This window comes from Streptomyces sp. ME02-8801-2C (assembly GCF_033793965.1).
Taxonomy (GTDB): domain Bacteria; phylum Actinomycetota; class Actinomycetes; order Streptomycetales; family Streptomycetaceae; genus Streptomyces.
The window spans coordinates 333046-378351 of the sequence record NZ_JARAXP010000005.1; the positions used below are offsets into that span (position 1 = coordinate 333046).

At 70.0% G+C, this 45306-nt stretch carries 45 protein-coding genes and 1 pseudogene; 20 read left to right on the forward strand and 26 right to left on the reverse strand.

Features of this window, described 5'->3' with window-relative positions; genetic code table 11:
- On the reverse strand, positions 1-1588 hold a 1588-nt coding region (locus PV396_RS18740), incomplete at its 3' end, for a sigma-70 family RNA polymerase sigma factor (protein ID WP_319205914.1).
- A gap of 203 nt (positions 1589-1791) precedes the next feature.
- Here PV396_RS18740 and PV396_RS18745 point away from each other — a divergent pair.
- Positions 1792-2217, forward strand: a complete 426-nt coding sequence (locus PV396_RS18745) for an SsgA family sporulation/cell division regulator (protein WP_319205915.1) — start codon at positions 1792-1794, stop codon at positions 2215-2217.
- Between the two features lie 111 nt (positions 2218-2328).
- Here PV396_RS18745 and PV396_RS18750 read toward each other — a convergent pair whose 3' ends face one another.
- Entirely contained in the window at positions 2329-3288 is a 960-nt protein-coding gene (locus PV396_RS18750) for an ABC transporter substrate-binding protein (RefSeq protein WP_319205916.1), read from the reverse strand.
- Between the two features lie 327 nt (positions 3289-3615).
- Here PV396_RS18750 and PV396_RS18755 point away from each other — a divergent pair, with 327 nt between their 5' ends.
- From PV396_RS18755 to PV396_RS18770, 4 genes are all read left to right on the forward strand, one after another.
- Positions 3616-6975, forward strand: coding sequence for an ATP-binding protein (locus PV396_RS18755; protein ID WP_319205917.1), 3360 nt, complete (start codon positions 3616-3618; stop codon positions 6973-6975).
- Positions 6972-7448 carry a roadblock/LC7 domain-containing protein gene (locus tag PV396_RS18760; protein WP_319205918.1) on the forward strand — a complete coding sequence of 159 codons (477 nt, stop codon included), beginning with the start codon at positions 6972-6974 and terminating at the stop codon, positions 7446-7448. Before PV396_RS18755 ends, PV396_RS18760 begins: the two co-directional genes overlap by 4 nt.
- Positions 7449-7526: 78 nt before the next feature.
- Positions 7527-7970: a DUF742 domain-containing protein gene (locus tag PV396_RS18765; protein ID WP_319205919.1), complete on the forward strand. Its 444-nt coding sequence runs from the start codon at positions 7527-7529 to the stop codon at positions 7968-7970.
- Positions 7957-8556, forward strand: coding sequence for a GTP-binding protein (locus PV396_RS18770; RefSeq protein WP_319205920.1), 600 nt, complete (start codon positions 7957-7959; stop codon positions 8554-8556). Before PV396_RS18765 ends, PV396_RS18770 begins: the two co-directional genes overlap by 14 nt.
- Positions 8557-8664: 108 nt before the next feature.
- Here PV396_RS18770 and PV396_RS18775 read toward each other — a convergent pair whose 3' ends face one another.
- The 3 genes from PV396_RS18775 to PV396_RS18785 are packed head-to-tail and all read right to left on the reverse strand — an operon-like array spanning position 8665 to position 11227.
- Positions 8665-9333, reverse strand: a complete 669-nt coding sequence (locus PV396_RS18775; RefSeq protein ID WP_319205921.1) for an ABC transporter permease — start codon at positions 9331-9333, stop codon at positions 8665-8667.
- A complete protein-coding gene (locus PV396_RS18780) occupies positions 9330-10046 on the reverse strand; it encodes an ABC transporter permease (RefSeq protein WP_319205922.1) in 717 nt (238 codons plus the stop codon). Before PV396_RS18780 ends, PV396_RS18775 begins: the two co-directional genes overlap by 4 nt.
- Positions 10043-11227: an ABC transporter ATP-binding protein gene (locus PV396_RS18785; protein ID WP_319205923.1), complete on the reverse strand. Its 1185-nt coding sequence runs from the start codon at positions 11225-11227 to the stop codon at positions 10043-10045. The genes PV396_RS18780 and PV396_RS18785 overlap by 4 nt, the downstream gene beginning before the upstream one ends.
- Before the next feature lie 220 nt (positions 11228-11447).
- Here PV396_RS18785 and PV396_RS18790 point away from each other — a divergent pair, with 220 nt between their 5' ends.
- The 3 genes from PV396_RS18790 (at position 11448) to PV396_RS18800 (ending at position 12440) form a co-directional block, all read left to right on the forward strand.
- Positions 11448-11870, forward strand: a complete 423-nt coding sequence (locus PV396_RS18790; RefSeq protein ID WP_319205924.1) for a hypothetical protein — start codon at positions 11448-11450, stop codon at positions 11868-11870.
- A 24-nt stretch (positions 11871-11894) separates the two neighbouring features.
- Positions 11895-12083, forward strand: a complete 189-nt coding sequence (locus PV396_RS18795) for a hypothetical protein (RefSeq protein ID WP_319205925.1) — start codon at positions 11895-11897, stop codon at positions 12081-12083.
- A 102-nt stretch (positions 12084-12185) separates the two neighbouring features.
- Positions 12186-12440 (forward strand): hypothetical protein, encoded by a 255-nt coding sequence (locus tag PV396_RS18800; RefSeq protein ID WP_319205926.1) that lies wholly within the window; start codon positions 12186-12188, stop codon positions 12438-12440.
- A gap of 295 nt (positions 12441-12735) precedes the next feature.
- Here PV396_RS18800 and PV396_RS18805 read toward each other — a convergent pair whose 3' ends face one another.
- Both PV396_RS18805 and PV396_RS18810 read right to left on the reverse strand, forming a co-directional pair.
- On the reverse strand, positions 12736-13068 hold the full coding sequence (locus tag PV396_RS18805) for a hypothetical protein (RefSeq protein WP_319205927.1): 333 nt from the start codon (positions 13066-13068) through the stop codon (positions 12736-12738).
- 364 nt (positions 13069-13432) lie between these two features.
- Entirely contained in the window at positions 13433-13909 is a 477-nt protein-coding gene (locus PV396_RS18810; RefSeq protein WP_319205928.1) for a potassium channel family protein, read from the reverse strand.
- Positions 13910-14019: 110 nt separating this feature from the next.
- Here PV396_RS18810 and PV396_RS18815 point away from each other — a divergent pair, with 110 nt between their 5' ends.
- A complete protein-coding gene (locus PV396_RS18815; RefSeq protein ID WP_319205930.1) occupies positions 14020-14229 on the forward strand; it encodes a hypothetical protein in 210 nt (69 codons plus the stop codon).
- A gap of 17 nt (positions 14230-14246) precedes the next feature.
- On the opposite strand, the gene PV396_RS18820 is transcribed toward PV396_RS18815, so the two are convergent.
- Positions 14247-15143, reverse strand: coding sequence for an NAD(P)-dependent oxidoreductase (locus PV396_RS18820; RefSeq protein ID WP_319205932.1), 897 nt, complete (start codon positions 15141-15143; stop codon positions 14247-14249).
- A 95-nt stretch (positions 15144-15238) separates the two neighbouring features.
- Here PV396_RS18820 and PV396_RS18825 point away from each other — a divergent pair, with 95 nt between their 5' ends.
- Positions 15239-18358 (forward strand): beta-N-acetylglucosaminidase domain-containing protein, encoded by a 3120-nt coding sequence (locus tag PV396_RS18825; protein WP_319205934.1) that lies wholly within the window; start codon positions 15239-15241, stop codon positions 18356-18358.
- Between the two features lie 239 nt (positions 18359-18597).
- Here PV396_RS18825 and PV396_RS18830 read toward each other — a convergent pair whose 3' ends face one another.
- The 6 genes from PV396_RS18830 to PV396_RS18855 all read right to left on the reverse strand — a co-directional run bounded on the left by PV396_RS18830 (position 18598) and on the right by PV396_RS18855 (position 23008).
- Positions 18598-18885 carry an SCO5918 family protein gene (locus PV396_RS18830; RefSeq protein ID WP_319205936.1) on the reverse strand — a complete coding sequence of 96 codons (288 nt, stop codon included), beginning with the start codon at positions 18883-18885 and terminating at the stop codon, positions 18598-18600.
- 106 nt (positions 18886-18991) lie between these two features.
- Complete coding sequence (locus PV396_RS18835) at positions 18992-20596, reverse strand: DEAD/DEAH box helicase (RefSeq protein WP_319205938.1); 1605 nt, start codon at positions 20594-20596, stop codon at positions 18992-18994.
- 293 nt (positions 20597-20889) lie between these two features.
- Positions 20890-21093 (reverse strand): cold-shock protein, encoded by a 204-nt coding sequence (locus PV396_RS18840; RefSeq protein WP_006373337.1) that lies wholly within the window; start codon positions 21091-21093, stop codon positions 20890-20892.
- 361 nt (positions 21094-21454) lie between these two features.
- Positions 21455-22060, reverse strand: coding sequence for a GNAT family N-acetyltransferase (locus PV396_RS18845; protein ID WP_319205940.1), 606 nt, complete (start codon positions 22058-22060; stop codon positions 21455-21457).
- The gene (locus PV396_RS18850; protein WP_319205942.1) at positions 22057-22251 is read right to left on the reverse strand and encodes a hypothetical protein; all 195 of its coding nucleotides are present in this window, start codon (positions 22249-22251) and stop codon (positions 22057-22059) included. The genes PV396_RS18845 and PV396_RS18850 overlap by 4 nt, the downstream gene beginning before the upstream one ends.
- Before the next feature lie 70 nt (positions 22252-22321).
- Positions 22322-23008: a TetR/AcrR family transcriptional regulator C-terminal domain-containing protein gene (locus PV396_RS18855; RefSeq protein WP_319205944.1), complete on the reverse strand. Its 687-nt coding sequence runs from the start codon at positions 23006-23008 to the stop codon at positions 22322-22324.
- Positions 23009-23182: 174 nt separating this feature from the next.
- Between PV396_RS18855 and PV396_RS18860 the strand changes: the two genes are divergently transcribed.
- Both PV396_RS18860 and PV396_RS18865 read left to right on the forward strand, forming a co-directional pair.
- Complete coding sequence (locus PV396_RS18860; protein ID WP_319205946.1) at positions 23183-24094, forward strand: ATP-binding cassette domain-containing protein; 912 nt, start codon at positions 23183-23185, stop codon at positions 24092-24094.
- A gap of 179 nt (positions 24095-24273) precedes the next feature.
- The gene (locus tag PV396_RS18865) at positions 24274-25026 is read left to right on the forward strand and encodes an ABC transporter permease (RefSeq protein WP_319206352.1); all 753 of its coding nucleotides are present in this window, start codon (positions 24274-24276) and stop codon (positions 25024-25026) included.
- Positions 25027-25119: 93 nt separating this feature from the next.
- On the opposite strand, the gene PV396_RS18870 is transcribed toward PV396_RS18865, so the two are convergent.
- From PV396_RS18870 to PV396_RS18880, 3 genes are all read right to left on the reverse strand, one after another.
- A complete protein-coding gene (locus PV396_RS18870) occupies positions 25120-25515 on the reverse strand; it encodes a hypothetical protein (RefSeq protein WP_319205948.1) in 396 nt (131 codons plus the stop codon).
- 221 nt (positions 25516-25736) lie between these two features.
- The gene (locus PV396_RS18875; RefSeq protein ID WP_319205950.1) at positions 25737-26438 is read right to left on the reverse strand and encodes a hypothetical protein; all 702 of its coding nucleotides are present in this window, start codon (positions 26436-26438) and stop codon (positions 25737-25739) included.
- Positions 26439-26838: 400 nt separating this feature from the next.
- The gene (locus PV396_RS18880) at positions 26839-27840 is read right to left on the reverse strand and encodes a S1 family peptidase (protein WP_319205952.1); all 1002 of its coding nucleotides are present in this window, start codon (positions 27838-27840) and stop codon (positions 26839-26841) included.
- 583 nt (positions 27841-28423) lie between these two features.
- Here PV396_RS18880 and PV396_RS45155 point away from each other — a divergent pair.
- The 3 genes from PV396_RS45155 to PV396_RS18890 all read left to right on the forward strand — a co-directional run bounded on the left by PV396_RS45155 (position 28424) and on the right by PV396_RS18890 (position 29288).
- Positions 28424-28750 carry a transposase family protein gene (locus PV396_RS45155; protein ID WP_416071440.1) on the forward strand — a complete coding sequence of 109 codons (327 nt, stop codon included), beginning with the start codon at positions 28424-28426 and terminating at the stop codon, positions 28748-28750.
- Between the two features lie 151 nt (positions 28751-28901).
- Positions 28902-29087 carry a hypothetical protein gene (locus PV396_RS18885; RefSeq protein WP_319205954.1) on the forward strand — a complete coding sequence of 62 codons (186 nt, stop codon included), beginning with the start codon at positions 28902-28904 and terminating at the stop codon, positions 29085-29087.
- 9 nt (positions 29088-29096) lie between these two features.
- Entirely contained in the window at positions 29097-29288 is a 192-nt protein-coding gene (locus PV396_RS18890) for a hypothetical protein (RefSeq protein ID WP_319205956.1), read from the forward strand.
- A 729-nt stretch (positions 29289-30017) separates the two neighbouring features.
- Here PV396_RS18890 and PV396_RS18895 read toward each other — a convergent pair.
- Positions 30018-30557 carry a hypothetical protein gene (locus PV396_RS18895; protein ID WP_319205958.1) on the reverse strand — a complete coding sequence of 180 codons (540 nt, stop codon included), beginning with the start codon at positions 30555-30557 and terminating at the stop codon, positions 30018-30020.
- Between the two features lie 104 nt (positions 30558-30661).
- Positions 30662-31873 (reverse strand): helix-turn-helix transcriptional regulator, encoded by a 1212-nt coding sequence (locus PV396_RS18900; RefSeq protein WP_319206354.1) that lies wholly within the window; start codon positions 31871-31873, stop codon positions 30662-30664.
- A 231-nt stretch (positions 31874-32104) separates the two neighbouring features.
- Between PV396_RS18900 and PV396_RS18905 the strand changes: the two genes are divergently transcribed.
- The gene (locus PV396_RS18905; protein WP_319205960.1) at positions 32105-32851 is read left to right on the forward strand and encodes a DUF4142 domain-containing protein; all 747 of its coding nucleotides are present in this window, start codon (positions 32105-32107) and stop codon (positions 32849-32851) included.
- Between the two features lie 191 nt (positions 32852-33042).
- Positions 33043-34674, forward strand: coding sequence for a transposase (locus tag PV396_RS18910; protein WP_319205962.1), 1632 nt, complete (start codon positions 33043-33045; stop codon positions 34672-34674).
- 20 nt (positions 34675-34694) lie between these two features.
- On the opposite strand, the gene PV396_RS18915 is transcribed toward PV396_RS18910, so the two are convergent.
- Positions 34695-36392, reverse strand: coding sequence for a glycoside hydrolase family 13 protein (locus PV396_RS18915; protein ID WP_319205964.1), 1698 nt, complete (start codon positions 36390-36392; stop codon positions 34695-34697).
- Positions 36393-36725: 333 nt separating this feature from the next.
- Here PV396_RS18915 and PV396_RS18920 point away from each other — a divergent pair, with 333 nt between their 5' ends.
- The gene (locus tag PV396_RS18920) at positions 36726-37688 is read left to right on the forward strand and encodes an LAETG motif-containing sortase-dependent surface protein (protein WP_319205967.1); all 963 of its coding nucleotides are present in this window, start codon (positions 36726-36728) and stop codon (positions 37686-37688) included.
- A 134-nt stretch (positions 37689-37822) separates the two neighbouring features.
- On the opposite strand, the gene PV396_RS18925 is transcribed toward PV396_RS18920, so the two are convergent.
- On the reverse strand, positions 37823-38797 hold the full coding sequence (locus PV396_RS18925; RefSeq protein WP_319205969.1) for a nucleoside hydrolase: 975 nt from the start codon (positions 38795-38797) through the stop codon (positions 37823-37825).
- A 265-nt stretch (positions 38798-39062) separates the two neighbouring features.
- On the opposite strand from PV396_RS18925, the gene PV396_RS18930 reads away from it, so the two are divergent.
- Positions 39063-40040, forward strand: coding sequence for a hypothetical protein (locus PV396_RS18930; protein WP_319205971.1), 978 nt, complete (start codon positions 39063-39065; stop codon positions 40038-40040).
- Between the two features lie 213 nt (positions 40041-40253).
- On the opposite strand, the gene PV396_RS18935 is transcribed toward PV396_RS18930, so the two are convergent.
- Entirely contained in the window at positions 40254-40958 is a 705-nt protein-coding gene (locus PV396_RS18935; protein ID WP_319205973.1) for an ANTAR domain-containing protein, read from the reverse strand.
- Between the two features lie 303 nt (positions 40959-41261).
- On the opposite strand from PV396_RS18935, the gene PV396_RS18940 reads away from it, so the two are divergent.
- Complete coding sequence (locus tag PV396_RS18940; RefSeq protein WP_319206356.1) at positions 41262-41900, forward strand: hypothetical protein; 639 nt, start codon at positions 41262-41264, stop codon at positions 41898-41900.
- Between the two features lie 6 nt (positions 41901-41906).
- On the opposite strand, the gene PV396_RS18945 is transcribed toward PV396_RS18940, so the two are convergent.
- The 4 genes and pseudogenes from PV396_RS18945 to PV396_RS18960 form a co-directional block, all read right to left on the reverse strand.
- Positions 41907-43454, reverse strand: coding sequence for a glycosyltransferase family 39 protein (locus tag PV396_RS18945; protein WP_416071431.1), 1548 nt, complete (start codon positions 43452-43454; stop codon positions 41907-41909).
- A 65-nt stretch (positions 43455-43519) separates the two neighbouring features.
- Positions 43520-44185 (reverse strand): hypothetical protein, encoded by a 666-nt coding sequence (locus tag PV396_RS18950; RefSeq protein ID WP_319205975.1) that lies wholly within the window; start codon positions 44183-44185, stop codon positions 43520-43522.
- Complete coding sequence (locus tag PV396_RS18955) at positions 44182-44838, reverse strand: sigma-70 family RNA polymerase sigma factor (RefSeq protein WP_319205976.1); 657 nt, start codon at positions 44836-44838, stop codon at positions 44182-44184. Before PV396_RS18955 ends, PV396_RS18950 begins: the two co-directional genes overlap by 4 nt.
- Before the next feature lie 75 nt (positions 44839-44913).
- Positions 44914-45306 (reverse strand): annotated as a pseudogene (locus PV396_RS18960) (transcriptional regulator); the annotation flags it as partial.

Genomic DNA, 45306 nt, shown 5'->3' on the forward strand with positions numbered 1-45306 from the left:
GCACCGGAGGTTGCTCCACCGGAGGTTCCTCAACCGGCGGCACCTCCACCGGAGGCTCAGTGACCGGAGGTTGCTCCACCGGAGGTTGCTCCACCGGAGGTTCCTCCACAGGCGGCGCCTCCTCCACCGGAGGTACGGGAGGCACCGAAGCCCCCGGAGGCACCGGCTTCCCCGGCGGCACCGGCTTCCCCGGCGGCACAGACACCCCCGGCTTCTCGCTCACCGGTGGTACCGGCTTCTCCGCCGGAGGCGCAGGCTCGAGCGGCGCGCTCGGGCCAGGCTTGGGCCCAACCCCCGTACCCGCACCGCCACTTGCACCACTACCGTCGCTCACACCACTGCCGCCGCTCCCCGGAGCCCCCGCGGCCACCCCGCCCGCCGCAGGACCCCGTACCTCCACCGGAACCCGCCCCGGCGCAGCCGCAACCACAGCCACCCTCACCGGCGAGTTCACCAACCCAGCCGCAGGCCCAGCCACCGGAGCCGCCTTCAGCGGCACAGGCACCTCCGCCACCGGTGCCGGTGACAACGGGTTGTCCGCGAGCGGGATCCGGGCGCGTTCCTCCAGGTGGACCTGGGGAGAGGTGAGCGCGAGGGTGACCGCGACGGCCGCTGCCGCCGCCCCCGTGCTCAGCGCGAGCGCCTTGGGCGCCTTCGAACCCCCGGCCACGACATGACGTACCGCGCGTACGGCATGCGCCACGTGCAGTGCGCCCCCACCGTGACCGGCCACGGCGGACACCCCGGATACCCCGGATACCCCGGACACCGCACCGGCGCTGCCCGCCGCCAGCGACAGCAGGTACTTCCCCGTGCCGCCCACGACCAGGACCAGCAGTGCCGGCCCGACCAGCGCGGGCAGGCGGTCGTTCGTGCGCATCAGCAGAGCGAGCCGGTGGCGGCAGTCGTCGCAGGTGTCCGCGTGGGCGAGGAGCTGGTCGGACTGGCGGCGGGTCGCGGTACCGCGTACGTACGCGGGCATGCGGACCCAGTACGGCTCGCACGCCGTGTTGTCCGGGCGGCCGGGCTGCTCGCGCAGGAAGGCCTGGCGCATGCCCTCGCGGGCGCGGTGGAGGAGTACGGCGGTGGCACCCTCCTTGGTACCGGTACCGATCTGGGGGCCTATCGCCGCCAGGGGCTGGCCCTCCGCCTCGGCGAGCCACAGCGCCTTGACCCAGCGGTCGGGGAGCTGGCCGAGCACCCGCACCAACAGGTCGACCGAGGAGACCTGTTCGGCGGGATCCTCGACGTGCCGCCCCTGGGAGACGACCCGTTCGGACCTCTCGGCCCCGCCCAGCCGCTCCAGCCGCTCCGACCTGTCCTGCGGGTCCTGCGGGGTCTCGCGCGCCGCGTTGCTGCCCACGCTGGCCGCGAGGTGGCGGACCGTCGTCATCAGGTACGCGGGGACGTTGTCGATCTCGTGCCCCGCCGCCAGGCGTCGCCACACGCGGAAGTGCGCCTCGGCGACGAGGTCCTCCGCGGCCCAGCTGCTCTTCGTGAGCGAACGTGCGTACGCGACGAGACGCGGCTGCTGCTCCTCGTAGATACGGGCGTACGCGTCGGTCGCGGTGGCGGTGTTGTCAATCATGGGCAGGAACGCTCCAGTTACCTGCTGATGGGGCATTGGGGCTGAGTTTGTAAGGCTAGATGACAAAAAACTCAAGTAATTACAGAAGGTGACGCACGTCACATGGGGTAACTCCCGTTTCGGCGTAATGCCGGGGCAGTCGCGGAGGTCGAGAAGGCAGCTCGGCACCACCGGCCCAACGCCCACCCGACGGGAAGTCGATCATGCACAGACCCCAGCGTTCCCTGGAGCAGTCCGCACGCGCCCGCCTGATCACCCCGGGTTACGAGGAGCTCCCGCTCGTCGTCACCCTGCGCTACGAATCCGCCGACCCGATCGCCGTCCACATCGACTTCCCCGTCGAGGTCTCGGCGGACGGCGAGGGGGTGAGCTGGACGTTTTCCCGGCTGCTCCTGGAAGAGGGGCTGGAGAACCCGGCCGGTATCGGCGAGGTCCATCTCTGGCCGTGCGGCCCCGTACACACGGTCGTGGAACTGCACTCGCCGTACGGGCTGGCCGTGATCCGGTTCCGTACGGCACAGCTGCAGCGGTTTCTGCACCGCTCGTACGGCGTGGTCGCACCGGGCATGGAGGACCTGGGCCCGGAGGTCGAACGCGGGCTCGCCCTGCTGCTGGGCGGGGTCAATTGACGGCCCGCCGGACACGCCGCACCGTCGGCGAGCACGATCGGCTCGCCGACGGCAAGGGCGTCGAATGTCAACGCCAAGGGCGTAGGACGTCAACGCCGAGGGCGTGGAACCTCAGCCCAGGCCGGCCGTCTTCAGCCAGGCCTTGGCGACGTCCAGCGGGTCCTTGCTCTCCAGCTGCACCTGGAGGTCCATGTCGAGCAGGGCCTTCGTGTCGAGCTTGGCGGAGACGGCGTTGAGCGCGGCGACACCCTCCTGGGAGAGCCCGCTCTTGTAGACCAGCGGAGTCACGTTCGCGAAGCCGAAGAGGTTCTTCGGGTCCTGGAGAACGACGAACTTCTCCTTGAGGATGGTCGGGTCCGTCGTGAAGATGTCCGCGGCCTGCACCGTGTTCTTCTTCAGCGCGGCCTGGGTCAGCGGGCCGCCCGCGTCGAGCGCCTTGAAGGACTTGAACTTCAGCCCGTACACCGACTCCAGGCCGAGCATGCCCTGCTGACGGGTCTGGAACTCGGGCGAGCCACCGAGGACCAGATTCGGCGCGACGTCCTTGAGGTCGGCGAGCGTGGAGGCCGCGGTCAGGTTGTACTGCTTCGCGGTCGCCGCGTTGACCGTGACGGAGTCCTTGTCCTCGGCCGGCGACGACTCGAGCAGCGTGAGCTTGGAGTCGAGCTTGGCCTTCGCCGCCGCGTTCACGGTCTCGAGCGAGGTCTGCGCGGCCTTCGCGTCGAGGTAGGCCAGCAGCGAGCCGTTGTACTCCGGCAGAACGGTGATGGAACCGTTCTTGAGCAGGCCGTAAGTGGTCTCGCGGCTGCCGATGTTGGGCTTGTAGGTCACCTTGATGCCCTTGGCCTTCAGGGCCTCGCCGTAGATGTCGGCGAGCAGGATGCTCTCGGCGAAGTTGTTGGAGCCGACGACCACGGTGTCCCCGGCGGCCTTGTCGCCGGCGAGCGGGTCGGACTTGGTGTCGGACGAGGAGGAACATCCCGCCAGCAGGACTGTCGCCGCCGCGAGGGCGACGGCCGCCGCACCTGGGTGGTTCCTGAGGGGCCTGCTGCTGTGGGCGTTGGTAGTCACGGTTCCCGTTCCGGGCTGGAGGATTGATGAGAACTCAAACACTTTGATCTGATCCAATCCAGCCACTTCTTGATCAGTCAAGAGGAATCGGGTTACCGATTGACTTCAATACGTGATCACTGGAGGCAAGTCCGCGCGTGCCGCTTCGTGATGGATTCTTGACTTAGGGCAACCCGCTCGGCAGTTCGAAGAGGGGATAGTCTCGCCGGGGTTGGCGTCCGCCACAGCTGTAGGCGGGGGCCACAGCGGTGTGCGGGGGCCGCTTCCGTATCGTTTGTGATCGTTCGTGCCGTCGCACGCCTGCAGCACCCTCTTGAAGGAGGCCCGGTGTCCACGAAAGAGGTGGACGCGTCAGCCCGGTCGGCATCCTCGGCACCGACGTCCGCGCGTCGGGGACTGCGGGGCTTCGCCGACCGATGGCCCTTCCAGCGCAAACTGAACGTACTCGTCGGTATCCCGCTGACGGTGATCGCGCTGCTGCTGGCGTACCTCATCGTCGACCTGGTGCAGGAGTCCAACCGCGCGGAGAACGCCGCCCAACTGGTGCGCGACAGCGCCCAGGTCGCGCAGCTCGTCGCCACGCTCCAGGACGAACACCAGCAGGCCATCCTGCTCTCCGTACGGTACGAGGCGTCCCTCGACGGCGGCGCCCCCTCCACCGACGCCTACCGCAAGGCACAGGTCGCCGTGGACGCGCAGGTGCAGAAGGTGGTCGACGCCTTCGGCGGCCGGCTGCCGGACACCGAGGTGCAGGCGCTCAAGGACGTCCAGGGCCTGGCCGGCCTGCGGGCCACCATCGAGCAGGGCTATCTGCCCGCCACCAACATCGACCCGGCGTACTCGGGCGCCGCCGACGGCCTCATCGACGGGCTGGGCCTCGACCGCAACGCCGACCTCGCGACCACCTTCACCGGCAACCTCCTCGACTCCCTGCTGCGTGCCGACGCCGCGCACGGCGCGTTCGAGACCGGCGTGTTCTCCGCGCGGACCGGCGACAGCAACGCGCTCATCGAGTTCACCGGCTCCGTCGGCTCCTACGAACTGTTCACCTACCAGGCCGAGCGGTTCGGGCGGTTCGCCAGTGAGGCGCAGGCCGACGAGTTCGGCGGCATCGAACACAACGCCTCCCAGGCCTCGATCGGCCAGCACTACGCCGAACTGGCCGTGGATCCAAGCGCGTTGCAGGCGGAGTCCAAGGGCCAGATCCGTGCGGCGTTCCGGGCGGCCATCGCCTCCTACCCCGACTACAGCAAGCAGGCCGAGACCCGGCTGAAGATCACCGCGTCGCTCATCGACCAGATCGCCGACCGGGCCGACGACACCGCCGGCAGTGCCAAGTGGCGGGCGGGCCTGCTGCTGACCCTGGCGCTGCTCTGCTTCGCCGTGTGGATCGCCTTCTCCATCCTGGTCCGCCGCTCCGTGGTCCGGCCGGTGCTGGCGCTGACGGGAGCCGCCCAGGAGGTCGCCGACGTGGCGGGCCGCGAACTCGCCCGCGTCGCCGACGACGACGCCGAGGAGTCCGGCTCCCCGCGGCTGCGCCGGCTGCCGGTCACCGCCGACGACGAGATCGGTGAACTCGCCGAAGCGTTCAACAACGTGCAGACCACCGCCGCGGCGCTGCTGGAGCGGCAGGTGCTCAGTCGGCGCAACGTCGCCGAGATGTTCGGCAACGTCGGTCGCCGCGTCAGCAACCTGACGACCCGTCAACTTGCCCTGATCGACGCGGTGGAGCGCGGCGAGACCGACCCCGCGCTGCTCGAACGCCTCTACTCCATCGACCACATCGCGGTCCGCCTGCGCCGCAACGCCGACAGCCTGATGCTGCTGGCCGGCATCCGCGAGACCGTGCTGGACTCGGGGCCGACCGCGCTCACCAACGTCGTACGTGCCGCGCTGGGCCAGATCGAGGGCTTCCGGCGGGTACGGCTGCGGGCCGCGACCGAGGCCATGGTCGAGCCCGAACTCATCGGCGACCTGACGCTGATGATCGCCGAACTCCTCGAGAACGCCGTGTCGTTCTCGCCCGCGGACAGCCCCGTCGAGGTGGTGGTCTCCTCCGACCACGACAGCGCGTCGGTCACCGTCGCGGACCACGGTCTCGGCATGAGCGCCGAGCGCATCGCCGAGGAGAACGCCCGCCTCGTACGCCGCGAACGCCTCGACGTCGTCCCGACGAAGGTGCTGGGCCTGTTCGTGGTCGGGGCGTTGGCGCGCCGCTGGGATGTCGACGTCACCCTGTCCCGTACGCCGGGCGGCGGTGTGACGGCGGAGGTACTGATCCCGTCGACACTGCTCCAGCCGGCGAACGCGCTGGAGCAGCCGGGCCGTTCCGCCGACGCCGACGCCGGGGGCGCTCCCGCCGCGCCTGCCGTCCCGGCCGCACTCGCCGCGCCGTCGGCCCCCGCGGCCGGCCCGTCCCCGTCGGCCTCGATCCCGGCCCCGACCCCGGCGAAGGTCCCGTCCTGGGCCACGAAGGAGGAGGAGACGACCAGCCTCCCCCGCCGGGTCCCCCGCCGCGACACGCCCCCGAGCGAACAGGAGACCGAGGCCCCCGCACCCGTCTCCGCCGAGCCGGTGCACGCCCACGCGCCCGGAATCCCGACACCACGCGCCGCCGAGCCGCCGCTCCACACCCACGCGGAAGCCACACCCGGGCCCCACACCCGCACGCCGACGGCCCACCCCACCCTCACCACGACGACCGAGCCGTGGCCCACCCACCCGACCGGCCCCCAGCCCACCGCCGGTGCCCCCTCCGCCTCAGCCGGGCCCCTGCCCCCTGCCCGTACGCCGGAACAGCCCACGCACACCTACCCGGCAACCTCCGAGACCGACCTCGACCACGCGACCGGACCCCAGCCCACCGCCCGTACGCCGGAACAGTCCTCGCACACCTACCCGGCAACCTCCGGGAACAGCCTCGACCACGCGACCGGACCCCAGGCCGCCGCCGGTGCCCCCTCCCCGGCCGGGCCCCAGCCCACCGCCCGTACACCGGAACAGCCCACGCACACCTACCCGGCAACCTCCGGAAACGACCTCGACCACGCGACCGGACCCCAGGCCGCCGCCGGTGCCCCCTCCCCGGCCGGGCCCCAGCCCACCGCCCGCACGCCGGAACAGCCCACGCACACCTACCCGGCAACCTCCGGAAACGACCTCGGCCGCCCGACTGAGCCCCGGCCCGCCTCCGGTACCCCCTCCGGCCCGGCCGGACCCCAGCCCACCGCCGGTGCCCCCTCCGCCCCGGCCGGGGCCGATCCGTTCGCCGTCGGGCCCGACGGCTCCCGTCCGCTTCGGCGGCGGGTGCGCGGGGCCACGCTGCGGACGACCGTCGACGCCGCCGCCCAGCAGGCCGCGCGGCAGACCGCCCGCCCCGTCGACGCGGACGCCGTGCGCGACGCGCTGGACGAGTTCGAGGCGGCCGTGGCCCGCGCCCACCGCGACACCGGCGAGCACCCCCGCCCCACCGAAGGCCCGCCCGCTCGCGAGTACGACCGCCAGGGCGACCCCCGACACGACCACCGTCCCGACGTTTCGCCCGACCGGACCGACCGGACAGCGCCGTCCGACCCGTCCGACCGGCCCGGGCAGATCACCGACCAGGTCACCGAACCGATCAGCGTCGCAGACACCCCGCACCACCAGATCCACCAGAACCACACTCCGGAAGGAGCCGAGCAGTGAGCACGTCGACAGGTGAGACTCCCGCCGGAGACGCCCAGCCGATCGATCTGCGGGCCGCCGCAGCCGACTTCACTTGGCTGCTGAGTCGTTTCGCCACCGAGACCGCAGGGGTCGTGGACGCCATCGCGGTGTCCTCCGACGGGCTGCTGATCGCCGTGTCGGCGCTCCGCGAGCACGCCGACTCGGAACGGCTGGCCGCGATCGTCTCGGGCATCACCAGCCTGGCCGCCGGCGCCTCCGGCAACTACGGTCTCGGCGGCCTGAACAAGGTCATCATCGACCTGGAAGGCGGCCATGTCCTGGTCTCCGCGATCGGCAGCGGCGCCGTGCTCGGTGTCGTCACCGGCAAGGAGGCCAAGCTCGGCAACATCGCCTACGAGATGACGGTGTTCGCCAACCGCGCCGGCACCGCGCTCAGTCCGCAGCTCGTCCTGGAGCTGAAGAACAGCGTCGGCTCCGCCCACACGCGCTGAACGCCCGCAGACAGCCCGCAGACAGCCCGTAGACAGTCGTAGAGACACCGTAAGAGTCCGTAGAGAGAGCGAACACCGATGGCGGACGGCCACACACCGCGCGGGGCCGGCGAGGACGGCGTCGCCCCCGTGGGCCCCGCGTCCGCCGTCCGGCCCTTCCTGGTCACCGCCGGCCGGGTCGCGGGCGGCGCGGGCGAGGCGTCGTCCGGCAGGACGATGCCCGTGGAGACCCAGCTGGTGGCCACCACCGGCGGGCTCGCCGCGCTCGACCGGCTCTCCTTCGAACAGCACGACATCGTCGCCGCCTGCCGCGTCCCGCAGTCCATCGCGGAAATCGCGGCCAGGCTCCGGCTGCATCTGAACGTGGTGCGGGTCCTCGCCGAGGATCTCCGCACGGCGGGGCAGCTGTCGGTGCACGTGCCCGACTCCGGCGTCACCCACGACGCATCCGTTCTGCGCAGGGTTATCGATGGCCTGCGGGCCATCCCCGACTCCCGGAGGGTACTCCGTGACACCGACTGAACCGCTCGTCCGCACCTCCGCCGGACAGGCCTCCGTACGGCCGCCGTTGCCGGTCAAACTGGTGATCGCGGGTGGCTTCGGCGTGGGCAAGACCACCGCCGTCGGCTCGATCTCCGAGATCGAGCCGCTGACCACCGAGGCGGCCATCACCGAGGTGGCGGCGGGCGTCGACGACCTCAGCCACACCCCGCGCAAGACCACGACCACGGTCGCGATGGACTTCGGCTGCATCACCATCGACCCGACTCTGAAGCTGTACCTGTTCGGCACGCCCGGACAGGAGCGGTTCGGGTTCATGTGGGACGACATCGTGGAGGGCGCGGTCGGCGGGCTGGTCATCGTCGACACCCGCCGCCTGGACGACTGTTACGCCGCCGTCGACTACTTCGAGCACAAGCAGATCCCGTTCGCCGTCGCCGTCAACGCCTTCGACGGCCAGACCGTGCACACGCTGGACGAGGTCCGCTGGGCCCTCGACGTGTCCGAGGGCGTGCCCCTGCTCGTCTTCGACGCGAGGGAGCGCGGCTCGGTGCGGGACGCTCTGCTGGTGGTGCTGGAGCAGGCGCTCGCCCGGAGCGGCGGGTAAGCACGGGTACCCGCGGTGGTGGGGAACTGCGGTGGTGGGGAACTGCGGACCGGATGTGGCTGGTCGCACAGTTCCCCGCGCCCCTGAAAACCAGAAGCCGGAAGCAGGTCAGTTGCTCCTGCGGACGCCCGGAGAAACCGTCGCCCGGCCCGCCGCCCAGAAGACCGCGAGGGTGGCCAGGGCCATGCCCGCGACCAGGGTGGCGCCGCCCACCACCTTCTCGTAGTTGTGCTGGTAGAGACCGTCGACGATGTAACGGCCGAGGCCGCCGAGGCTGACGTACGCGGCGATGGTGGCCGTGGAGACGATCTGGATGGCCGCCGAGCGCAGCCCGCCGAGGATCAGCGGGAGCGCGACGGGGACTTCGACGCGCAACAGGATGTCGGCCTCGCGCATCCCCATGCCCCGCGCGGCGTCCACGGGCGACGGGTCCACGGAGCGCATCGCCTCGTAGGTGGTGACGAGGATCGGCGGTACGGCGAGGACGATCAGCGGGATCATCACGGGCAGCATGCCGAAGCCCAGCGCGAGGGTCGTCAGCACCAGCAGACCGAAGGTGGGCAGTGCGCGGCCGGCGGTGGCCACCAGGGACAGGACGTTGCCGCCGCGCCCGTAGTGACCGGTGATCAGCCCGATCGGCAGGCCGATCGCGGCGGCGAGGGCGAGCGCCTGCAGCGAGTACTGGACGTGCTCCCACAGGCGGGTCGGGATTCCGTCGTAGCCCTTCCAGTGCGCGCTGTCGCTGAAGAAGGCGTTGATGAAGTTGAGTACGTTCACCGGGCTGCGTCCTCCAGTGCGGGCACCGCCGGTTCGGGGCGGACCCCGGCGGACTTGGACTTCGCGCGGCGTGTCGCGCTCGGCATCCAGGGGGTGAGCAGGACGCGTACGACGACCAGCAGGGCGTCCGCGAGCACCGCGAGGGCGGCGCTGGTGATCACGGAGTTCCAGGCGAGTTCGGGCCGGTTGTAGATCTGCGCGTCATGAAGCAGGTTGCCGAGCGCGCCCTGGTTGCCGATCAGCATGCCGACGCTGACGAGGCTGATGCTGGACACGGTGGCCACCCGCAGACCGGCGATGATGGCCGGCACCGCGATCGGCAACTGGACCTGGAGGTAACGGCGTACGGGCCCGAAGCCCATGGCGGTCGCGGCGGCGAGGGTCTCCTGCGGGACCGAACGGACGCCGTCGACGATCGCCGGGACGAGCACGACCAGGCTGTAGACGGTGAGCGGGATCATGACCGTCAGTTCGGTCTGGCCGGTGTAGTCGATGAGGACGACGAAGAAGGCCAGGGACGGGATCGCGTAGAGGACGGTCGTCACCCACAGCACGGGCGGGTACAACCAACGCAGCCGCACGCACAGCTGGGCCAGTGGAAGCGCGAGCAGCAGCCCGCCCAGCACGGGCAGCAGGGCCTCGCGCAGATGGAGCCCGATGAGGCCGAGCCAGTCGTGCTGGAGGTCGCTGGGGATGTCGAAGAAGCGGTTCACCGGGCGGTGGCCTTCCGGGAGCCGGCCCCCGTGGAAGGCGTCCCCTGGCTACCCGCCACGTCGCCCGTCGCATCGCCGCCCGCCGCGTGGGCGCCGCGGATGGCCTCGCCGATGGCCGCCTGCGAGACGACCCCGGCGGCCCGGCCCTCCGCGTCGACGGCGACCGCCCAGCCGGTGGGCGACAGGACGGCACAGTCGAGGGCGGCGCGCAGGGTGTCGCGTCCGGCGGCGAACGGCCGTCCGTACGGGAGCAGTCGGTCGGCGTCGATCTGTCCGGCCGTCAGCGCGCCGGGCTCGCTCCAGCCGAGCGGGCGGCCGTCCAGGCCGGTGACGAGGAGGTAGGGGGCCTCGGTCGTGCCGCGTGCGGCGAGCTGCTCGGCGGTGGCGTCGATCGCGACGATCGGGGTGGTGAGCAGGTCCAGGCCGGCGGAGGTGAAGAACGACAGTCGCCGGATGCCCCGGTCGGCACCGAGGAAGTCCTCGACGAAGTCGTCGGCGGGGTCGGACAGCAGCTCGGCGGGCGGCGCGAACTGCGCGAGCCGGCCGCCGGTACGCAGTACGGCGACCATCGTGCCGAGCTTGACGGCCTCGTCGATGTCATGCGTGACGAAGACGATGGTCTTGCCCAACTCCTCCTGGATGCGCAGGAGTTCGTCCTGAAGCCCCTTGCGGACGACGGGGTCGACGGCGGAGAACGGCTCGTCCATCAGCAGCACGGGCGGATCGGCGGCGAGGGCACGGGCCACGCCGACGCGCTGCTGCTGGCCGCCGGAGAGCTGGTAGGGGTAGCGCTTGGCGAACGAGGCGTCGAGCCCCACCCGTTCCATCAGCTCCCGCGCCCTCGCGCGCGCCTTGTCCTTGCTCCAGCCGAGCATCCGGGGGACGGTGGCGATGTTGTCGACGACCGTACGGTGCTGGAAGAGCCCGGCGTTCTGGATGACGTAACCCATGCCCCGGCGCAGCGTGTTGACCGGCTGCTGCCGGCTGTCGACGCCGTCGATGAGGATGGTGCCCTCGCTGGGCTCGACCATCCGGTTGATCATCCGCAGGGTGGTCGTCTTGCCACAGCCCGAGGGGCCGACGAGGACGGTGATCGAACGATCCGGTATGTCGAGGGAGAGCCGGTCGACGGCCACAGTGCCGTCCGGGTACCGCTTGGTGACTGAATCTATTCGTATCAAAGCGCCGAATACCCTTCGGGTCTGGCTGTTTCCGCCCACTCTTGACCAACCGAGTTTCGGGCCGTTGCGGGGAGAGTCTAAACCGCTTGTGTTTCGCCCGTTTTCACGGGATAGACCCGTCCTCACCAAGGACGGATCCAGGGCCGCCCGCCTGAATTTCCATGGCGCCCCACCCCTTCGGCCGGTACGTTCCCTGCCATGACCAACAGCCGAAAGGACGATGCCGCGTAGGCGCCCGTCCGCCCTGCGGGGCGCGATTCCCGCGCGGGGGCGGAACCGACAGCGGTACGCCCCCATCGACCGCCTCTCCGCTTCGTGCACGGCCGACATACGCCGGCTCGAACTGGTCCGCCGCCTACCGGAGTCCACGGCGCAGGCCTTCGCCCAGTGGAAGGTTCTGGCGTACGGCCCACTGCGCCGGTTCGCCGAGCCGTTCCCGGCGGACGCATGCGGCATCCCCGGATGCGGATGCTGCCCGGGGTACTACCGCGACCACATCGAAACGATGCTGCACGCCCTGCCCAGCAAAAGCGCCCGCGAACTACGCACGCTCGTGAGGGAGTTGGACCGCGTCATCCTGGACCGGGCCCGAATCCTCAAGGCCGACCACCCCGACGACCCCTGGTGGCGAACCCAGTTGTGAGGCATGGATGGAGAGACAGCGACAGTGAGCAGAAAACGTTACGTGGCCCGGGGCGTCCCCGGCGGCTACCGCATCTGGAGCAACCGGGGACGCCGCTGGTGGGGCGACCTGTACGAACTGTGCCCCGACGACCTGCTCACCGAGCTCAACGGGGCCGCAGACCCCGACCGGATCACCGCCCTGCTGAAAAGGTACCGGGCCCTCAAGCGGTAGCGGCGACGGGAGCCGGCCCCCGAGACACGCGAAAGGTGTAGCGGGCTACACCCCGGCTTCGGGAGAGCACTCCCTCGTGGCGGAAAGGCGTTCCCGGGATCGTTGATCTCGCAAGCGAACAACCTCCTCCACCACCTCCCGCACCACCTCGCGCACCACTGGAAGGAAGCCCCCATGAAGTCCCTGCTCGCCGCCAAGCCCGTCCTCTGGTTCCTGTTCCTCTTCAACCTCGTCGTCGCGGCAGTCGCCCCGTTCGTCGTGGACGGAACGCAGGGCGTCATGACCGGTGTCGGGATGGGGGTCGTCTCGGTCGGCGCGGGCGTCAGCCTCCTCAAGGGCCGCAAGATCGACCTCTGACAGCCGAATGGACGGACAGGGCAGTGGGAGCCCGGATCGCGAATATGTGCAGGTCAGCGGCGCGTCACCCCTCACACCAGCCGTAACCGAGGGTCATTCAGCGGTTGCGTTCAGTGGCGGGGTTTCTCACCGTGGGTCCAAAGAGAGCAGCTCTCGAAAGGACTGCGCATGCGCGCCTCGTATCCCGTTCCGGCCTCGGCGCCCGCTCCCGCGGGCTCTTCCTACCGTCGTCGGTCGTCTGTGCCGCCCTGATATTCGGCACGGCCGTCGCCGTCACCGACGCCAGCCGGGACGTCTACGCCTCCATCGGCGCCGACCCGTCGTGGTCCATCACACCCATCACGCCCATCACCTCCACCACCTCCACCAGGCCCGTCACCCCCATCACGCCCTCCACCTCCACGGACCGCGTGCTGAAGCGCCTCGGCGCCCTCGATCGCGCCGACCGGACCGAGTACTCAGCCCGGTGGTCAAAGTCCTGACCGACCTCACCGAGCAGACCGGCACCGGCCGACTGACCCCGGCGCAGGCGGCCGGGTTCGCGACGGCCGTCGAGACGGCGAAGGCCTCGCTCAAGCAGCGCCTGGCGGAACGCACCTGGGACGACGAACAGGGCAGCGGCGCTCATGGCCGACCCCATCTCGGACCTCCTGGACCAGCTCCAGGCAACGCTCAGCGGCCTCCTCGACACGGTGACCGGCCTGGTGGGCGGCCTCCTGGACACCCTGGGCAACCTGCTCGGGGGCCTGCTGGGCGGCCTGCCACCCCTGACGGTGGAACTGCCCCCGGTCGCGCTGCCTCCGCTGGAAGTGCCCCCCGCCGCGGTGCCCGCAGTACCCGCAGTACCTGCGGTTCCCGCTCTGCCCGCCACAGGAGGCTTGGCAGGGGTGGAGATCACGCCCGACACGCTTCGCCGACCCGGTCGAAGTAACCGCCAACGCCCAGGGCCCGCCCCTTGGCCTGCCGACGGGGGCGGGCCTCACCACGAACACTCACCGCTCCTCCCGCCCGTCTTTCCCGGCAAGCATCCGCTCCACCCGGTCGAACCGTTCGTGCAGCGCCGCCGCCGTCTCCTCGTACGCGCCGCGTACGCCCCGATGCCGCCGCTCGTCCCGTCGTCTCTCCTCGCGCCCCACGAACCAGGTGGCCAGCGCGGCGGTGACCATGCCGTACGCGGTGATCCCGAGGATCATCACCACGGCACCGACCACCCGGCCCCACAAGGTCACCGGGTAGAAGTCGCCGTAGCCGACAGTCGTCGCCGTCTCGACCGACCACCACAAGGCCTTCGGATACGACGTCAGGTTGGCGCCCCGCACCTCTTCCTCGGCGGCCACGACGGCGTACGAGCCGGTGAGCATCACCACGACCAGCGCGGCCGTGGCCCCGCCCGCCACCCTCAGGTGCAGCGGGCGGCCTTCACGGCCGAGCAGCAGCTCGACCGCCTTGGTCAGGAATCCGGGCAGCATGCCGCGATCCTGCGGTACGGAGACGCCGTACGGAGTACAGGTGCGCGCCACTCCGCCCCTGTGGGTCACCCCACTCACCCGAACGGCCGCCGCCGACAAGGGAGTACGGCATGTCCGAGAAGCTGACCGAGACCTTCGCCTTCACCTGCCTCGACTGCGGCACGGCCTGGAACCGCACCTTCGAGATCTTCTCCCTCCCCGACCCGGCGGGCTGCCTGAACCCCCTGGAGTACGTCGACGAGGACGGCCGCGCCATGCGCTCCCCCCTGACCGACGCCGTGTGCGCCACCTGCGGCAGCCGAAAGGTACGAGTGGGCTGACTCCGTGAGGGTGGGCCCTACTTCTCCTCGAAGCTCGCGAAGTACGCCGCCGCCATGTCCTCGTCCCCGTGCCCCTGTTCGGCGGCGCGCCGAAAGCGTTCGGCGGTCGCGGCGGCCACGTCCAGCCGTACGCCGTTCCGCTCGCCCGCCTCGACGATCAGCCGGGCGTCCTTCGCGGCCGTGGACACCGCGAAGCTCGCCGGTGTCAGCTTCTCGTCCAGGATCAGGCCGGCCTTGGCGCGCAGATAGCCCATGTCGAGCGGACCGCCGGCGATCGCGTCGAAGAAGCTCTGCGGGTCGACGCCGAGGGCCTGGGCGAGGGCCAGCACCTCTCCGGTCGCGCTGGTGGCGGCGAGCACCCAGCTGTTGGCGACGAGCTTGAGCCGCGTCGCGCTGCCGTCGGCCCCGTCCTCGCCGGTCCACACCGTGCGGGCGCCGACCGCGTCGAGCACGGGTGCGACGGCCGCCCGGTGTTCCGTGGGCCCGGCGGCGAGCACGAGCAACTGCCCTGCCTCGGCGGGCTGCCTGGTCCCCAGTACGGGCGCGTCGAAGAAGGCGAGCCCCCACTGGCCGGCCAGGGAGCCCAGTTCACCGATCGCGTCCACCCCGGCCGTGGTCGACTGCACCCACGCGGCACCCGGACGGAGCGCCGGTTCGGCCTCGCGCATGACGTCCCGGACGGCGTCACCGTCGTACAGCATGGTCAGGACGACCTGCGCGTCCCGGACGGCGTCGGCGGGCGTGTCACACACCTGGACGCCGTTCTCGGCGGCCAGCGGTTCGGCCTTGGCGCGGGTCCGGTTCCACACCCGGACGGCGTGCCCGGACCGGGCGAGGTTACGGGCCATGGCGGCGCCCATGATGCCGGTGCCGAGGACGGCGACTGAGAGAGCGGGGGTCTCGATGTCGGTCATGGGGCCAGTAAAGCAAGTCGCCGGGGTCTTGCCGTCGGGTGAATCCATCCACCAAGATTCCGCACGATGGATAAAATAGTGAACCGGAGCCGGCCGTGACCCCGGCACTGAAGTCAGCGAGCGGCCTCCTGGCCGCACTGGCCCTCTGTGTGCTGGGCACCGCCCCGGCCCCCGCCGCGACGGCGACGCCCCACTCCGCCACCGCCGCGTCCCCCCTCCCCCACATCTGGCCGACCCCCCAGCAGTCGACCCCCGGCCACGGCATCCAGCAGCCGGTTCCGAAACAGGTCGTCGAGGTCATCGGCCACGCCACCGACCCCGCCGCCCGCACCCTCGTCGAACGCGTACTGCGCGACGCCGGCGTCCGCACCATCCGTACCGTCACCGCGGGCCGGCCCGTACCCCCCGCCGCCCTCACCGTCTACATCGGCGGCCCCACGGAGAACCCGGCAACGGCAAAGGCGCTCAAGCGCCTGCACGCCGCACCCCCCACCCAACTCCCCTCCGGCGGCTACACGTTGGCGACCGGCAAGGGCACGATCGCCCTGTCCGGCGTCGACCCCACGGGCACCTTCTACGCCGCCCAGAGCCTCCGCCAGCTCATCACCCCCCACCACGCGATCCCCGCCGCGACCGTCCGTGACTGGCCGACAACTCCCCTGCGCGGGGTGATCGAAGGTTTCTACGGCGCCCCCTGGACACAACAAGACCGCCTCTCCCAACTCGACTTCTACGGCCGCACGAAGCAGAACGTGTACGTCTACTCCCCCAAGGACGACCCGTATCTGCGGGCGAACTGGCGCGACGACTACCCGCCCGCCCAGCTCGCGACCCTGAAGCAACTGGTCGACCGGGCCGCCGCGAACCACGTCCGCTTCACCTACGCCCTCTCCCCCGGCCTCTCGGTCTGCTACTCCTCGACCGCCGACATCCAGGCCCTGGTCGATAAGTTCGAGTCGCTGTACGCGATCGGTGTGCGCTCGTTCGCCGTACCGCTGGACGACATCAGCTACACCGCCTGGAACTGCCCTGCCGACGAGCAGAAGTTCGGCACCGGAGGCGGAGCGGCCGGCGCCGCGCAGTCGGCCCTCCTCAACAGCGTCGTCAAGGACTTCGTCGACGCGCACACCGACGTGACCCCGCTGGAGATGGTCCCGACGGAGTACTCGGATCTCTCCTCCTCCCCCTACAAGACCGCGCTGCGCGAGCGGTTGGACCCCTCGGTCGTCGTCGAGTGGACGGGCGTCGGCGTCATCGCACCGACGATCAGCACCGAACAGGCCCGCCAGGCAAGGGAGTTGTTCGGTCACCCCATCCTCATCTGGGACAACTACCCGGTGAACGACTACACCACGAGCCGCCTCCTCCTGGGCCCCTACACGGGCCGCGAGGCAGGCGTGGCCACCCAGGTCACGGGCATCACCGCCAACCCGATGATCCAGGCGGAGGCCAGCAAACTGGCCCTCTTCACGTCGGCGTCCTACGCCTGGAACCCGAAGGCGTACAACCCCCGAGCAGCTTTTCTGGCCTCGGTAGAGAACTTCACGGCCAACGCACCCGAACAAACAACGACTTCCCTCCGCGTCTTCGCGGAGAACAACTACTCCTCGCTCCTGAACACCACCGAGTCCCCCACCCTCACCCCCCTCCTCAAGGCGTTCACGACGGCGTACGAGAGCGGCGAAGGCCTCGACAAGGCGGCCCACGCCCTCACGTCCTACTTCGAGGAGATGGCGGCCGCCCCGGCCAACCTCCGCGCCGGCCTCCCCAACCCGGGCTTCCTGACCGAGACTTCGGCCTGGCTCGACAAACTGGGCGCGTACGGAGAGGCGGGCAGAACAGCTGTACAGCTGATGCTCGCGCAGTCGAACGGCGACACGGACGCCGTCACCACCCTCTACGCCCGCCTCCAGTCGCAGCGCGGGCAACTCGACTCGGTCCCCCAGCAGATCGCCCCCGGCGTACTGGACCGCTTCCTCTTCGACGCGACCCTGCGCGCGGCCCCCGACCCGGGCCCGGACGCCTCCTTCACTCCCACCGCCCTGTCCCTGACCCCAGGCGCCACCACCAAGGCAACCCTCACGATCACCGACAACCGCTCCACAACCCCCACCACAACCACCTGGAAAATAAGGGAAGTCGACGGCATAACCATCACCCCGTCCACCGGCACGCTCACCGTCCCACCAGGCGGAAAGGCCACCGAGACGGTCACCTTCACAGCGGCCCCCCAGACAACCGCAGGCGTAAGGTCGGTCGCGGTCACCGGAGGTGGGCTGATCAGCCGGGCAATACCGGTACAGATAAAAGAGGTTGTCGGCGGCAGCGCCCGCGCCCTTACGGCCAACTTCAGTGGCGCGTCGGTGAGTTCGGTGGACCTGAATTCCGGAACGTCGACGGAGATCCCCGTCGGCAACAACCCGGGGGAGGTCGTGGTCAGCCCGGACGGCCGTACCGCATACGCGGCGAACCAGGGTTCGGACTCGGTGAGCGTCATCGATGTCGCCGCCGCGAAGGTCACATCCACGGTGGCGGTGGGCGACGTCCCGGCGGGCCTCGCCCTCACCCCCGACGGCCGGACCCTCTGGGTGGCGGACTACTCGGACGACGCGATCCAGCCCGTAGACCTCGCCACCGGCACGGCGGGCGCGAAGATCGCGGTGGGCGACGGCCCGGAAAACATGGCGACAACCCCGGACGGCACCACCCTCTACGTGGCGAACATCCACGACAGCACGGTGAGCCCGGTAAACCTCGCAACAGGCAAGGCGGGCAAGCCGATCGCCGTCGGCCCGAACCCGTTCAACGTCGTCGCGGCCCCCGACGGAAAGACGGTGTACGTATCCAACTCCGGCGGCTCGACGGTCACCCCCATCGACACCGCCACCAACACGACCCGCCCGACCTTCCTGGTCACCGGCCAGGCATACGGCCTGGCCATCTCCCCCGACGGCCGCACCCTCTGGGTCAGCGCGAGCAACGGTGACACGATCACCCCGCTCAACACGGTAACCGGCGCCCCGGGCACCCCGATCACCGTAGGCCGCTCAGCCTTCGACATAGCCCTCGACTGGAACGGCACAACGGCCTACGTCACCACAGCAGACGCAGGCACCCTGATCCCAGTAACAACAGCAACAGAAAAGGTAGGCACCCCCCTAAAAACAGGCGCCTACCCCCTGGCCACAGCAATAACAGGAGTCCCGGTCCCCTAAAACCAGCGGGTTCCCCCGCGCCCTGACCTTTCAGGGGCGCGGGGAACGACGCGACAAGCCACAACAAGCCCGCACCCGCAGTGGCCTTTCAGGGGCGCGGGGAACGGCGCGACAAGCCCCCACGCACCCGCACCCAACAGACCACCCGCAGTGGCCTTTCAGGGGCGCGGGGAACTGCGCAACAAGCCACAACGCACCCGCACCCGCACCCGCACCCGAACCTGGCCCCAAGCGGAGCGCTACTGCATATCGGCCCAAGGATCAATAACCGCCGGCCGCACCGGAGCCACAGCCTCCGCCGGCCGACAAGTGAACCCCAACCGAGTAAGCGCAGCGATCATCTCCTTCTCGGTGAAGTCCCGCCGGTCAAGACGCGTAATGACCGCCCCCACCTGCTTCACGGGGTAGTCCACCCCACCGATACCGACGGCCGCACTGGTGATGGGCTCCGGGGCGACCCCGTCCATCTTGTGCGTGACCTCGCTCATGATCAGGTCGAACGGGAATCGGGCGATCACACAACGCATGGTGCCTCCGCAGGTCATAGAAGGGTCGGACGCCGACCGGCCTGAAACCGGCCGGCCGAGGTGGAACCGGGACGAGTGGCGCTGGGGGCTGGAGCCGCAGTGGGGCTCAGCCGGCTTGACGTGCGTCGGAGCCCGGGCGCCTGTTCCGGGGCGCCCGGCGCCGACGGCCGCGTGGCTCGCCGGCGGAGTCCTGCTCCGTACGGGGGGACGGGTTGGCGCCCGACACCCGCGGCGGCTTGGCACCGCCCCCGGTAGGACGGGACGCCTTCTTGGCGTTGCCACCACCAGGCGTACGCGCGGCGGCCGTACCGCCTTCGACGGCCCCCCGACGAGAACGCGAACCAGCCCCGCCCCCAGAACCCGAACCGGAAGCGGAACCAGAACGGGAAGCAGAGGAAGAACCGGAAGCGGAACCCGATCGCGATCCCGATCCCGATCCTGATCCAGAACCGGACCGGCCCCGCGAGGACCTGGACCGCCCCCGCGAGCCCTCGGCCTTCGGGGCTGCCGGCGGAGTCGGTGCCGGGACCGGGATGACCACCGGTATGCCCGACGGAGTACGCGCACCGGTGATACGGGTCAGTTCGGCGGCCCCGGGGGACACCTTGGCCGTGTTGGGGTCGACGCCCGCCGCCCGGGTCAGGCTGCGCATCTCGCGCCGCTGCTCGGGCAGCACCAGCGTGACCACACTGCCGGAGGCTCCCGCACGTGCCGTACGGCCGCCGCGGTGGAGGTAGTCCTTGGCGCCGCCGGGCGGGTCGACGTTGACGACCAGGTCGAGGTCGTCGATGTGGATGCCACGGGCGGCGACGTCGGAGGCGACCAGCACGGTGACCTCGCCGGTCTTGAACTGGGCGAGTGTGCGCGTGCGTTGGGGCTGGGAACGGCCGCCGTGCAGGGCTGCCGCGCGGACGCCGCTCTTCAGCAGGTGCTTGGTGAGACGGTCGACGCTGCGCCGGGTGTCCATGAACATGAGCACGCGCCCGTCGCGGGCGGCGATCTCGGTGGCGACCGTCTTCTTGTCGACGTCGTCGACGTAGAGCACGTGGTGCTCCATCGTCGTGACGGCACCGGCGTGCGGGTCGGTCTCGTGCACCAGGGGCTGGTGCAGATAGCGGCGGGCGAGCCGGCCGACGTCCGCGTCGAGGGTGGCGGAGAACAGCATGCGCTGGCCCCTGCGCGGCACCTGGTCGAGCAGATGGGTGACCTGCGGCAGGAAGCCCATGTCGACCATCTGGTCGGCTTCGTCGAGGACGGTGACGGTGACGCGGTCGAGGCGGCAGTCGCCGCGGTCGACGAGGTCGCGGAGCCGGCCGGGCGTCGCGATGACGACCTCGGTGCCGGCGCCCAGCGCACGGGCCTGCCGCGCGATGGGCAGCCCGCCGACGATCGTCGTCATCCGCAGGTTCATGGCGCGGGCGTGCGGGGTGAGCGCGTCGACGACCTGCTGGGCGAGCTCACGGGTCGGCACGAGGACCAGGGCCAGCGGGCGTCCCGCTTCGGCGCGCTGTCCGGCGATGCGGGCCAGCATGGCCAGGCCGAAGGCCAGGGTCTTGCCCGAGCCGGTCTGGCCGCGGCCCATGACGTCGTGGCCCGCGAGGGTGTCCGGCAGCGTGGCCGCCTGGATCGGGAAGGGGACGGTGATGCCCTCGGCGGTGAGGGAGGCCAGCAGCGAGGGCGGCAGGCCCAGGTCGGTGAACGACCGGTTCATGCAGAACCTTCCTCAATGCGGCACGTCGACACAGTGCACGGCAGCGCTCAGCGTCCGCCGCGACAGTGGCGGCACACAGGACAAGGAGGCCGTGGGGACGGGCCGGAAGGAAACGAGCGGTGAAGGGGATGACCCGAAGAGGGGGTGACCCCAAGAATCAGGGACGGCGACCGGTGTCCGGTACTGAACCGTCCCGAAAAAACCGTGAGCCGGGGCCCACACCCCTAGGTGCGGGCCCCGGCCACAATCACGTGTGTTGTCGACCCACTAGTGGATCGCCAGGTTCACGCGGATCAGGCGGGGAGGATGTTCTCCGCCTGCGGGCCCTTCTGGCCCTGCGTGACGTCGAACGTCACCTTCTGGCCCTCGTGGAGCTCACGGAAGCCCTGGGTGGCGATGTTCGAGTAGTGGGCGAAGACGTCGGCGCCGCCGCCGTCCTGCTCGATGAAGCCGAAGCCCTTTTCCGCGTTGAACCACTTCACGGTACCGGTGGCCATGTCAAATCTCCTTGGGGCATGCTCGGGGGCCCGCACCGTGCGGACCCCGCGTCGCCGCAATGATTGCCCCGCCGGAATTCACACCGGAAATCTTTGGGAACCACAACTGCAACTGAAAACCACGCTAGCACAGAACCCGCCCATGGGGACGTGCGGCAATGTCACACGTCAGGCGGGAATAGTCTTCGCAGCTCACCGGGGTCCACTGCCCTCGGGGCGTCCGCGCGGGAGCCCAGCGTAGCGGCGCCCATCGGGCTCCTCGACCGGGGCCCCACCGTAGCGTCCCGATCTTCGAGGAAACCCGCGGGATGTCCGACGGCAAACACGTCCGGAGCCCCGGATGTCCGACACCGGTCGGCTCTCAGGCAATGCCCTCACCCTTGCGCCGTACATGCACATGGCCGTCCCGGGGGAACTCGGGCGGCGAAGCGGGCAGGACGCGGTCGAGTGCGTACCCGCTCTTGTGCGCCACGCGACACGAGGCCAAGTTGTCCTCCTGGTGCAGGAGTTCGAGCCTTCGCAGGCCGCCGGCGCCGGGAGAGCCGGACGGGGCGAAGGCCCAGTTCGTCAGGGCCTCCAGGGCGCGCGGGGCGACTCCCCGACCCCGTGCGCGGGCCGCCGTCCAGTAGCCCACCTCGGCCGACGCCTTGCCGGGGGCGACGTCCTTGAGGACGACCTGTCCCATCAACTCGCCCTGTTCACAACCGGGTTGCGCCTCGATGACCGCGAAGCAGAACCGGTCGCCGGCCTCCCAGCTCTGCCGCTGACTCCGTATCCAGCGCAGCCCGTCCTCGTCGTCGCCGATGGAGGAATGGCTCGTCCATCGGCGCAGTTCGGGGTCCTTGCACGCCTCGACCAGTGCGGCGACGTCGGACGGACGCCACGGGCGGAGGCGGAGGGCGGGGCCGGTCGGGGTCGCGGGCACGTCGAGGGTGACCGGGAAGGCGGCGGCGCCGGCTGCCGTCACGAGTCGTCGCCCGAGTCCTGGTCGCCCGAACGGCCGCTGGAACGGGACGACTTGCGTACCGCCTCGCCCGCCGCCAGCGTCAGCCGGGCCACCCCGCGCACCCAGAGCGGTCCGCCCCGCGACGCCCACACGACACAGACGCACCCTCCGACGACCAGCACGAGAATGCCGACCAGGACGAGTATCTCCACGCCCTACCCCCCTTGGCTCTTGTTGCTCTTGTTGCTCTTGTCGCTCTTCCTCGCGCGTCATCCTGTCAGTTCATGACATCCGGCGCCCGAGCCGTGCCTCCAGGCCGTCCAGGATCGCCTCCACCCCGAACTCGAACTTCTCCCGGGTGAGCGCCGCCGGATCGCCCCCGGCCTGTGCCTCCAGGCGGGCCCTCAGCCGCGGGTACTGCGAGGCGATGCCCGTCGCCCAGGCGACGACGTCCTCCTCCGGCTCCCCCTCCGCTCCACGCCCCGGGCGGATCCGGGCCCGTTCCATCGCCGCCGTGGTCGCGTCGTCCAGGGCCGCGCCCGAGACGAACGTGTAGGCGGTGTTGACGGCCCAGTCGAGGTCCCAGCCGGTGAAGCCGGCCGCCTCGTACACGGCGTACGACAGATCCTGCATGCGTGCCATGCCGTGGCCGTAGACGAAGTACTGGCCGACGGCCGGGATCAGCCACGGGTGGCGGCGCGAGAGCGCGTACGTGTCGTGGACCAGTTGCCGGGCCGCCGCGCGCCAGCCGATCGCGGCCAGGTCGGGCTCGGCGATCTCGCTCCAGGCCTCGTCCGCCGCGAGGACGACGAGGTTCTCCTTGTTGCCGACGTGCCAGTACATGGCCGTCGCCGCCGAGCCCAGCCGCTGGCCGAGCTTGCGCATGCTCAGGCCCTCGATGCCTTCGGCGTCCAGCAGTTCGATCGCGGCTCGCACGATCTGTTCTCGGGTCAGGGTCTCGCGTGCCATGCCCGCAGCCTAGCCCGCCACTTGCACGCCGTACAACGGCCACCAGCTGCGCCTTGCACGCCGTAAAAGTTTTTTCGGCGACCCACTTGCACGCCGTACAAGTTCTCTTTTACGGTGTGCGAGTCGAAGCAGTTGCACAGCGTAAAAGTCAGCCGACGGGAAGAGGAGAGACTCATGGCCGCCATCTCGGCAACCGGTCTGCGGAAGTCGTACGGGGAGAAGGTCGTCCTCGACGGGGTCGACCTGGAGATCGCCGAAGGGTCGGTGTTCGCGCTGCTCGGGCCGAACGGGGCCGGCAAGACCACCACCGTCCAGATCCTGTCCACGCTGATCGACGCGGACGGCGGCGAGGCGCTGGTCGCCGGGTACGACCTGGGGACGCGGGCCGACGACGTACGGCGGGCCATCGGGGTCACCGGGCAGTTCGCCGCCGTCGACGGGCTGCTGAACGCCGAGGAGAACCTGCTGCTCATGGCCGACCTGCATCACCTGGACAGGAGGGAGGGGCGCGGGCGCGCGGCCGAGCTGCTCGAGCGCTTCGACCTCACCGAGGCCGCGCGCAAGCCCACCGCCACGTTCTCCGGCGGTATGCGGCGCAAGCTGGACCTCGCGATGACGCTGGTCGGCGATCCGCGGATCATCTTCCTCGACGAGCCGACGACCGGGCTCGACCCGCGCAGCAGGCGCACCATGTGGGAGATCATCCGGGGCCTCGTCACCGACGCGGGCGTCACGGTCTTCCTCACCACGCAGTACCTGGAGGAGGCCGACCAGCTCGCCGACCGGATCGCCGTGCTCAGCGGCGGGCAGCTCGTCGCCGAGGGGACGGCGGCGGAGCTGAAGCGCCGCGTCCCGGGCGGCCACATCCGGATCCGGTTCGCCGACGAGCTCCAACTCGACGCCGCCGCGCGGGTGTTCGAGACGGGCAGCCGCGAGGCCGACGAGCTCGCGCTGCGGATTCCCAGCGACGGCGAGCTGCCCGGCCTGCGTGCCGTGCTCGACCGGCTGGACGCCTCCCGCCTCCACGCCGAGGCCCTCACCGTGCACACACCCGACCTCGACGACGTGTTCCTCGCGCTCACCTGACGACAGCCGAAACCTCACCCGGCCGGCGCCCGCGCAGCCACGTATCCGCGTATCCCCGTATCCGCGTACAGAAAACGGAGAACCTCGCCATGAGCACCGTCACCCAGCACCAGGCCCGCCCCCAGAGCCCCCGGAACAAGGCCGCCGCCCCCGCCCGCTCGTACGCCCTCCGCGACTCGATGACCATGCTGCGGCGCAACCTCACCCGCATGCGGCGCTATCCGTCCATGACCATCGGGATCGTCGCGATGCCCGTGCTGATGCTGCTGCTGTTCGTGTACGTGTTCGGCGGGGCGATCGGGGACGGGATCGGTGCCGGCGGCCGGGGCGACTACACCAACTACGTGGTCCCCGGGATCATCCTGATGGCGGTCACCTCGGGCACGATCTCGGTGGCGGTGTCCGTGTGCAGCGACATGACCGAGGGCATCGTCAACCGCTTCCGGACGATGTCCATCTCCCGGTCCTCCGTACTCACCGGGCATGTGCTCGGCAACATGGTCCAGGTACTGATCATCCTGGTGCTGATCACCGGTATCGCGCTGGCGGTCGGTTTCCGGCCGAACGCGACGCCCGTCGAGTGGGCCGCCGCGCTCGGGCTGATGCTGCTGCTCGCCTTCGGGCTCAGCTGGCTGTCGGCCGCGATGGGCCTGCGCGCCAAGACCGTCGAGGCCGCGAGCAACGCGCCGACGCCGCTGACCTTCCTGCCCTTCCTCGGCAGCGCGGTCGTCACCCCCGACTCGATGCCGACGGCGCTGCGCTGGTTCGCCGAGTACCAGCCCTTCACTCCGATCAACGAGACCCTGCGCGGCCTGCTCCTCGGCACGGAGATCGGCAACGACGCGTGGCTCGCACTGGCCTGGTGCGTCGGCCTGGGCGCGGCGGGGTACCTGTGGGCGCGGTCGGCCTTCCGGCGGGGTGTACGGCGGTAGCCGGTATACGGGAGGCGGTATGTGGGAGGCGGCATACCGCCCGACATCAACTCCGACGGCAGCGGGCTGGTCACCTCGACCGGCCCGTTGCCGTCAGCGTGCGCGCACTGTCCCCACTGCCGTCGGAGGGCCGGGATTCGTTGGCCCGTGCGTACGGCTGTACCCGTCACCCGTGTTTGTAATTAGGGGGTAGGGGATGGCGGGGGCACGCGGTGCGTTGCGCATCGTGGCGGGGGCTGGTCTGTTGGTCACGGTCGGCGTGGCGACGTGATGGCTGAGCGCGGTGGCCCGCACCAGTTCTTCGCCGCAGGAGCCGTGGATCGCCGCGTCGCTGATGTTCGTCGCCGCCTTCTCGGTGTTCTGCGGGGTGGCCTTGGTCAGCGAACCGTCGGTGTCGGTGGGCCTGTTGAGCGCCGCAGTGACCGGGCTCGGCGCGATCGGGCTGTTCTTCATCCCGGTCGCCGCATCCCACCAGCGGCCCGACGTCATCCGCCGGCGCTCCCGCCATAGGGCAGCCGCCCCGGGTGAGTCGGACCCGCAGTAGCCCCGCCGTCCCGCCCGGCGTGATCGGCCCGGTTGCCCGGGATGCGCTCCCGGCAGCCTCAATGCCGGGACGAGACGCTTGTGCGGGCTAAGTGTGCTCCACGTCTGTGAATTCACGCTTTCGCCCCTTCGCGCGGGTGTTGTTGGCGAGGACGTAGATCTTGCGCTTACGTCCAGCTCGGTGCCATCCCTTTGGGGTCTCCGAACGGCACTGGCCGACCGGTGAGGGCGTCCAAGAGGAGGCGGTCACCGAGCGGCTGCGACAGTTCGACCTTCACGCTCTGTTCGGTCATGTCGGCGGGGCATGGGCCACTTTCGGCCTCCTTGATGGAGGCGTAGAGTACTACGCTTTCATCCGTCTCCAGCGCTTTTGTGATGGGGCCGTCGTCGCAGGATCCGTGAGTGGCCTTCACAGTTATGGAGCGACCACCTGCCGCCGTCCCGACCAGCCGGGCGATGCTCCTGAGACCGTCAGCGGCCCCTTCTCGGGCTTGTCCGATCGGCGGCTTGGGAAGCTTTGAGGGAATTACGGCGACCCGCTTGAGGGGGGTGTCGTAGCTCTCCAGCGTGAACAGCCACGCGGGAGCGGTCGCGTTTCCGCGGCTTGTCACGATGGTCGTTGTACCGAGCCGGGCCCCAGTCACCGTCAGCCGGGGTCCGGCACTGCGGTTGAGGGCGAACGACTGGTATGCCTTCTGCACCCCGATCAGTGGGCGGCTGAGATCTTTCCCGTTTCCCCAGTCCACCTTCCCGAGGGCGGGGGCAGTGCTGGGCAGATCGCCTCCCAGGACAAAGTTCTTTGTTTCGTAGGCCCGCTCGTCTGCCTTACTGTGCCAGCCGGATTCCGGCTCCTGCACGACGTCGGCCATCGGGTAATAGCCTTGCGCCCAGGCAGCGGCGGCCTCAGATGCCCTCCAGGCATCGGCTACTTGACGGGCGCGCTTTTCCTGCATGCGCAGCGACTGATCGTTCGAATGGCCATCGTCTGTGCGCTGGTCATTGGCACACCCAGCGAGGAGGCTCGTGCTCAGGAGTGATACCAACAGCAGACTGACGGAGCGCTTCAGTTGCAAATTCATGGAGTCCTCTGCGGTGGTCGACGAGGGTTAGCTACGGACAAATGCACGGGAACTCTTCAGCGCCCAGCGCTGACCCACTCCCACACCTTCGACGCACAGGGGCGCATCCTGGTTCACTTACGGCCTCTCGCCGCCTGCTGCATCCGCGTTGGTGCTGCAGAGCCGCAGGCAGCGAGAGGCCGTCCGTGGCCTAGTAGACCTTCATGCCCTCCCAGGAGAGCACCTTGTATACCGGCTCGTAGAAGCTGGAACGGTCCACTTGGCTGTCGGAATCCCCACATGGCTGGTCGGCGTAACTGCCGCCCGAATTGATGCCCAGAGCCGTCTCAGCGCTGAAGAGAGGCCCTCCGCTGTCGCCATGCACAGTGCAGTTGCTCGCCTCGATCATGTGCTTCAGCGTGGTGCCGTCGGTGTAGGTGACCGTCGCGTCCGTCGCCAGCACCATGCCCACGAGGTCCTGGCTCATGGTTCCTACGCGCTTCACCTTCTCCCCCTCGAACGCAGAGGCGGAACTCGAGATCTGTCCTTCTGAGCCGTCCTTGTACTGGATTGTTCCGTACGGCACGACGTCGCTGTTGCTGTACTCCACCAATCCGTAATCGGACTGGTTCGTGTCGTTGCCGTAGGCCCAGCTAATGGCTCTTCCGAGGGGAACGGCTCCGCTCCTACGGCGCCAGGTGACAGCGCCGTCCTCCATGCAATGACCTGCGGTAAGCATGTACTTCTTGCCGCTGGAATTCTGCACATTGAATCCAGCTGTGCAAATTTTGGTCCAGTTTGTCCCACCTGATGTGAAATCCGACTCCATGCCGAGGCCGCCGCGCATGGCGTAGGCGGTCGATTCGATCTGGCCGGAGTGTTCGGTTATGTCGACAGCGTCCCTAAATTCGGAAACGGCCTCCTCGATTCGAGATCTGTCGGCTTCGGAAACGCCGTCGTAGATCTTCACGTTCACCCGGTTGCTGCTCTGGTCGACACTCCAGGAAGTGTTGGGTATTCCCGCCAGTTGATCCAGTTCCGCCTTGGCGGAGCTGAGCTCGGCCGCGCTGTGCGGGACGACCTCCGCCGCCACCCCAGCGCTTTGCACGGTTTCTGCCGCGGCTTGATCGGTAACGGCGACAACGAGTCGTTCGTCCTGATAGTAGATGCCGGCTGTGCGCTTGTCGCCCAGTTGATCGGCGATCGCTGCCACCTTTTCCGGATCGGTTAGCGGTGCCGGCGCTGCTTGGGCAGTGGTAACTGTGGTCAGCGCGAGAATCCCGCAGACCACCGCCGCTACTGCCCCTCGGTACGCGTGATGACGCCTTCGCATCCATACCCCCGTGCTTGTCGAAGTTGGGCTGTGTTTCCCTGTGATCGACGCGCTCGGGGGAGACTCGTGCCAACAGGTGGCCAAAGAATGAATTGGACGTGAATATTCCGATTGCTGGTCACAGTTGGCTCAAATCCGTGGGCTGCGAGCCGGAAAAGGCCCATGGAAGAGCGTCTTGGCCTCGCCACCTACGGACGGCGAGGCCAAGACGCCCCGAAGGCAGGGCGGCGTCGTTCAGGCGGCGTGGCCGGGTTGATGCGGATTCAGGTGCCGAGGCAGGACCGTGGGGTGGTCGCCGGGGGCCGACGCGAAGGCAGGCACGGCTCCCGGTGATCATGAGGTGTCGAGTCCTTGATCACCACGACGGAAGACCGTGCCTGCCCGTTCATCCTCGCTCATGCCGGGCCCTCTGGGTTAACTCGCCGACGCCGCACCCACCGCCCCCGATGACCTCCCCAGCTTGTTGACCTGTCTGGCTCAGGTGCCCAATCCCCGCCGGGACCGGGGCCGACGCCATCCGCTCGCCTTCGTCCTGGGCCTGGCCGCGTGCGCGGTGCTGGCCGGAGCGAAGTCACTGGCCGCGATCGCGGAGTGGGCCGCCCGATGCTCCGCCGCAGGTCCTGGCCATGCCGGGAGCCGGACCACGGCCCCACCGTCGCGGCCGAGGCCACCGTGCGCCGTAACCTCCAGCGCATCGACGGCGACGCGCTGGACACGGCCCTCGGAAGCTGGCTCGCCGGACGCGAACGCGCCGCCAGCCAGGAGGGGAACGACAGCGACCGGCTCCTGACCTCCCTCACGGTGGACGGCAAGACCGTGCGCGGCGCCCGACGCACCGACGCACCGACACACCGACACACCGACACACCGACACACCGACGCACCCAACTCCACCTGCTCGCCGCGATGACGGGCACCGGCGGGTCACTGCGCAGCGCGGGGTGGACGGCAAGACCAACGCGATCACCGTCTTCCAGCCCCTGTTCACTCCGCTCGACCTGCGCGAAACGGTGGTCACCTTCGACGCCCTCCACTCGCAGACCGCCCACGCACGCTTCCTCGTCGAGGACAAGCACGCCCACTACATCGTGCTGATCAAGGGCAACCAGCCCACTTTGCACCGGTGACTGAAGGCCTTGCCACGGCGAGAGATCCCACTCCTGGACAAGACCCGGGCCACCGCGCACGACCGCGACGAGATCCGCCGGATCAAAGCCGCCGCCATCACCGGGATCGCGTTCCCCCACGCGGTGCAGGCCGTCCAGATCGTCGCGGCCGACGGATCCTCACCACCGGCAAGGTCACCCTCGAACGCGTCTACGGGGTGACCAACCTGACCGCGGAACAGGCTGACGCCACCGAGATCGCCCGCCGCGTCCACGACCACTCACTGGGTTCATTGCTGACGGCGTTGCCGAGTACTCGCGCCGTCTGCCGGACGCGGGAAGGAGCAGGCAGAAAAACAGCAGCGTCAGCGGACGCAGAACCCGGGTCAGCACAGCCGCAATACGCTCCTGCATCACGTCATTCCTCATAAGTTTGATGCACACGCCTGGGACGTTCGCACTGTCGCGGCATGGGAAGGCCCTGTGCACCGCTGGAGGCCAACACCGGTTCCGGACCGACCGGAAGACCGGCCACAATCCCGTCCGGGGGTTCCATCACCGCGTAGTCCGCGAAAGTCCGGCGGTAGCGGGTATGACGGGTGTCCTGCGTGTGCTTACGCTGCCACTCCTCGACGTCCGCAGGGTGGCTCCGCGCACCCGACTCGGCACCGCACTCGGCCTCGTCCCCCGAGACGCACCGCGTCGCGTACTCCGGTTCCGCGGTGGCGTCCTGCACGATCGTGAACGGCACGTACCGGAACACCCGGCGGGTCTTTCGCGATGTCTCCAGGTGTTCCCTTCCCTGGTGCTGACGCATCAAGACGTTGGCGTCAGTCTCCGCGCTGTGGTCGAACCGCGCCCGCGCCGCCTCACGCCACCGGGCGAGACCCGTACATGTCGCACAGCCCGGAGCGGGGACGGGCGGACGGCTCATACCATCGCCAGACTCGTTCACCGGGCCCCTCCGGCGCAGTTGTCGGCGGCCTTCGGCTCAGGGCTCGCGGTCCGCCCTAAACCCGGCGGCATCGCCCGCTCCGAATCCTTGACGTGCAGGAAACCGCCCGCCTTCTCAATCTCGCCCGCGATCTGGTCGTACTCCTGCGGTACCGGCGAGATCATCGAGCGCCAAGCCGTGAGCACCGCGCCGGCCTCACCGCCCTTGACGCTGTCGATGGCCCGTACCAACCCCTCGCGGCCGTCGGGTGGCAACAGCCCCACGCGGTCCTCGATCACGCTCGTGATCTCCCACCCGAATGCTTCCGCGTATTCGGTGCACTCCTTACGGGGCGCTCCGATGTCGGCGTTGGGGGCACCGCACAGATAGATCACACAGCGGAAGCGCTGTATCCGCGCGGCCCCGGCCGCCACCTCGGCCTCGCCCGGAAGGACGCCCGACGCCGCGTCCGCCAGTGCCCGGCGCCGTGCCAGGTCCCCCTCGGTTCGACGGGCCGTGGTCGGCCCCTGTCGGTCCCCGCTCTCGATACTGACCATTCATCAATCGTGTCGGAGCAGTCACACATAGTGAAGTGACGAAGCGTACGACTCGGCAAGGTTGTAGGCCACCAACTCGTACGCTCCGTATGAGTTGTAAAGACTTACGCGATGAGGGGGACGCCGATCAGCTCGCTGATGTTTCGCACGCGCGCCGTGGACACCTTCGCGAGGCGCTTGCCGATGACTCCGGGCAATGCCTGATGCTTGACCCACTCGGGAGCATCGAGACCGACCTCGATCAGGGTGTCCCCGGCCTGGTCGTGCAGGCCGGTCGCGCATTGGGCGAGGGCTACGTCGAGTTTGTAGCGATTGCGGGCCACCTTCGACATGCTCTTGGGTAGCGTGCGCATGTCGGGCTGATTGGCCAGCTTGAGCGCCCGCCCGTAGTTCTTGAGCGCGACATGGATCCCAACCGCCTCTGTTTTCGTCGCTGTTGGGCCAAAGCTGGTTCCGTACAGTTTCTCCTCGCGGCCGAGCCTGGCCGCAGCGGCGTGCGCCTGTGAGATGAAGTCGTCCGCCGCGCGCTCGTCCTCGCTCCGCGATGCCGCGACGGCTGCGGAGATCATCAGGCGTCCGTACGCGACCAGTTCGGAGCGGGGCGCCCTGCTGAACGAGGGTTCGATCGCCATCGCCGCACGCTCGGCCACGGCCACGGCCCGGGGCGTCTTGGCACCGCGCAGGTAGATCCAGGACAGCGTGGATTCGAGCAGCGCCGACATCACCGGATCGCCGGCCTCCTTGGCAAGGAGTTTCGCGGACGTGAGCGCGCTCAACGCGAGGTCGCGCTGCCCGAAGCCGGTCGCGCATGATGCCGCGACCCGGTAGGTGCTCGCAAGGACCAACGCAAGGCGCGCGCGCTCACCGCCTGTGGCGCTGCCGTAGCGAACCTGCCCTTCCATGAGGACCTTCGCGGCGAGACTGCTCACCTTCGCCGTATCGCTGGCCCAGTACGCGGCCCATGCAAGGTCGCGTGCCTCGGTCAACTCGTCGAGCGTGCTCGGATCATCGATGCCGTCCCACTCGCCGAGCGCGCTCTCGTGTACGGCGTCTGACAGGTGGCGCAGTGCCGCGCGATCGTCCCGGTTCATGCCTCGGCGCGGAGCCTGCTGACCAAGGATCACCGCGACGTCTGTCTTGAGCGCGCTCGCCAGCTTGAGCAGCGAACCCACTGACAGCTCTCCACGATCCTGCTCGGCCTTCTGCACCAGAGCCAGCGAGACACCCGCCGCGTCGGCGAGCTCCTGCTGCGTCAGATCGGAACCCCGCAGGTGCTTGATGCGCTTACCGTTCGTAAGGTCGGCCCAGTTGCTCACGATCACCTCGGTGGGTAGCTCAGGCTCAGTGGCTTCACTTCGATGGTAGGGCCTGCCGCCGAGGAACCCTGGGTGAACGGAACAGCCGGCAATCAAGGGCAGTTCGACCCCACCCGCAACACCCGCGTTCATGGTGCACCTTTTACGGAGGCCTTAAGGAGACGAAAGGTTCCGGCCATCACCCGTATCCGTATCTCTCCCCGACGACTCCCCGTCGCATCAGGAGGCAAGGTGCGTTTCTCCCGGAGCTCGACCGGCACCCTCTTCGTGGGTGGCGCGCTGGGCCTGACGCTGGCCGCGCTCGCCTATCCGGCCATGCTCGGTGTCCAGAACGTGTCCAGTTCGCCCACCCGGATCGTCGCGCAGACCTCCGCCGGGCCGTTGACGGAGGCCGACCGCGACTTCGTGGTGAAGGTGCGGGCAGCCGGGCTCTGGGAGTACCCGGTCGGGCAGATGGCCATAGCGAAGGGGACCTCGCCGGCCGTCATCACCGCCGGACAGCATCTGGTCGCCGGGCACGCGGCGCTCGACGCGACCGTGCGGAGCATCGCGCCCAGGCTCGGGATCACCATTCCCAACCTGCCCAGTCCGCAGCAGCAGGGGTTCATCTCCACCCTCACCGCGGACAGCAGGGGCAACCAGTTCGACAGCGACTTCGCGAACATCCTGCGCATCACCCACGGCTCGATCTTCAACACCGTCGCCAAGATCCGGTCGACCACCAAGAACACGCTGGTCCGCGCCCTCGCCGACCAGGCCAACACCACCGTCCTCGACCACATCACGGTCATGGAGAAGACCGGACTCGTCAATTTCGACACCGTGCTCTTCCAGGAGACGACCCCGCCGAAGCTGCCCGCCTCGGACGTCACCCCGCCCGTCCCGCAGCCGGGCGCCCCGACCGTCGTCCTCACCCCGCCGCCGCCGGTCTTCGGCGCCGCTCCGGCCCCGACCCCGACCGCTCCCACGGCGGGGTAGCTGCTGCCGCTGGAGTGCGTTCAAAGGCGTTCTGGTGAGCGGGAGTGAGTGCTGCTGGTCTCGGTCGTGTTGCTCGTCTCGCTCGTGGGGCCGATTTCAGTGGAGAACTGACGTTCTTGCATCGAATGCGTGACCTTTCCGGGTGGTGCTCGTTTCCCACCGTGACGGGATCTTCGGGTGGGAGTGGCGGGGTGGGTGAGCTGAGGAGCATCGCGGCGCCGTTCGTCGTGTCGGGTCCGTCCGGTGTGGCCGTCCGGACCCGCCTCAAGCAACTGACACCCAGCGATGAGAAGGTGCTGCGACTGGTCGGCGCGCATCTGGGGTCGTTGGCTTCGCGGGATCTCAAGACGCGCTGCCGGGACGGCCTGGAGCATTCAGGTGAGGCGTGGGCTGTGCGGAAGCGGGAACTGACACCTGCCTCGTCGTCGCGGTGGGCCGGGTCGATCACCAAGGCCACGCATGATCAGTGGGCGCTGGCCCGCCGCTGCCAGCTGGCGCACCTCCACAACCTGGAAGCGGGTATCCGCGCCATCGAAGCCCGGCTGGCGCTGCCAGTCGGGCAGAAGGGGACGAAGAGGGCGCCCGGGGGTTACCGGTCCCGGCGGGAATGGCATGCGAAGTCCCGGCGGCTGCGCGTACTCCAGGACCGGCTGACTGCCGCGCGGGCCGACCGCGAGGCCGGTGTGGTGCACGTCGTGCGGGGCGGCAAACGGCTGGCCCGTACCCGGCATCACCTGGAGGCCGCTCAGCTCACGGAGTCGGCGTGGCGTGGGCGTTGGGAGGCGGAGCGCTGGTTCTGTCAAGCGGACGGCGAGTCCGGCAAGCGATACGGCAACGAGACGATCCGCGTCAGCCCCGACGGCGAGGTCAGCATCAAGCTCCCTACGCCGCTCGCGTATCTCGCCAACGCCGCGCACGGCCGGTACGTCCTGGCCAGCCGGATCATGTTCGCCCACCGGGGGCAGGAGTGGGCGGATCGTGTCGTGGCCAACCGGGCCATCGCCTACCGCATCCACCTCGATACCGGCCGGGAACGCTGGTACATGACCGCGTCCTGGCAGATCTCGCCCACCCCGAGCATCCCGATCGAAGCGGCGCTCGCCCACGGCGTGATCGGCGTCGACACGAACGCAGACCACCTCGCCGCCTGGCACCTGGACACCCACGGCAACCCCACCGGCACCCCGCGCCGCTTCTCCTACGACCTGACCGGTACCGCCGAGCATCGTGACGCGCAGGTCCGTCACGCCCTGACCCGCCTCCTGCACTGGGCACAATCGTGCGGCGTCAAAGCCATCGCAGTCGAGGACCTGGACTTCGCTGCCGAGAAGACCCGGGAGAAGCACGGCCGCCGCAAACGCTTCCGCCAACTGATCTCCGGAATGCCCACCGGGAAACTCCGCGCCCGGCTGGCCTCGATGGCCGACCAAACAGGCATCGCCATCATCGCTGTCGATCCGGCCTACACCTCGAAGTGGGGCGGGCAGCACTGGCAAAAACCCCTCACCAGTACCACTCGTAAGACGACTCGCCATGATGCTGCTGCTATGGCGATCGGAAGGCGCGCCCAGGGATATCCGATCCGGCGACGGACGGCACCGCCCCCACACGACCGGAGTGATCGTGCGGGGCATCGGACCGTCCAGGCCGGACCGGTTGTACCTGGGCGTGAGGGAACCCGCCCCCGCATCCCCGGACCACGGACACGATCCGTGCCGCCCGGACGCGGAGCGAACGCGGGCAACCAGAACGCCCAACACCGTCCGGGGCGTTCGGCCGAGCACGAGACCTGGCAACAGGCCTCACTCCCGCTCAGTCCCTAGGAACGGTGAGTCCCCGCCGTCTACAGGCGGTTCTCGAGCCAGGCCGTGGTGTCCGGGCCCAGCCGGCCGTCCGGCGTCAGCGGGGCGCTGGTCAACAGGACGTTGCCTGGCGGCAGTTCGACGGGGGTGGCCGACAGGTTCGTCACGCATCGCCAGCTGTCGGTGCGCGTGAGGTCGAGCACGCCCGGGGCGGATTCCGCCGCCCAGGTCAGGTCCTCGCCGTCCAGCAGTCGGCGGCGCAGGGCGAGGGCCGTGCGGTAGAGCTCCAGGGTCGAGCCCTCGGCCCCGTCCTGTGCGTCGACGGCGTACGACGCGAAGGTGGCCGGCTGCGGCAGCCACGCCCCGCCCGCGCCGAAGCCGTACGACGGGCCGCTCGTCGTCCACGGCAGGGGCACCCGGCAGCCGTCGCGGCCCTTGCCGGTGTGGGCCGTCTGTTCCCAGATCGGGTCCTGGAGCGCCGAGGCCGGCAGGTCGGCCACCTCGGGGAGGCCGAGTTCCTCGCCCTGGTAGACGTACGACGAACCCGGCAGCGCCAGCATCAGCAGCGTCGCCGCGCGGGCCCGGCGCAGGCCCGCCGCCTCGTCGACCGGCGGAGCGGTGCCGTCGGACAGGAGCCAGGCGTTCAGGTCGGTGCCCGGGGGGAGCGCCAGGCGGGAGGTGTGGCGTACGACGTCGTGGTTGGAGAGGACCCAGGTCGCCGAGGCGCCCGCCGAGCGGGCCGTGGCGAGGGAGTCGGTGATGACCTGGCGGAGTTCCTCCGCGTCCCAACCCGCCTGCAGATACTCGAAGTTGAAGGCCTGGCCGAGTTCGTCCGGGCGGGCGTACAGGGCGCGGCGGGCGCCCGGGACCCAGGCCTCGGCGACCGCCATCCGGGGCGGGGTGTAGGCGTCGAGGATCTTGCGCCAGTCGCGGTAGATCTCGTGGACCTCGTCGCGGTCGAAGAAGGGGTGGGTGCCCGGCGGGAGGGCGGCGAGGGCCTGCTCACCGCTCAGTTCCGGGGCGCCGAGGTCGCGCAGCGGCACGTCGAGGTCCTTCGCCAGGGCGTGGGCCACGTCGACACGGAAGCCGTCCACGCCCCGGTCGGACCAGAAGCGAAGCGTGGTGCGGAAGTCGGCGCGGATCTCCTCGTTGGCCCAGTTGAGGTCGGGCTGTTCGGGCGTGAAGAGGTGCAGATACCACTGGCCGTCCGGCCCCTGGTCGTGCGGCCCCCGGCCGTCGGAGACCCGCTGCCAGGCGCTGCCGCCGAACACCGACTGCCAGTCCGTGGGCGGCAGTTCGCCGTGCTCACCGCGTCCGTCGCGGAATACATAGCGGTCGCGGGCCGGGGAACCGGGCGCCGAACGCAGCGCCTCCTCGAACCACACATGCCGGCGCGAGGTGTGGTTGGGGACGATGTCGACCATGACCTTGAGGCCGAGGCGGTGGGCCTCGGAGACCATGGCGTCGAAGTCGTCGAGGGTGCCCAGGCGAGGATCGACGTCACGGTGGTCGGCGACGTCGTAGCCGCCGTCGGCGAGCTCGGACGGGTAGAAGGGGGAGAGCCACAGGGCGTCCACGCCCAGGGTGCTCAGATGCGTCAGGCGCTGGGTGATGCCCTTCAGGTCACCCAGTCCGTCGCCGTCGGCGTCGGCGAAACTGCGCGGGTACACCTGGTAGAAGACCGCCTGACGCCACCAATCGGGGTCCGGGGAGGAAAGGTCCGGAGTCGGTTCGGGCACTCGTTGTCTCCTGACTGTCGGCGCCCGCGATGTCCTGTCGGGCGCTGTGGTCGTTCCACGTTGCTCTGTCCACTTGGCCGGGAAAGTGAACGTCTGCGCCCCCGGAACACACCCTTCCTCCTGTGGGGGAATTGCGCCGATCCGCGAACCCCCTTTGCGTTTCCCCAGGTTGACACCCTGGTCCCGCACGATTCACGATGTCCGAACGCCGTGGCGCATATGACCAGATGGGCCCAGCGTTCCTTCGACAAACACTCCCCCGGCACGGCCCGGCAGCAACGCGTTGCCCTCCCGCCGTACCCGGGTTCTCGCACACGCGAAGATGGGATCCGCATGTCCATACTGAGTCGTGTCACCGCACTGCACCTGCTGGGGACGGGCGCGGCCACGCTCGCGCTCTGCGCGGCCTCCGCCTCGGGTGCCTGGGCCACCGGGCCCGGCGGTGACGGCTGGGGCTCCAAGACCGGCGGCTACAAGCCCGGCGCCGGCGCGGGCACCAAGACCGAGACCGATCGCTGCCAGTTCTCCCTCGACGGGAAGAACTTCTTCGACTCGGTCCGCGTCGACGACCAGAACCTCAAGCCCACCGACGACGGCAAGGTGCACATCCAGGTCCGCACCGCCGGTGACGCCAGCACCTGCACCGCCTCCCTCGCCTCCTACCTCGCCCACGGCGCCACCTTCGCCACCTCGGGCGAGCAGGTCTTCGTCGACTTCGACACCGTCACGGTCATGCAGGGTCAGACCGACTCGCTCGACATCGCGGTGCCGGACGCGGGCTGCTTCGCGCAGATCGACCTCTACCGCGGCAAGGTCAAGTTCGACGGCGACCTCGACGCCAACGACGGCTTCGAGCACGGCGACGTGCCCAAGGGCCCGGACCGCCCCGTCATCAAGGACAAGCTGATCGCCGCCTGGAACGGCGGTACGAAGGACTGCACGACCACGCCGCCGCCGGCCGAGGAGACCCCGGGCACCCCGTCCGCGACGCCGCCTCCGCCGGCCGAGGAGACCCCGGGTACGCCGACTCCCTCCGAGCCCGTGTCGGAGACGACCCCGCCCGCCTCCGAGACGCCGTCGACCTCGACCCCGACGCCGACGCCCTCCGAGTCGACCCCGGAGTCGACCCCGCCCACCGCGCCGGTGAGCCCGGACAGCAGCCTGCCGCCGCTGGCCGAGACCGGCGGCGGCAGCGCCACCGGCCCGATCGCGGGCGGCGCCGCAGCACTGCTGATCGGCGGCGCGGCGATCGTGGTGGCGACGAAGCGACGCAAGGCCGCTCGCGCCGGTTCGTGATCCACGTACGGATGTAGGTCCTATTGGATCCCGTGGATCCCGTGGGTCCCGTAGGTTCTGTAGATCCTGTAGGTCCGTAAGGTTCCTCCGCCCCGGTGGCGCTCCCTGTGAGCGGCACCGGGGCGGTTCCCGTTTCAGACGCTCTGCCGCCGCTCCTCGACCGCCCCGAGGTACAGCCGCACATACCGCTCCACGTCGACGTCCAACGCCACGTCCACCAGGGGCTGGGCCCGCGCGCCATGGTGGATCTCGGACTCGCCGGGGCGCGGTCGGCGGTCGACGACCGTCTGACCCCGGGTCGGGCCGGGGGCGAGGGAGACCTCGACCGGCAGCAGGCTGGTGGTCAGTCCCGCCGGGTCGGCGACCGCGCAGACGGCGCCCGCGTCGCCGAGCCCGCCGGTGGGGGTGGGGTCCCCGGTGACGGCCGGATCGCGGTGGGCGAGAAGCTCGCCGGCGAGACGCGCACCGGGTTCCGCGCTCGTCCGCAGTCTCCGTACGTCCGCCGTCGGCACGATGACACGCCGGAAGACGTCCAGGCCGTACATCGTGATCGGCACCCCGGCGGTGAGCAGGACCGCTGCGGCCTCCGGGTCGTGCCACACGTTGAACTCGGCGACGGGCGTGGCGTTCCCGACCTCCACCGCGCCGCCCATGAAGACGATCCGCTCGATGTTGCGGGTCACCTCGGGGTGCGTACGCAGCAGCAGGGCGATGTTGGTGAGCGGCGCCATCGGTATGAGAGTGACCGGGCGGGGCGAGCCGAGTATCTCGCGGCGCAGCAGGGTCACGGCGTCCACGTCGACGGGCGTGCGGGTGGTGGGCGCGGGCAGGCCGAGGTCGCCCAGGCCGTCCCGGCCGTGCACATGGGTGGCGGGCCGCGCGGGTTCGATCAGCGGTCGCTCGGCGCCGCGCGCGACGGGCAGATCGGGGGCGCCGGCCTGGTCGAGGACGGTGAGGGTGTTGCGTACGACCTGGTCGACGTCCGTGTTCCCGGCGACACAGGTGACCGCGCGGAGGTCGATTCCCGGGTGGCGTACGGCGAACAGCAGGGCCAGGGCATCGTCGACGCCGGTGTCGCAGTCGATGATCACGGGGATCGGGTCGCTCACCGAACTCCCTTCAGGGACAGGCGAGTTGGGTTGGACTTGGGTACTGGTTTCCGCAGTGGACTCCGTAGCGGACTTGGCAGTGGACTTCGCGGTCGTCACGGTGAGGGCTCCTTTTCCGGGGCCGCACAGAGTCCCACGGCCTCCCTCTCACCCGACCACCGGCCCCGCTCACCCGTACGGGCCCGGTCCGCTGGTGGGATCGCGCGGCCGATGGTGCCGTCGGAGGAGAGATCTGACGTACCGGCACCTCTGGAGGAACCCCTTGATGACCCGTCGGCCCTCTCCCCGCGCGGTACGGCTGCTGGCCTCGGCCCTCGGGACGGTCACCCTGCTGACGACGGCCGCGTGCGTGCACGGCGGGAACGGCGGCACCGGGAACTCCTCGCAACGCCGGCCGGACGGGTCCGCCGCCTCCCCCACCGCATCGGCCGCGCCCGCCGCGCAGCGGGCCTCCGCCGCCCCGACCGCCCTCACCGACGCCCAGGCCCGGGGCGCGCTCCTCACCGGCGACGACCTCGGGGCGCCGTGGGCCCCCACCGAGGGCGCCGCGCTCTGGCGGGACGCGCTGCTCAAGGCGAAGGCGGACGACGCCGACTGCGGACGCCTCCTCGACGCCGTGTACACGGAGGAGCTGCTGGGCGAACCGTCCGGCGCCCGAGCCGTCGCCGGTTTCGACGACTACGACGAGGGCGGCCAGCTCCACTACCAGGTCAGCGCCGGCCACCGCGCCGACGTGGACAAGCAGCTCGCCTGGCTGAAGACGATGCCGAAGAAGTGCGCCCGGTTCACGGCGGTCGGGCCGGGCGGCACCAAACAGGAGGTGCGGGTGAAGGAGGTGGGGCTGCCCGCGGCGGGGGACGCCAGGCAGGGTCTGCGGCTGTCGACGCGGGGCAAGCTGGACGGCGCCCGGGCGACGCTCACCCTGGACCTCGCCGCGGTACGGGTCGGCGACGACGCGATCGTCCTCACCAACGGCGGTCTGAAGGAGCCCCGCACCGACTACACGGTCCACGCGGTCCAGGTGGGCGCCGAACGCCTGAAGCAGACCAGAGCGGATCCGGCGGCCCCGCCGCAGACCCCGGTACGGGACGCGAGCCAGAGCCCGACGGCGAGTCCGAGCCCGGCCCGGAAGCCGGCGCGGCCTCAGCCGCAGCAGCAACCTCAACAGCAGGACTGGGAGCAGGCGCAGGACCAGGAACAGGATCAGGGGCAGGACGAGTACCAGGACGAGGACTCGTACTGACGCTGACGCCCACCTTCCACCGGAGGGGGCAAACGAACGGGGCCCGTCCGACGTACGGACGGGCCCCATGTATCCATCGAGCGCCGGGCAGGCCTTGCACCTGCATTTCCCCGCAGGAAGCGGGGCGTCTTTCCTTGGACCACCAACGCGTAACCAGGCGCCCCGAGTTGTGGCGACCAGCTCAAGATCAATTCTAGCACGCCCCGACAGGCCCTATCCCCGGTCGAGCCGCCTCCGGCGCACCACCAGTTCCCGTGCCGCCGCCAGCACCGTGCGGCCCTGGGCGAAGGCGTGGGCGCGCAGGCGGGCGAGGGCCTCGTTCGCGCCGACACCGAGCTGGGCCATGATCATCCCGGTGGCCTGGTTGATCTCGTCGTGATCCGCGACCAGTCCCCCGAGCCTGGCTCTCCTGGACAGGTCCGTCAGCGACACCGTCATGGCCCTCGCCACGCATCCGGCCGTGTACAGCTCGCCGGGTGTCAGCCGGCCGACGGTGTCGCGGTAGAGGTCCAGCGTGCCCACGCACACCCGGTCGGTGCCGAGCGGCAACGCGTACACCGCCCGGATGCCCACCGCCGTCGCCTCCTGGGCGAAGACGGGCCAGCGGCGCGCGTCCAGGCCGGACGTGAGGTCGGACGCGAGGACCGGAGTGCCCGAGGCGCCGGCGGACTGGCAGGGCCCGTCCCCCAAGGTCGTCTGGATCTCGGCGAGTTGGGCGGCGCGGTCGTCGGTCGAGGACAGCCGGATGGGAACACCGCGGGCGCGCAGCGACACGCTCGCCCCGATCACCGGCAACAGCTCGACGGCGACATCACAGAGCCGTGCGGGAATCTCACCGGGCCGGGTGCCCCGCACCCGCTCGGCGATCACCTCAACCATCCGCTTGTCGCCCGGCCGGTCGCCGAAGCGCACGGTCATCGCCTCCCTCGGACCCCCTTGAGGCCCGGCTTCTCCGGATGTCCGAGTACCCACAACACCCCGTTCACGCATGCACACACAGCAGCCAACCCGACACTCTCCGTGCCGTACGGCGGCGTAGGCGCAGGGGGCGGGTGTACCTGACACCACCCCCACATCGGCCACTCAGGCCCAGGGACGAAGAACGCCGCGCCCGGCACGATCCCTCATATGACCAACGAAACGACGAACACGCAGCGCACGACCACCCCGGACAACGCCACCGCCTCGGCCCACCCGACCGTCATGAGCGAGACGACCGGCATGAGCGAGACGACCGCCCGCCGACTGACCGGCGTCGCGGGAATCGCCACCGCGGTCGCCCTGATCGTCGAAGTGCCCCTGTACTTCGTCTACTCGGGCCCACCCCCGGACTCGAACGTCCTGGCCCGGCTCCTGGTCGGGATCTTCGCGCTCGCCTTCCTGATCGTCTTCGTGACGAGCTTCCGGGAGCTGGTGAAGCGGGTGAACCCGGCATACGAGTGTGCCGCCTCGCTCGCCTACTCGACGGGCCTCGTCTACGCGACGATCACCCTGGTCTCCATGGGCCTGGAGGCGGGCGCGGTGATCGCCACCGACCACTCGATCGACCCGACGATCGAGGTGAACGGCACGTACATCCTCTACGGCTCGATCAGCCGCGTCCTGCTCGCCCTCTTCCTGGCGGCGACCGGCCGCGCGATAGCCCGCACGAACCTCCTCCCCCGCTGGACGACCCGCTCGGCCTATGTCCTCGCGGGCGTCAACCTGGCCTTCGTACCGTCCCTGTTCTTCGGCAACACCCCGGCCCACTTCTACGCGGCGAACGGCTGGGGCACGACGGCCTCGATGGGCGCGCTCCTCAGCTACTGGCTGCTGGCCCTGGGCATCTCTACGTACCGCAGCGGCACGAAGAAGAGCTGAACCACCTCAACGGCCTTCCCCCGTACGACCATCACGGCGCCCGCCTGCCAAGTCGGGTGCCTCGGTGTGTGGCGCCGACGCCGGCCGCCGTTCGTACACCGTGAGCCGGCGGCCTCGGACCTGTTCGTCGGCTGTCGCTGTGAAGTACTTCTTCAGGACGGCGAGCTTTGTTCTGTCGCGGGCTGCTGTCGGGGGTTTCGCCGCCCCGGGGGCGTCCGTCACCAGCAGGATTCGTTGGTGGGTGAGCATCGCTGTGCGTATGCGGGTCGGGGTCGCCTCCACGCCCTTCAGGGTGCCGGACTTCTTCGGGGTTCTGGCCAGGGCGATGTCGCGCAGGCCGGTGAAGGCGTCGGGGGAGACGGACTGGGTGTCCCTGCGGGCCGCCGGGATGAAGAGCACCGCGTTGCCGGGCTCCTTCAGGCGTCGTATGTCCGACGTGATCGCCAGGACGTCGTCCACCCGGCTTTCCGGGGACCGTTTGGCCAGTGACTGGGGCAGCAGGGCCGCCGTCGCCATGACGATCACCGTGGGGAGAATCCACGTCGACGCTCGCGGCAGTCGGGGCCGGGCGGCCCGTACCGCCGAGCCGATGAGCGTGCCGATGAGCAGCGCCAGACCGAGCAGGCTGAAGAGGATGTACCGGTCCAGGAACAGCGGCTGGATCAGGGAGAGGCCCAGAAGGCCGAGGTGCGGCACCGCGAGGAGCGGCAACGCGACGGCCGTCATCGACAGTCGGCCGCCCGCCCGGGGACGGTCCAGTACGGCGCCGACGCCCCCGATCAGGAGAAGGATCGCCGGGCCGATCAGCATGTGCCAGGTCAACGGCGGTATCCATGACACCTGTTCGGACTGGCCCCGGCTGAAGAGGATCAGCGGCAGCGCCCCCGCCGTGGCGGCGGCGGAGGTCACCGCCCAGCGGGTCCACACCCCGCGTCCGGCTCGCGTCCAGAGCAGAGTCGCCAGGTGCGCCGGAAGGATCAGCAGCGCGAGCCAGTTCAGCAGAGCGCACATCAGGAGGGTGCCGCCGTAGGCGGCCCAGGTCCCGTACGCCGGACGGTTGTCACGCCCGTCGAGGAGGTGCACCAGCAGCCAGGTGGCGATCCCCGCCCCGGCTGCTACCAGGGCGTACGGGCGGCCCTCCTGTAGGTAGAACTGCACGGCCGGGAGCAGCCCGAGCGCCATTCCGCCGGCGAGGCCCACCCATCTGTCCGCCAGCCGGTGGCCGATCACCGCCACGCAGCCCGCCGCCACCGCCATGGCCAGCACCGAGGGCAGCCGGAGGGTGGTGGTACTGGCCCCGAAGCACACGAAGAGGCCGTGCATCAGCAGGTAGTAGCAGCCGTGCACGACGTCCACGTTCCCCAGCAGGTGGCAGATCTCCGCCGTGGAACGCTCGGCCACCTGCCAGGTCGCGGCCTCGTCCCGCCACACACTGTCCTGCCTCGACAGTCCCCACAGGCCGAGGCCGACCGTCCACATCACCGGGATCATCGGGGTCACCGAGTTCGGCCAGACGTGAAGTCGGCGATGTGGCAGGCCTGGTAGGGATGTCATGATCACGAAAATATGCAACCCGGCCCCTCCCGCGCGACCGAAAAAACCCAGCGCGACCGCAGAAGCTAGAAGGCCTCCTCGAACATGGCCCTCGCCTCGTCCGTGGCCTCGGTGGTGCCGCCGCACATCGGGACGGTGCCGTTCTCGGCGGTCACCAGGTAGTGGCCGCCGATCTCGAATGCCGGGGCCTCCGCGTAGGCCTCGTCGTTGGTGAGGCGGACCTCGGTGGGGCGGTCGGCGGGGTCGGTGGTGGCGCGGTACCAGTGGTCGACGCTGAGGGTGACCCGGTCCTCCTGCTCGGCGATCACCGTGCCCTCGAAGGCGAGTTGGTGGCGGCGCAGGAGATCGGGGGTGGGCACCACGCAACTCGCCGCCATCGAGCCGCTGTCCGGGAGGGTCAGTGTCAGGGGCTTGGGCTGAGGCCGGGGGTGAGCGCCCGGGGTGGTCGTCGCCGCCGGTGAGGTGGCCTGCGCTTTCGTGTCCTCTCCGCCCTGTGCCACTCCCCACGTGATGCCACCGCCCACCGTCAGCAGCAACGCCGTGAACGCCAGTGCCGGTACGAGGCGGTGGCGCGGCGCCCTGTCCTTGGCGGTCGCCGGAACCGGCGTGGTGCCGGCTGTGGTCGTGTTCATCGTGGCCTCCACGAGACGGGGGACGTCAGGTCGCGGAGCCTTCGAGGTCAGTGCCGGGTCCGTGGCCTTGAGGTGGGCCAGCAGCTCTTCGTCGTTCACCGACTGCTCCTTCCGGTTCCTTCGGTTCCTGCAGTTTTTTCGGTTTCTTCGGTTTCTTCGGTTTTTTCGGTTCCTTCGGTCGTCTCATGTCCTGGGGGTGCGGCGGTCTTTCGTTCCAGTCGCGCCGCCAGCTTCTTCTTCGCCCGGTGCAGCCGGATGCTCACGGCGTTCGCGCTCAGACCGGTCACCTCGGCGATCCGGCTCGGTGTGAGTTCCTCGTACGCCCACAGCAGGACGATCTCCCGGTCCAGCGCCCGGAGTTGGGCGAGCGCCTCGTGCAGCGCGGTGTGGTCGGTGTCCGCCTGCTCCGTCGACTCCGCCGGCCCGGACTCCGTCCGCCATGTCGACAGGCGTTCCAGCAGGGAGCGTCTGCGTCGGTCCGCGCGGCGGGCGTTGGCGAGGCAGCCGCGGGCCACGCCGTAGCACCAGGGCAGTACGGCGTCGGGGTCGGGGATGTCCTCCGCGTCCAGCCCGGGGACGTCGTCGACACGGCGCCACAACACCAGCAGCGTCTCCGAGAGGACGTCGTCGACCTGGTCCGGCTCCGCGCGCCGCAGCAGATAGCGGTGCAGAGGCTCCGTCACTGTGCGCGCCAGCGCCTCGAAGCGGGCCCGCTGATCCCGGGCGGCCCGGGCGGCCCTCTTTTCCGTCATGGATTCCACGACCTGCCTTGTCCGGCACCGTGGGAATCCTTTCACCCACCCACGCTCAGTTCGGGTCCGCCGTCATCACAGAGGAGGCTGGGCGGGTGCCGGGCCGAGTGTCGTGGTGCCGGGGGCCGTGCGGTGCCCCAGCCCCGTCCGGTAGGCGTCGAGCGCGGCCTCCACCCGGCCCGTCCGGCGCAGCAGGTCGCCGAGCAGCCGGCACAGGTCGGCGAGGTCGCCGGCGGCGCCCGCGCGCTCCAGGACACTGAGGGCACGTACGTAGTGCTCCTCCGCCCGGTCCGTGTCGCGGGCGTCCTCGGCGATGATGCCGAGCAGCCGGTGTGCGGCGGCCGAGTGCACGGCACCGCGTTCCGAGGACAGGTCGCCGAGCAGCCGGCACAGGTCGGCGAGGTCGCCGGCGGCGCCCGCGCGCTCCAGGACACTGAGGGCACGTACGTAGTGCTCCTCCGCCCGGTC

Bases quoted from the DNA above. Each gene is read 5' to 3' on its own strand.
- PV396_RS18745 (WP_319205915.1), top strand. From the start codon at position 1,792: ATGCACAGACCCCAGCGTTCCCTGGAGCAGTCCGCACGCGCCCGCCTG.
- PV396_RS18765 (WP_319205919.1), top strand. From the start codon at position 7,527: ATGGCGGACGGCCACACACCGCGCGGGGCCGGCGAGGACGGCGTCGCC.
- PV396_RS18790 (WP_319205924.1), top strand. From the start codon at position 11,448: ATGCCGCGTAGGCGCCCGTCCGCCCTGCGGGGCGCGATTCCCGCGCGG.
- PV396_RS18805 (WP_319205927.1), bottom strand. From the start codon at position 13,068: ATGAGCGCCGCTGCCCTGTTCGTCGTCCCAGGTGCGTTCCGCCAGGCG.
- PV396_RS18810 (WP_319205928.1), bottom strand. From the start codon at position 13,909: ATGCTGCCCGGATTCCTGACCAAGGCGGTCGAGCTGCTGCTCGGCCGT.
- PV396_RS18815 (WP_319205930.1), top strand. From the start codon at position 14,020: ATGTCCGAGAAGCTGACCGAGACCTTCGCCTTCACCTGCCTCGACTGC.
- PV396_RS18820 (WP_319205932.1), bottom strand. From the start codon at position 15,143: ATGACCGACATCGAGACCCCCGCTCTCTCAGTCGCCGTCCTCGGCACC.
- PV396_RS18830 (WP_319205936.1), bottom strand. From the start codon at position 18,885: ATGCGTTGTGTGATCGCCCGATTCCCGTTCGACCTGATCATGAGCGAG.
- PV396_RS18835 (WP_319205938.1), bottom strand. From the start codon at position 20,596: ATGAACCGGTCGTTCACCGACCTGGGCCTGCCGCCCTCGCTGCTGGCC.
- PV396_RS18840 (WP_006373337.1), bottom strand. From the start codon at position 21,093: ATGGCCACCGGTACCGTGAAGTGGTTCAACGCGGAAAAGGGCTTCGGC.
- PV396_RS18855 (WP_319205944.1), bottom strand. From the start codon at position 23,008: ATGGCACGCGAGACCCTGACCCGAGAACAGATCGTGCGAGCCGCGATC.
- PV396_RS18860 (WP_319205946.1), top strand. From the start codon at position 23,183: ATGGCCGCCATCTCGGCAACCGGTCTGCGGAAGTCGTACGGGGAGAAG.
- PV396_RS18865 (WP_319206352.1), top strand. From the start codon at position 24,274: ATGACCATGCTGCGGCGCAACCTCACCCGCATGCGGCGCTATCCGTCC.
- PV396_RS18870 (WP_319205948.1), bottom strand. From the start codon at position 25,515: ATGACGTCGGGCCGCTGGTGGGATGCGGCGACCGGGATGAAGAACAGC.
- PV396_RS18875 (WP_319205950.1), bottom strand. From the start codon at position 26,438: ATGGCCGACGTCGTGCAGGAGCCGGAATCCGGCTGGCACAGTAAGGCA.
- PV396_RS18895 (WP_319205958.1), bottom strand. From the start codon at position 30,557: ATGGTCAGTATCGAGAGCGGGGACCGACAGGGGCCGACCACGGCCCGT.
- PV396_RS18920 (WP_319205967.1), top strand. From the start codon at position 36,726: ATGTCCATACTGAGTCGTGTCACCGCACTGCACCTGCTGGGGACGGGC.
- PV396_RS18930 (WP_319205971.1), top strand. From the start codon at position 39,063: ATGACCCGTCGGCCCTCTCCCCGCGCGGTACGGCTGCTGGCCTCGGCC.
- PV396_RS18935 (WP_319205973.1), bottom strand. From the start codon at position 40,958: ATGACCGTGCGCTTCGGCGACCGGCCGGGCGACAAGCGGATGGTTGAG.
- PV396_RS18940 (WP_319206356.1), top strand. From the start codon at position 41,262: ATGAGCGAGACGACCGCCCGCCGACTGACCGGCGTCGCGGGAATCGCC.
- PV396_RS18945 (WP_416071431.1), bottom strand. From the start codon at position 43,454: ATGACATCCCTACCAGGCCTGCCACATCGCCGACTTCACGTCTGGCCG.
- PV396_RS18955 (WP_319205976.1), bottom strand. From the start codon at position 44,838: ATGACGGAAAAGAGGGCCGCCCGGGCCGCCCGGGATCAGCGGGCCCGC.